Source organism: Amphritea sp. (assembly GCF_050300915.1).
In the GTDB taxonomy this organism is placed as follows: domain Bacteria; phylum Pseudomonadota; class Gammaproteobacteria; order Pseudomonadales; family Balneatricaceae; genus Amphritea.
In genome coordinates this window covers 1-57671 of record NZ_JBNKYN010000002.1, presented here as the reverse complement: position 1 = coordinate 57671, position 57671 = coordinate 1, and the positions used below count along the sequence as shown (strand labels likewise).

16 protein-coding genes and 4 tRNA genes are annotated in these 57671 nt (G+C 51.0%); 8 read left to right on the top strand and 12 right to left on the bottom strand.

Going from position 1 to position 57671, the window contains the following annotated elements; translation table 11 throughout:
* Nucleotides 1-219 precede the first annotated feature (219 nt).
* The 8 genes from ACQY8X_RS00745 to serB all read left to right on the top strand — a co-directional run bounded on the left by ACQY8X_RS00745 (nucleotide 220) and on the right by serB (nucleotide 48451).
* A complete protein-coding gene (locus tag ACQY8X_RS00745; RefSeq protein WP_428033225.1) occupies nucleotides 220-1596 on the top strand; it encodes a TolC family outer membrane protein in 1377 nt (458 codons plus the stop codon).
* Between the two features lie 124 nt (nucleotides 1597-1720).
* Nucleotides 1721-39895 (top strand): DUF4347 domain-containing protein, encoded by a 38175-nt coding sequence (locus ACQY8X_RS00740; protein ID WP_428033224.1) that lies wholly within the window; start codon nucleotides 1721-1723, stop codon nucleotides 39893-39895.
* A 35-nt stretch (nucleotides 39896-39930) separates the two neighbouring features.
* Nucleotides 39931-40236, top strand: coding sequence for a DUF3467 domain-containing protein (locus tag ACQY8X_RS00735; RefSeq protein ID WP_428033223.1), 306 nt, complete (start codon nucleotides 39931-39933; stop codon nucleotides 40234-40236).
* A 92-nt stretch (nucleotides 40237-40328) separates the two neighbouring features.
* Nucleotides 40329-42152: an HlyD family efflux transporter periplasmic adaptor subunit gene (locus ACQY8X_RS00730; protein WP_428033222.1), complete on the top strand. Its 1824-nt coding sequence runs from the start codon at nucleotides 40329-40331 to the stop codon at nucleotides 42150-42152.
* Nucleotides 42153-42186: 34 nt separating this feature from the next.
* Nucleotides 42187-44331 carry a hypothetical protein gene (locus ACQY8X_RS00725; protein WP_428033221.1) on the top strand — a complete coding sequence of 715 codons (2145 nt, stop codon included), beginning with the start codon at nucleotides 42187-42189 and terminating at the stop codon, nucleotides 44329-44331.
* The gene (locus tag ACQY8X_RS00720; protein WP_428033220.1) at nucleotides 44324-46318 is read left to right on the top strand and encodes a prepilin peptidase; all 1995 of its coding nucleotides are present in this window, start codon (nucleotides 44324-44326) and stop codon (nucleotides 46316-46318) included. The genes ACQY8X_RS00725 and ACQY8X_RS00720 overlap by 8 nt, the downstream gene beginning before the upstream one ends.
* On the top strand, nucleotides 46315-47061 hold the full coding sequence (locus ACQY8X_RS00715) for an efflux RND transporter periplasmic adaptor subunit (RefSeq protein WP_428033219.1): 747 nt from the start codon (nucleotides 46315-46317) through the stop codon (nucleotides 47059-47061). Before ACQY8X_RS00720 ends, ACQY8X_RS00715 begins: the two co-directional genes overlap by 4 nt.
* 163 nt (nucleotides 47062-47224) lie before the next feature.
* Nucleotides 47225-48451, top strand: a complete 1227-nt coding sequence (gene serB, locus ACQY8X_RS00710) for a phosphoserine phosphatase SerB (protein ID WP_428033218.1) — start codon at nucleotides 47225-47227, stop codon at nucleotides 48449-48451.
* A 160-nt stretch (nucleotides 48452-48611) separates the two neighbouring features.
* Here the strand turns inward: serB and ACQY8X_RS00705 are convergent, their stop codons facing one another.
* The 12 genes from ACQY8X_RS00705 to ACQY8X_RS00650 all read right to left on the bottom strand — a co-directional run bounded on the left by ACQY8X_RS00705 (nucleotide 48612) and on the right by ACQY8X_RS00650 (nucleotide 57659).
* A complete protein-coding gene (locus tag ACQY8X_RS00705; RefSeq protein ID WP_428033217.1) occupies nucleotides 48612-49079 on the bottom strand; it encodes a GNAT family N-acetyltransferase in 468 nt (155 codons plus the stop codon).
* A gap of 106 nt (nucleotides 49080-49185) precedes the next feature.
* A complete protein-coding gene (locus ACQY8X_RS00700; protein WP_428033216.1) occupies nucleotides 49186-49638 on the bottom strand; it encodes a hypothetical protein in 453 nt (150 codons plus the stop codon).
* A gap of 64 nt (nucleotides 49639-49702) precedes the next feature.
* Nucleotides 49703-50569: a hypothetical protein gene (locus ACQY8X_RS00695; protein ID WP_428033215.1), complete on the bottom strand. Its 867-nt coding sequence runs from the start codon at nucleotides 50567-50569 to the stop codon at nucleotides 49703-49705.
* A gap of 465 nt (nucleotides 50570-51034) precedes the next feature.
* Nucleotides 51035-53170 (bottom strand): EAL domain-containing protein, encoded by a 2136-nt coding sequence (locus ACQY8X_RS00690; RefSeq protein WP_428033214.1) that lies wholly within the window; start codon nucleotides 53168-53170, stop codon nucleotides 51035-51037.
* Between the two features lie 535 nt (nucleotides 53171-53705).
* Nucleotides 53706-53780: transfer RNA gene (locus tag ACQY8X_RS00685), tRNA-Gln, on the bottom strand.
* 9 nt (nucleotides 53781-53789) lie between these two features.
* A tRNA-Met gene (locus tag ACQY8X_RS00680) sits at nucleotides 53790-53866 on the bottom strand.
* Nucleotides 53867-53974: 108 nt separating this feature from the next.
* A tRNA-Gln gene (locus ACQY8X_RS00675) sits at nucleotides 53975-54049 on the bottom strand.
* 18 nt (nucleotides 54050-54067) lie between these two features.
* A tRNA-Met gene (locus ACQY8X_RS00670) sits at nucleotides 54068-54144 on the bottom strand.
* 187 nt (nucleotides 54145-54331) lie between these two features.
* Entirely contained in the window at nucleotides 54332-55423 is a 1092-nt protein-coding gene (ychF, locus tag ACQY8X_RS00665) for a redox-regulated ATPase YchF (protein WP_428033213.1), read from the bottom strand.
* Between the two features lie 16 nt (nucleotides 55424-55439).
* Complete coding sequence (pth, locus tag ACQY8X_RS00660) at nucleotides 55440-56033, bottom strand: aminoacyl-tRNA hydrolase (RefSeq protein ID WP_428033212.1); 594 nt, start codon at nucleotides 56031-56033, stop codon at nucleotides 55440-55442.
* 21 nt (nucleotides 56034-56054) lie between these two features.
* Nucleotides 56055-56654, bottom strand: a complete 600-nt coding sequence (locus ACQY8X_RS00655; RefSeq protein WP_428033211.1) for a 50S ribosomal protein L25/general stress protein Ctc — start codon at nucleotides 56652-56654, stop codon at nucleotides 56055-56057.
* 129 nt (nucleotides 56655-56783) lie between these two features.
* Nucleotides 56784-57659 (bottom strand): ribose-phosphate pyrophosphokinase, encoded by an 876-nt coding sequence (locus tag ACQY8X_RS00650; protein WP_428033273.1) that lies wholly within the window; start codon nucleotides 57657-57659, stop codon nucleotides 56784-56786.
* Nucleotides 57660-57671 lie beyond the last annotated feature (12 nt).

The window sequence follows — 57671 nt, the reverse complement described above, 5'->3', positions numbered from 1 at the left end:
TTTGCAGGTTTTTTTCCTAATTCCTTGTTTCGTATCGCTTTATTGTGCAACCCATAAACAGCCAGTCATACAACCGTTTTATTGTTTGAGTTTTGTATATTTGTTGACCATAATGGACTCTTAACGGAACTAATCTATGCTGTTCTTCAGATCAATAAAAATTAATTAGAAACAGGGATGTTAGCTCACCGCATGGTTGATGGTGAGTGAAACCTCAGGATGAGGTTGCAGGGGGGTGACATGCTTAATCATAAATTAATCCGTATTCTGGCGAGTACGGGTTTTTGCTCGGCATTGATTTGTTCAACTCAGGTTCAGGCTGAGGACTTGATGGCTATTTGGAAAGTTGCCGAAAAGAATGACACCAAATACCTTTCTGCATATCACAAACTCCGCGCGGATCAGGAGATTATCAACTTAAGTCGTGCAGACCTCCTTCCTACTATCTCCTTCCAGTATGAACATAAAGAGACCAGCCAGACCATAAACGAGTCCGATAACGCTGTCTTTTATGGTAGCTCTGCTGACTACCCTACCGATAGATACGGACTGACACTCACTCAATCAATATTTGATTATTCCCGGTGGCAGCGTTACGACCAGTCAAAAATCAGCGCTAGCCGGGCCGAGGTCGAATATAAACTCTCCAAACAACAACTGTTATTAAGGCTGTCAGAAAGCTATTTTCTGGTTCTGGAGCGGAGTGATCAGCTGCAGGCGATTGAAGCCGAAAAGAAAGCGATGCTTAAGCATTTTGAAGTGTCCGAAAAGAAACATAAAACGGGGCTGGTAAGAACCGTTGATCTGCAGGATGCTTCTGCACGTTATCTTAATGCCCTGAGTAAAGAGATCGAACTGCAAAGTCGCTTAACGGATAGCCGGTATGCATTGCGAGAATCTTTAGGCTCAATGCCGGGCAATCTGGCCCGGTTGCGAAGTGATGTCAAACTTGAAATGCCCGTGCCATCTGATCCAGAGGAATGGGTCAGACTTGCTGCAAAAAACAACCCCGAATTACAAGCGCTTAACCTCTCTCTAAACGAGGCGGATAAAGAGATCAAGGCGTTGCGCGGTGGCCACTATCCAACCCTTGATCTGCTCCTGACCCATGGTAATGAAGCCAAGGAGGGATCCCCCTTCGGTGGTACCAGTGATATCGATACCACCGAAGTGACCGTGCAGTTGAATGTCCCTCTGTACTCTGGCGGCAAAACCTCTGCGAAAGTGCGTCAGGCAATCGAAAAGCGTAATAGTGTGCTTGAGGATCGTAATGATAAGCAGCGCATGGTTGAACGTTCCACTCATGATGCATATCACCGCATCAGCGAAGCCATTGTGCAGATTGGCGCACTTGAAAAATCGCTTCAGGCGCAGGAAAGTCGTTTGAAATCCAAGTCGGCAGGTTATCGTAGTGGTCAGAATAGTCTGGTGGAGGTTCTGGATGTTGAGCAGGACTTTTCCGATGCAAGACAGGCGTTGATCAAGGCCCGATACGATTACGTGCTGAATGTTTTGCGGCTGAAATTTGCGGTTGGTGCTCTACAGGAAGAAGACCTGTCAGCAATCAATAACTGGCTCACAAACGATCAGTCTTAGTCTGCATGTTGCTCTGGTGCATTGTTTATTTTCGCTCTGCTGCCCAGGGCGACCCGCTTATCTCCTGTATCAACTGAAAAAGGCTTACTGATTCGCTGCCTGTTTCAAATGACAAAATCATTGGATGAACATTATGTCGTATATATTTAATCGTCTATTCAGAATGCGTTATGACAAATTTCGCAACTTAAGACAATTTATTTGGAGCAGTCAGGGGATCACTGCTCGGCGACGTAATACCTATCTGATGGAACAGATGGAAAATCGCTATCTGCTCTCGGCAGATGCGGCACCACTTGCGTTAAGTGCTGAGCTGCTTAACGAAAAGGTCGTCGTAGAGCAACTGATTGATGCGGGTTTGGTTGAGGCAAGTAACTCACAGGCACTGCAGTTGGTTCGGCAGCATGATCAGGATAACGCGGCTAGTTCTGCCAGCAGTAATGCCGAGCTTGAAAATCTTCAGCTGGCAGAGCTGCAGCCAGAACAGCTTGAGTCCTCTGCTGACGGCGCTGAAGAGCTGCAGGATGTGCAGCCAAAAGAGGCCACGGTCGAAGACAATGTTGCCGCTGAAACTGATGCTCAGGCAATAAAATCTGCTACTGCGATTCACCACATTCAGCAATTGACCGGACATCAGTTTGTCGTCATTGATCGCTCAGTTGAGGATTATCGCGCCCTGCTAAGTACCTTTATGGGAGAAGCGGCCAGTGAGCTTGAGTGGCATGAAGATACCACCAGTGCTGGCAATGTTCTGGTCGCAGACTGGTACCCCACGGATGAAAATACCGATGAGAGCTTAACCGCTGATACCGAATTGAGTGATGCTCTATCTGAGGTGCCAACCAAACCCTCCCAGGCGGATCGTGTCACGGTCGTCTTGCTGGATAGTGAAGGCGATGGTGTTGAACAGCTGGCGAGTGTGCTGTCGGCGTATGACGATATTGACGCATTGCATGTGTTATCCCATGGCGCGACAGGTTTACTGCGCCTGGGTACTGCGACTCTGGGGAGTGCTTCATTAGAGCGTTATCGTCAACAGCTGGAAGCCTGGGGCAGGGCATTAAAGTCAGATGGCGATATTCTTATCTACGGCTGTAATGTTGCCCAGGGTGAAGTGGGTATCGCATTTGTTGACCGGTTGGCGGGGGCCACACAGGCAGATATTGCTGCATCTGATGATCCAACGGGCAACCGATTTATCGGCGGCGACTGGATACTGGAAACTGAGTCGGGATATGTCACGCATACCCTGGACATGATGTCCTCTGAACAGTTGTTTTTTGCCTCCAATGACCCTCTGTATGCGGGGCTGTTAGCCGCCGATAAATCGGTTAGCTTAGGTGAGCTAAATGGCACGGCGACACCGGTCATTCTTGCTGCGGGTACCGATACCATCAGCTTTACCGGTGTGAACAGTGATATCCGCATTACCGTGACGGGCAAAACCGCCACCACTCCGTTCAAAATCACGGCACAGGCGGTCAATGAAGCCACCGGTGCCCTGGTGCCTAATACGTTACGCACTTTCCAGTTTGCCGACGGCGATGACTCCACGATTAAAAATATTAAAGTGGGTCGGGTTGGTTATAAAACTGAGCTTGAATTGCAGACCAAAATAGATGTTTTGGATACCTCCGCACTAGCCGCCGCGCACATCGCTATCAGCAAAAAAGGCACTGCGCTATCGAGTGACGATGCCTTCAAATGGGTTAAAGATTATGCGGTGATGGGGATCGATCCAGCCGCTGCCGACGCTGCGGCACAGCTGAATGCTAAAAGTACGGTTGCGGTGGTCACCACGGGAACGGGCGAAGTAGGCAAGTTATCGATTGGTAAGGCTCTGGATACCGGAAATACCCGGCTTATTATTGATGATACTGGCGCACCAATAGACATCAGTAAAGCCAATGCCAATTATACCGGCAAAATTGATCTGCTGTATAACTCTGGCAGTTCAGGCACTGTGCTGACCAATTACGTCAACCTGTCAGCGGGTAATATCATCAGAGGTGTGGGCGCTTTAACAGGTTTTACCAGCGCATCATTCGCATCATTCACAGCGGATAAGGGTGATCAGAAATTTGATGTCACCGGTTTAACCGGTGTGACTGTGGATGCCGGTGCGGGTGAAGATTACCTTGTTGGTGGCGCGGGTACACAAACCTTAGTGGGTGGTGCTGGAACCGACACTTACGTGTTTAAAGACAGTTGGGGGGCGGATCAGGTTATCGAGAAAGCCGATACTAAAGATGGTTTAACGGTGATTAAGGGCGGCGATGCTGATGCGTTGGACTTCTCCGCGCTTACCCAGGCGATCACGGTTGAGTTTCACCCTTCAGTTAAGTCGACCAAACCGCTGTCAACCGCAACGGTTCCGGGTATTCCGGTGGTCTCTGAAGTGTCGGATACCGACCGGACATCAGCCGATAAATATGGTGTTCAGGTTTTTCAGGGGCAGAATGTAACCACCAGTACACACTCGGTCAAAAATGCCATTAATGTTGAAAAAATTATCGGTGGCCTGGGGGATAATACCTATAAATTCAATAATGACTGGGGCCAGTTTTATCAGGGCGCAACACCTGCGCTGACAGAAACGGTTAACTTTTTTATTGATGACACCCAGTCTACCAGCAAAAAGGGGACGCTTGATTTCCGTGAGGTCACTCACGATCTGATCTTTGAGCTGGATAGTGTCAGCACCACGTCGACCGGGACTCCAGCGGTCACGACGATAAAGACAAAAGTGAAAGTAACGGCTGTCGTCGAGAAGCAGATTAACATTGGTACCACGGCGGCACCTGTTTTAAAAACAGTCACTTACACCTATGTCGTTAACGCGGATAATATCGCTAACATCATTGGTGGTCAGGGCAAGAATACCTATATCATCAAAGACCAGGATGCCTTGCAGGGCAAAATTCTGACCGCTAAGACAACGGGCACCCTGGCCGAAGGTTTGGTGACCGGTAACGTCTATGTGGCAGGCGCCAATATTGCTAAAACCGATGGCGTTAATATTCTCGATTACTCGCAATACAAGTCTACTAACACGAAAGATGTGATTGTGGATCTGGGTAAATCGACTACGGGTGTCATCAATAAAGCGGTCACCGGTATTTTAAATACTGGCGATGGTGTAGTCGCCCCGGCGGCTACCAACGAAGTGCAAAAGCTGACCATCCCCAAAATTAAAACGGCGCCAACGGTTGCTCAGGAACTGAGCAACATACAAAGTTTCAGGCTGTCTTTGGGCGGGGTAGAAACCCGGGAGATCAGCAACTCAGGCAGCGCTGCTTCGATTGCTGCTGAGATGGCTGCGGCGCTCAACTCTCTGGCGTTGAAAGCAACGCCGGTGACGACTACCAACACGACCACGACGCCTCCCCCGGCTCCCTCGCTTCCGCTGGTGACGGTGACAGGTAGTGGCTCGGCTACCGGCACAACGCCTTATGATTTCACCATAACCTTCCAATCTCTATCCGCTGGACTGAATATCCCGGAAATTAAGCTGATAGCGGAAGCGCGTCAGGAGAAAAAAACCGCGGGAGGAACCACTCAGGCCACGGTTGTTTTAAGTGCCGAGACCGAAACGAATCCTGATCCGCTCACCATCATTAAAGCGTACACTTCCAGCGGTCCAACCCCTGAAGACCGTTACACGCTGACCACCACCATTAAGACCATCATCATTGATGCGGTGGAATTTACTGCAGCCCGTACGGGATTAAAAGCGGGTGGCATTGACCGCATCGATGGATTGAGAGGTACCAGCGATACAGGTGCAGGTACGGTTAAGAGTATGACCGTACTGGGCGACTTTGGCTTATTGGTCAATGGTACCGGTAGTGGCGACGACCTTATTTTTTCGGATAACTACACTCAGGCGGTCAGCGTTAAAACCGGACGAGTCTGGGATGGCGGTGCCGGTCAGGACATTATCACCGGCACACTCCAGGGTGACACTCTGTATGGTGGTCTGGGCAATGATGCCATCGGTGGTGGCGAAGGCGATGATAACCTCAGCGGTGGCGCAGGTAATGACCGCATCAGTGGCGGCCAGGGTGATGATGTTATCAACGGTGGTGCAGGCAATGACCATCTGAGTGGTGGTCTGGGTGATGACAGTATCGTGGGCGGCGCTGGCCATGATGTCCTCTATGGAGGCATCGGTGACGATACCCTGATTGGTGGTAAAGGCTACGATCACTATGTGTTTATCAATGACTGGGGCCAGGACGAAGTTATTGAAAGCCAGAAAGGTAAAGATGATAAAACCACCGACGAAGGGCTGAAAACCCGTGGTGATGTGCTCGATTTCTCCAATGTTACTCAGGAGATGACCTACCTGTTTAACAGCAATAGCTTATTGGCAGGTACCGGTACTTTCATTAAAGATAAAACCAGCTGGACGAAAACCCTTTCTGGATTTGGTGATGTGTCGGGTCATTTTGCGCTGACAGCCAATACGGTCCGGGTTAACAGTGAAGGTAACGCCAATGAGGTTCAGCGAATATTTCTGGGTGGCGCTACATCCGGTGATTTCACGGTAAAACTGAACAGTTTTCCTAAGCCGGATGGCTCGGTTGAAACAACTGCACCGATTACTATAACGGTAGGCAGCAGCAAAACGGTGACGGCGACCAATATCAAAACCGCACTGGAAACTCAGCTTAGAACGTTACTGACTGAAAATGGCGTTGCGCCGGTCGGTGATCTGGTGACGGTTAAATCCGCAGGCACCGGAACCGGAGCGTTTGATGTTGAGTTTAAAAAACCGATCTACACCAACATCCCACTAATGACGATTGTCAGTACCACCGGGCTGACCTATGCCGCACCGGTGGTCGGCACCGTAGAGCCGGGTAGCAACATCGTCGATGCGACCACGGGGCTGATTACTAAACACACCAACGGTTCAATTAATATTGACCTCGGGCTGGCCGAGTCCGGCAGCTTTACCTTCGGTTTCAAATACACTAAAACGGTTGCCGGGGTCGAAACGCCCAACCTGGCTGTCTCTGTTACCGTGCCGATTGCATCGGGTTCCACCCCCAGCGATGTTGCAGCCCAGATTCAGCAAAAACTAAACGAACACAATCCACAGATCTTCGCCAATGTCGTTGTTGCCGGGGCAGGCAATAAGTTTGAAATTACCGTCTTAAACCCTGAAATCAGCGGCCTGAATACCGCGACGATTACTAACGCGACGACGCTTAAAGGTAAGCCTGCTATCTGGACAACCGTTGAGGGCTCTTCTGTTCGGGAAGTTAAGCAGTTAACACTCAACAATGTTACCGAAGGTAGTTTTGTTTTAAAGATTGGCAAGTATTCCACCGGCCCTATTAGCATTGATACCACGGGCACCACACTTGCCGAACAGGGACAACTTACTGGTCAGGCTATTCAGACGGCATTAAATCAGCTTAATCGTAACTTTGTGCAGAAATACACGGTTGAGGTGCACACTGAGAGTTTCACCGCGGATCTTAAAGAGTGGAAAATCACCTTTAAAACCCCGGGCGAGAATGATGTAACGGAGATGTCTGTCGATGTGACAGGCTTAACCGGGACGAATAATTTACAGGGACGGGTGACGACTCTGGCCGATGGTAGTCTGCCTGGCAATATCCACGCATTTGAGACTATTCTGGCCCCCAATGCTGATGCGACCTTTATCTTTGGCTCCGCATCGATGGCCGACATGCTAGCAGCGATTGCGGTGCCTGAAGCGTTACGCAAAGCCAATAGTGTAACCATCGACACCAGTACACTGACCGCGAATGGTCATGTACTGGATATCGATTTTAGCCAGGTTGCAGATGAGCTGAATTTCAATTTTGAACAGGTAGGTGCGGTTAAAGAGGTACAGCCGCTCATTATTGATAACACGACGGAGGGTGAGTTTGCGCTGGATTATAAGATTCAGGAGGTGCAGCGACTCGCGTTTACCGGTGCTGAGCTGCCCACCGGAACCTTTAAGTTAAGCTTTAAGGACCCTGGCGGTTCTAATGCGCTGAAAACCACCGCAACACCGATTCAGATTGTTACCGATGCCGCGACCGGTAAAGTTGACGTTAAAGCCACCGCTTTAAAAATCCAGACCGCACTGAATGCGCTGACATTCACCTCAACGACAGGCACTCAGGTGAACCTCTCTGTGAAGGTAACCGGTGTGACTGTGGATGGCTCACCGGTCACCGCCGAAACAACGAATGAAAGCTTTAAGGCCAATAGCTGGAGTATCACCTTTACCAACAAAGAGCTGGTCAATGTTGATCTGTTGCAGGTCAGCGCTGCATCGGTGACGCCCACCGTTACCACCGTCAGAGACGGGGTGCACAAAATAACCGATATGATTACCTTCGTTGCGGACAATAAAGCAGCGAATATTATCGAGCTGAAGAACAAACTGAACGAGCTGCTGGGTGAAGGCTCGGTAACCGTGAAAGAACCGCGTTTTGGCAGTACGGCGGCTAACACTAAACTGAATATTACCTTTAATGATCCGGGCGATGTGGTGTTAACCAAAGCGCTGAAGAATCTGGATGGTTCTGCGTTGGGGTATACCACGCCGGTCACGGGTAAATTTGATCTGGCGACAACGGCTGCAAGTGGCAAGGTAGAGGGTAATGCGGGCCAGCTGTCGCTCACTGTCGAGCGTGTAGCGCCAAGGCCCACCGCGTTAAGTACCGATGCTCAGGCATCAGGCCTGGTGGACAAGTTGCTCGGTGAGAGTGTTTTCGAGACCTTTGTCTTTACCGATGTCGGTGAAAATACCATCGTTCGTGGTGGTGTGAATGCCAATACCTTCTCTATCGCGGGTAAAACGACCTTCAAGGGTACTATTATCGGCGGCACGGGTATCAAGCCCTTATCGGCGCAACTACTCAATGTTGATGGCTTAGTGGGGATGTTATCGTTAACCGCGCCCGATTTTGCGGTGAAAAATACCGTTGATATATCCGGTGGCACGTTCGCAGACCTGAGACAAATTTCATACGTTAATCTGGCGAACACCTCGAAGTCATCCGTCGCGGTTGATACGGTAGTCGATGGTCATCGGGGGGCTGAAGTTCAGCGTCTGTCTATTCCCGAAGCTCAGCGTGGCAGCTTTACATTAACGGTGCAGGGTGACACTACAACAGTCACCACCGCCCCCATCTATCTGACCCCTCCGGTGCAGCAACAGCTGTTGGTTACCGATTCGACTGACTTCAATCTGACCTATGTCACCACCGCAGGCGTTCAAACCATTACCGGTTTAAGCACTGGTGCAGCGACGGATGATATATCGACGACCATCACCAATCAGATAAACACTAAGTTAGCGACAGAGTTTGGTCTGGCTGCGGGCTCAAAAGTTGTATCGGTGACTAAGAATGAGGCAGGTTACCTCATTACCTACACCAATCAGAACAACATGGTTGAGTTCACCGGTGTGCTGACCTCTGCGTCAGGCAGTGTGGCGGTCTTTACTAAAGAAACGACGGCCCCCCTTAACTATGCTGCCGTAGCGCAACGTATTGAAAACGCTATATACAAAGCGATGGCGCTGCCGGCTGGAACACCAAAAACCGTTTTGGTCAGCGCCGGAGAGACTGCGGGAACATATGATCTTCGCTGGCGTGTAGCGGGTGATAAAGCGATCACCACACTGACTGATATTTCGCTCTCGGCACCCGCGGTTGATCTGGTGTTAACGCCCTCAACTACCGCTACGCCACAGGTGCACACACTGACCATTGATTATGGCACCAATACTAACCCTGATCCTTATAATTTATATATCGGCACCTATCAGACAGCGGATATAGCAAGAGATGCTGACAAGGTCGCTATTGCCAAGGCTTTACAACAGCTTATCGATCAGCAACCAACCTTAACGGGGACGGTGACCGTTACCGGAACTGGCCCGTTCACCATTAGTATTGCGGGTGGCTCTGTGCCATCCATCGTGGCTAAGAACAGTCTTTTTTCAGGTACTGTTCTGGGCACATCAACGATCACAAGTCAGCTCACCAATGGTCAGGAAATTCAAAGCCTCAACATTAACGGTGCCTCGCAGGGAATCGTGGGGCTGAAGTACAACCTGAAGACCCTGGCGGATAACAGTTTGGTAACCGGTTCCGTCTTTGTGGATGTGTCGCTGAGCACCGGTGAAACCGCCGACACGCTGCGCGGACGTATCGAAACCGCACTCAATACTCAGCTGGCAGGCAAAGCGACGGCGGCGGTGACGTTGAGTGGTGATAAGTTCATCATTACACTGACCTCACTGACGCATATTGTCGAGTCTATGGGGGGCACCGGTTACGGCTTATCAGCGGCCACCACCGATCAGTCCTTAACGCCGGTTAAGGTGGGTAGAATTGATGCCTATCTGGACCGCACGGACAGCAGTAATACCACTCTGGTTGAAACTAACCGGATCTATAAGTTTACCATGCCTCCGGTGGTTGCCGATGAAACGATCAGCGGTAGCTTTACGCTCGGGTTTGGTGGTGTCACAACAGCCGCCATTGACTATTCTGCGGATAATACGACGCTGCTGGCGAATATTAATACGGCGCTTTCCGCATCGTCTATCAACACCCTGGCCGCTACCCTGGTGGGTAACGAGTTCCGGGTTGAAGTGGTGGCTGATATCAGTGCGGCTGAGCAACCTTTAATTGTTGATGGCACAGCCCTGCAGATTGTTAAAGATATCGTAGTTGCTGCCCCGGGTGTGGCAGGTAATATTGTCACCATTGCCAACGGCAGTGCAATGAATGTGGCAGAAAAACAACGTGTCACCTTAGTGGATCAGTCACTCACCACGTTCCGTTTATCCGTTAATGGCGTCAGCACCCTTGATATCCCGGTTAATCAGAACGATGCGACCACGCGAGGGGCGATTCAAAGCGCACTTGATGCGGCGTTAGGTGCCAACAAAATTACGGTAACGGTGAATCCGGATAGCAGCAAGACGAAGTCCTGGATACTGGAGGTCACCGCAGCCAACCGCCTTAACGATACGGATACTCTCGTGATTGGCGATAACGCTAACACGATTACTGGCTATGCCAAAGATGATTTCACCCAAACGGTTTTAACCAGTCTGTTGGGTAAAAAGGCCGGTTTTACCGGCCGCATTCAGAATATCGATAATGTTACCTACGGCGCTGGTTTAAACATCGCTTTAAACACCACCCTTAACCCTGTTGCGGCGTTGGGTAATGCCTCATTAGGCAGTAATCTGTTTGAGGTGGGTGGTAATCTGATTGAAAACACGATTGCTAACCCTTATGCGCAATTTGTTGCCAATGCGGTGGTTTCAACGGCGATCAACGGTGAGCCTTCACTGTTCTCAGAAAATGTTGTTGCCCCCGGTATTCATGTGCTAGCCGGTGGCTGGGGTGCAGATACCTATAAGTTCAGTGGCCTGTGGGGTGCCACTGCAGTTATTGAAGCCCCCGATATTAAGGTCGCAGGTGTCAGCGACTTCTTTGACACCTTAGATCTTTCTGAGGCGGGCTATGGCCTTAAAGGTCAGCTGGGTAGCAGTGATGTAAAAAATACCCTGCATTATGATATCTGGGAAATTACCACCGATAACATTAGTGAACTTACCGACCTGATCAGTATTGGCCGGGATGATGCTGAAGTGCCTCTGTTAACCATTGGTGCCAATTTTATTATGGTCCGGGACGAGGTCTTTGGTTCAGCACTGAAGCGATTCGGTATTCCTCTGTCTGACGACGTTTTACTGGGTAACTACGTTTTTGCCACAGGGATTGAAAATATTGTTGGCGGTGGTGGTGATAATATCTTCACCTTCCACGGGAATGCCCGTTTACGGGGGGTGATCTCTTCTGAGGGTGATATTACCCTGAATTATCAGGATTATGACAATAATACCGATGCTTCAGATACCGTTACCGGGGTGACAGTAGATGGCACCGCCGGGGTTAATTATACCTTATGGAATGCGGTTGAGGTGCCGGTATGGGGTGAGATTGCCGAATCTAAAGTGCTGTTTGGCAGCGCGACCTCGGTACTGGGTGAGCGCTGGAACTCGCTGTCCGGTCTTATCAATGCAGCGGTCGCTGCAGACTCACAGTTCAACCTGTCTAATAACGCTGTTGCCGGTTTTACCAAAGTGATCGGTTCCAGCGGTGATGACACCTTTGTCGGTAACGACAATGACAATATCTTTGTGATTGGTCAGGGCGGCGTCGATACGATAGATGGTGGCGAAACGGATGAGAATGGCAACACCCTGAGTCTGGACGGTCAGACCGACAACTATTCTGTCGATCTGACACGGGGTACCGCCTTGCGGGAGCAGGGAGATGAGCAGCAGTCTATAGCGCTTAATGCGGTTGCCGGCGATCAGTTTACCCTTGAACTGCCCGTCAGTGATTACTCAGCGGTTGGTGGCTTCACCACGGCGGATATTACGGTGGCGGCAACCGCCACTGCCACCGCTGCGAATATTAAAACTGCGCTTGAGTCTTTTCTCGGGGTGAATAATGTCAGTGTGACGCCTGATGCGGCGACGCCGGGTACGTTTACGATCACCTTTTTGAATCTGGACCGGTTTGATAACCCCGGGAAGTTAATCTTTACGCCAACCCATTTAACGGCTGCAAGCGATAGTCTGGTTCAGGCCGCCGTTGCGGCGAAGGACCCATTAGATGGTACCGAGCTAAACTATATCCATCAGATTACCCTGGGTAATCAGATAAGTGGTGGCGAGTTTACGTTCACATTTGATCACCCTGATGGCACAACCGGCGCGGTTTCAGTGAATATTGCGGCAGTTGCTGATTATCAGGCGATGCTACAGCAGATCGAAACCAAGCTGAATGAAGTTGCGGGTCTGACGGTTAATGTCACTCAGCCCGATCCTGCTGCGGCAGAAGATCAGCGTAACTTTACTTTCAATATTGAGTTTACCAGTCCGGCTTATACCGATGTGACCGGTATTACTCTGAATACGGCTAATCTGGAGATGGGATCGGGCATTACTACGATCCTGGATGGCGCTGTTATTGTTGCCAACTACAAGAATATTCAAAACCTGGAAAGCGGTTCCGGCAATGATATTTTCAGAGGCAACAGCGGCGGTATCGTGATCACTGATCTGTCGACCGCTTCGTCCTTGTTTGAACTGGATTTAACCGCCAGCTCTTTTGCCGAAGGCGAATTAATTACGCTGTCATTTGCCAATTTTGAACTGTCTGCCGGTGTGACTCCGGACCCTGCCCGTCTGGAGGCTGCTTTTGCTATTGGCGCTGATAATGCAGCAACGCTCGCCAATATTGAAACGGCACTCAATGGGTTGGAGGGGATAGCGGTAGCGGTAACCAGTGCGGTTAATGATAAGTTCAGCATTGAGTTTACGACTGCCCCCGATTTGGTGGCCGACTTTAAAGTGGACGTTGCTACAGCGACCTTTAGTTTTAATGAAAAGTTTGGTCAGGATAAGGTGTTTTCTACCGGGTCGGCAGATATCCTCGACTTTTCATCTATCTCGGCAGAAATTACTCAATCGGCGCCGCAAACCGATGCCGATGGCGAGTACACCGCGTACTCTTACACCGATGAAACGGGCACTTTACATGAGGTCAAAGCCTACGGCACCTTCGCAACCAAAGGTTTGGATGCGGTTGCTTCGGGTGAGGGGCTGTGGACTGCCTTTAAAACATCCCAGGGCTTTGGTGATTTTGTTACTACGGCTGAGGTCGGAACGGGCGCGACAATTGATGCGACCACTGATGCCGCTGCGCTAGAGGCGCTGAAAGCTGAAGCGATTGCCCGCTGGACCGCAGTCTTGCCTGCGGCAGCACTGACCAACTTAGAAAATGTTACGGTTACCGTCGGAGACATTGGTGGCAATGTCATCGGTCGGACGACCAGTGCGGCCGGTGCGAATGGCCTGGAATACACCATCACCCTGGATGATAACGCCGCGGGTGCGACCTGGTATATCGATGCGACGGCTGCGGATGACAGCGACGACGGTGCTTATGACAGTATTGACCTGCTGACCGTGCTGATGCATGAGATGGGTCATGTGATGGGCATGAGTCACCCTGATTTCCCCACCACCGATCTGATGATGGAAGAGGCGGTTAAGGGGCAGCGCTTGCTGCCGACCTCTGATCACTTTAAGAGCTTGTCGGATCAAACCAAGTTAAGTATCGGTCTGGGTGAGCTGGCGACCTGGTCTTCGCATCTTGGCAGCAAAATCGATAACTATCTGGACGACACAACAACTATTCCGTTTACCGACTTATCGTTGTCTGATCTGTTGGGCGACAAAGTCACCAATCTGGACGGTACTATTCAGGCTAAAGTGCAGGCGTTTGTCGACACGATTGATGCCTATCTTGAACTCAACAGTTCTGCCACCACTAAAGACCTGCTGCAGCACCTGCAAACCACCGGCTTGAATGATGGTTTTGCTATCAATGTCGCCTCGTCGTCGAATTTAAAAGAGTATAGCGTTGCTCTGACCCTGGAAAGCTTCAGCGAACTGGTCAATCTGGATCTGAATGAACTGATCTCGTTTGGTGACTTTAACTTTGACCTGCCGATTGATATTACTCAGTCTCAGCCGCTGGTGATCAGTGGTGGCATCGACTTCATGTTCAACTTTGGTGTTGCTGATGACGGTGACTTCTATGTGCGTGATCCGGGTCTGGATGCGCATTTCAATTTTGGCGAAGAATATATTGATATTACCGGTATTACTGCCGGTTCTGCTGATACCACACCTGCCACGATTACCATTGCCGGTAATCATATTGGTGCGATAAAAAGCACCAGTGCCGGTAAGTTGATGGTCGGCGATAGTTTCTATCTGCAAGGGTCGGGTAATACCGATGAACTCTATACCGTTGCGGCTATCGAATTAAGCCCTGATGGCAACTCTACGATCATTACGGTCGCTGAGGAAATTCTGGCCGCTGATCTGGCGGATGAAGTTGCCGGTAATCTCATCAAAGCCTTCGATTTTGGCGTGAATTTAGGGCCTGTTGGTTTTGAGGTAAATGATGCGGCGCTATCCGTGGGCGCCTCTGTGGGTATGGGCTTCGATGGTGTGCTTCATTATCAGGATATGCTGAGTGACAGCACGGCCTCTTTAATGGGGTCGCCTGGTTTAGAAGGTGATGCTCACTATGAAGTGTTGTTGCCGGTGTCGCTCTCCGGGGCACTGGATGGCTTTAGTGATGATGTTGGCTTTATCACCGCCAGTAGCAGTAGCTTGCCAGATAATGCTTCACTGGGGCAGTTCTTTGCCAGCATTCCTGCTTCTGTGCAGTTTGATAACCTGGAAGATGTGTTCTCTCTGGGGGGACTGTCACTCGATATGATTATCGGTGGGGTCGATGAACTTCTTAAAGACATCGTTGGTACTGACCGCGAAGTACTGGGCCAGCAAACCGGTGATATCGTCAACTTTTATGAAGAACGTTGGGGCGCTGGCGCTGTGCTGGCGACCGACAGCTATGAAATCTCGCCGGCGGGAGGGCCGCAGGCCAGCCGCTATGAGATCCTTGAAGATGGGACCGGCATCACGCTGCTGGAGTGGAAAGATACGGCCACCTCGGACACTTTCTGGGGCGTTGAGTTGTTCCAGAACAATGTGCGGGTTGTGCAAACCTACTCCCAGACATCATGGGAGTTAATGGGCAGCTACGATGCGAACGATGTATTGATTGAGCCCATTACCGATAATGAGATAACGGGCGCGACCTTTATCGACACCACCGGTGTCAACCCATCGACGACCGGGGAAAGTCTGTCGCGCTTCAATATCAAAGATGGCGTGCTGTATGACAAGATCGCCTTAATCGATGCCAGCCTGGCGGATATTCTCGGTGATGGCGGTGTCAGTCTGGCTGCGGGCCTCAGCAATGCGGTCAGCACGGTGCGTGATGCGGCGCGTAACGTCCAGCAGCTGGAAGATATGCTCAACGAAGAGCTGCGTATCTTGTTAGCGCCTCTGGGCATTGCCTCAGACGCCGACATGGTTGATATGAGCTATGCCAACTCTGCGTTTGATTTCGATCTGAACCTCGATCTGATTGCTGAAAAGCAGTTTGATCTGGCGCTGGATATTGATGCCCTGGGTCTCGACACCTGGTTAGGCCTGCCTGATGGCGCATTAGATGCGATCAACGTTGAAGCGAACGGGAAAATAGACCTGCGGGCGGAAGCTGGCCTCGATCTTGGTTTTGGTTTTGATCTGAGCGATGTTCGTACGCCGATTTTCTATATTGATGAAGCGACTGGCATTCATGCTTCACTGCATGGTGGGGTTGATGATCTCGATATTGAGCTGGGCTTTGATGCCGGTCCATTGGGAACCATCGGTTTACTGGGCAAACACGGCAGCGCGAATATCGATTTAGGCTTTTACGCCAATATGGGCAACCCTGGTGCCGACGCCAATGGTAACGGCTATTTAGATTTAACCGAAGTGAAAGACGGCTTCCAGGCGTCGGCTTATGGTTCAGCCGGTCTTAATCTGCCGATGTTCTTCCCAATTGAGGCACTGCCGCTGGGCGGCACCGATAAAGACCTTGATGCGGATGGCGTTGCGGATAACGTCCTGTTTGCCAAAGCGGCATTCAGTGTCGATCAAAGCCAGAACTTTGTCAGCACCTTTGATTACAACCTGCCGAAATTCAATATGAATTTCGACGTGATCGTGTTGCTCCTGGACCTGTTGAATGACCCGAAAACCGTTCGCGAAGGTTTGGAAGGCGCATTCTCGGCCATTAACGAAGTGGCCAATGGTATCGATAATATCGAACTGCCGCTGGTGGGCGGTGCGCCGTTTGATGATCTGGCGAATAGCCTGCGTAGTCTTGAGGCCAGTGTCCTGGGTGAAAAGGATGCCAGCGGTTATATCAATGGGCTGGGTAAAAAATTACAGGATCTTGAAGCCGTTGGCGGCAAAGTGTTTGAAGCGCTGCTGAACGAAATCCGCCAGGGGCTTTATGACGGGCTGAAAACGATCAATAGCCCGCTGTTCTCCTTTGTGGTGCCATTGCTGGATGCTTCCGGTGCGGTGCAGTACGATGAAAACGGCAAGATAAAAACACGTCTGCCCAGCAGTGCTGATGATATTGAGCTGACTTTCTCTGCGAATGGTTTATTGAGCTTCGACATCAAGTTTGGCGGTGTGCTGGTTGATGGCGAACTGCCAGTTGATTTTGCCGTGGGCATGCCCGGATTAGGTTTGGATGTTGATGCCTCCCTGATTGCTGAAATCGATTACCTGATGGGGTTGGGCATCGGCTTAGGCAATATGGCTCCGTTAGGCAGTGGCCCTGATTTTGGTTTGTTCCTCAATACCTCAGGTATCAACGCTAAGGGCGAAGAGATCGCTCTGGATGTCGACGCGCGCCTGAAAAACGGTTCCACCGCGCAGGGTACTCTGGGCTTCTTAAAGGTCGATGTGACTGACGAAACCGGCGGTAAAGTGCTGCAGTACGATGGCGCCGGGAATGTTATCAACGATAAAGGGGCGGGTATCAGCGGCCACTTTGGCTTTGATATTAAAGATATTGGTGGAAAAACCGGCACCGTTGCCGCTGATGGCCGTTTAGAGCTGGGCGAAAAAATAGAGCTGGCGATCAATGCCAACGCTTATGCTGAAGCGAAGTTATTTACCAAAGTATCAACCTCGGCGGCCGATGTGTTGCCGTCTATCGATACCACCATTATCTATTATCAGGATTTAGCCAGCGGTACGTTATCGACGAAGAGTGGTGCGAGCATCTCCTTTGGCGATCCGAATATCACCTTGCAGAATGTCCGCTTAGATGCGGGCTCGGTATTTGAAAGCTTCCTGGGTGATACCTTCGACACTATCGGCAATATTATTCTGCCACTTAAGCCGGTTATCGATCTGCTGAATACTGATATCGATATGGGCGTTGCCAAGCTTAAAATCCTAGACATTGCTTACCTTCGTCTGCCCGCGACCACAGTGGATACTGCGAAGAAAGTCATTGCCGCTCTGGCAGCGACTATCGACTTCTTAGAGAAAGCGAAAACGTTAAAATCTGCCGGTTATATCGACTTTGGCGACTTTAATCTGACCGGAGGCTATGCCACTGATACCTCTGCGCCGGTCACCTCTAAAAATACTGCGGGCGCCAAATCTGAAGCGGATCGTAATGCCCAGCTGGGGTCACATGCCTCAACTATTGCCGGTCCGTCGCAGGATGGCGTAGAAGGTGGTAAGTCCAGCGCGAATAAATCGACCAATAACCGGGCCACCTTTGGTAACCCTCAGGGGCAGAAAAACTTCAGAATTCCGATTCTGGAAGACCCGGCCAGCCTGCTGCAATTTATCACTGGCCGGGGTGAAGTCGATCTGTTCTGGTACGACCTGCCTGATCTGGATCTGTTTTTTGAATATCAGAAAACCTTCCCGGTTTATCCTGGTTTTAACGTTGGTTTCTTCGGTGAGATCGGGGCCAGTACTAACTTTGATTTCGGTTTTGATACCCGTGGCTTCCGTGAATGGATGAACACCGATTTTGATGTGGCTGAATCCTGGCGCTTATTTAATGGCTTCTATCTGGACGATCACGGTCTGGAAAATACCGTTGATGATAAAGCGGAAGTCACACTGCGCGCCGCGGTGGGCGTGATCGCCAGTCTGGGGCTGGGTGGTCTGGTCGAAGCGGGTGTCAAAGGGGGTATCGAAGCGATTATAGGTTTCGATCTCAACGATAAGGAAACCAACTTCCTCGATGATCTGCCGGTGGGTGATGGCAAGCTCTATGGTTCAGAGCTGATTGAACGAATTACCCATGGCCCGCAGTGTTTATTTGATATGTCGGGCACCCTGAACCTGTTCCTGGAGGCGTTCCTGTGGGTTGGTATCGATGCTGGTCTGACTAAAATAACCCTGTTTGAAGCGCGTAACCGTTTTGTTAATCAGGTGCTGGCAACCTTCGAACTTGAATGTATCCATCATGCGCCGGATCACATCGCTTCCTGGGAGCGTGATGACCCGAGCACCGGCAACCTGATATTAAGCTATGACAAGGGGGCCGATGCGGATGCCCATAGCTACACCGTTGATGTCATTACGCCGGATATTGATTTAACCCTGCAAAAACTGTCGGAAGAGGGTTATCTCGATACCGAGTATTACACCAAAGCGGAAGAGACCGCCCTGCGTGACCGTATACGCAGCCTGAAAAGCAACAACCCTGGTGAAGATATCATTGTTGTCAGTACCGGGCTGGTTGCTGAGGTCTACCTGGCTAAAAATGTAAACACCTTAACCATTGCCGGTACATCAGGTAATGACCGCTACAGTCTGAAACGTCTGAATGGTCGCGTGGATCACATCGACGTTGAGCTGGGTGGCGGTAGTGACTTCATTGAGATGATTGCCGATCCTGAAAATACCGCGGTCCTCGCGGGCCTGTATGTAAATGGCGGAGCAAACACCGGTAACGCATTGACAGCGGGCATCGAAGACGATGTGATTTCTATCGACAGCGGTTATCTCGGGGCAGGAAATGCGAACGATACCTATCTGATTGAAACCGGTGATGGTAATGACCAGGTGGTGGTTAAAGGCGAGAACTTCACCTATGACGGCCTGACGGTCCGTGGTAACGCCGGTGACGACATCATTTTCACCGGTGACGGTCATGACCGGGTCTTCGGTGGTGACGGTTTCGATACCATCGCAACCTATGGTGGTAACGATTACGTTGAAGGTGGCGATGAAGATATTACCACTGATATCGCAACCTTTATCGACCCGGATGGGGAGGTGCGGATAACGCCAATTTACCAATTGGATGGTACCCCTTACGCGCATTACAACGATCAGGGTATGCCCACCGATGGTGCGGGTGGTCCTGTGCTAACCATTACCAAAGAAAACTCTCAGTTCAGAACCCAGTTTGGTGATTTCATCGACGGTGGTTTAGGCAATAACACCATCAGAGGTGGTGCGGGTAATGATGAGATTTCCGTGGGTGGTGTGGATGAAAATGGTAACCCTGTCCTGGGTGGTGTGAATGACATTCAGGGTAATGCCGGAGACGATATCATTAATGCGGGTACCGGCTCTGTCAATGTCGATGCCGGTGATGGTGATGATACCGTGGTCTGGCAGTATGCGCCGCTGGCGGCGGGTGCCAATCTGCTGATGCTGGGTGGCTCGGGTACCGATACCTTTGATATCACCGTGAATGACGATGCCAGTCATGTCGATCTGCGCAAGCTCAATGCGGCGCTCTTCTTAGCCGATGGCGTAACACGGGATACCCGGGCTAAATTAACTATCGACTTTGCGTCTGACTATATTGTTATGGACGATATCGAAGCGTTAAAACTCGATACCCAGAAAGAGAGTGACGATATTGCCATTGGTGACCTGATGGATACCTCGCTGCTGAGTGTGGATATCACGCTGGGTCAGGACAAAGCCCGTGAATGGCAGCCAGACCGGGATGTCGACGGTAATTATCAGGTGTATCCTGCGGATTACTCCGCCTTCCTGGCACAAACACCGCAGTTGGATGAAAACGGTGATGTGGTCAAAGATTCCAATGGCAATATCATTTACGTGCCGGTTGAACCTCAGAGCTATATCACCAACGTGCGTCAGGGCGAGTACTTCTATCGTTATGCTCTGCAGGAGGGAGGCAAGTACCTGACCGCATCTAACGGGGCTCCGATACTCGAATCCATCGTTAATGTGGCAGACTATCAGGCCTCGTCACCGCAAAACAACCAGCAGGAACTGTGGCTGGCGGATGGACTGGATAACGTCACGGTATTTTACGGTTACGACGATACGAAAGCCGATGATGGTCGCACCAGCGGTAATGCCGTCACTATCTCTGCAGGTATGACGGCGGCTGAGGTGCAGGCTGCGCTGGAGTCTATCACCGCTATCGGCGTGGGTAATGTCACGGTTACGCCGGCGGCGCCAGCCACCGAGAGCACTCACGGTACGCAAGCCAATCCATGGGTGATTACTTTCAATGGTGCGACGACCGATCTGAACAGTAACTATCTGATCCTGGCGCACCAGTACTACGTGCAGAAGCATAGCGGCCCAATGACTGAACGCAACGATACGCGGGCGCAGCAGTATCTCTATCATCTGGATGTGTTGGGGGCTGAGTATCTGTCTAACGCGGATCACACCCCGAATGTCACCACCATTACCGATAGCATGAGCGAAGTCCCGCGCAATGGTGCCCAGCTGCTGGCATTTGACGTACTGGACTACAACGAAGATGCTCCCGTCAATGTAAATGGCATTGTCTGGTACAACAATGAAGGTGTTGCGCTATCGTCAACAATGACCACCGCAGAGGTGCAGGCAGCACTTGAAAGCCTCAGCGGTATTCCCGCTGGAAGTGTCGGTGTGAGTGGTCAGGGAACAATCAATAACCCCTGGCTGATTCGCTTCTCCGATAACCCGTCCGGGCCTGCTGCTGATGAAGCAGCCAAAGGCGCGGATGGTAATTTCCATACCCTTGAATTTGTTGTCGGTGGCAGCGCCCTGGGGGCCGGAATCATCACCAGAACCACGGTGCTGGGTGATGATATTAATCTGCCGACCAATATAGAGCAGTCGTTTACGGTTCCAGCGGGTAGCAAAATCACCTCGGTCAGTTACGGTGGCGGCACCGTTGCTGTCGATGCTGATGCGACGCAAGCGTCGATAGAAGCAGCGTTGTTAGCGCATTTCGGTATTGATGATGTAGTGGTGACGGCCGGTGATACCGCTGGCAGTTGGGTGGTGCAAATACTGGATGCTATCAAGGATGCAGATGGTAACTATAGTCTGTTGAGTTTTGATCTGGTCGACAGCAGCGCGGCCGTCAGCACGCAGACGGCAATCTCTTCGACAGTAACCGATCATGTGGTTTTCCCGGCGAATGACCGTCAGGCCCTGAGTGTACCGGCCGATGCGTTTAAAGCTGAGTTTTCCTATAACGGCCAGACGGTTGAGATCTCCCTGGACCTGGCCGCGTATAGCTTTGTTAATGGGGCTGGCGAGACCGTACAGGTGTCGTTGGCAGAGGCAACCGCTGCGGCGATAGAAACAGCGCTGCTGAACCATCCGGATATCAACGCGGTAAAAGCCACCTGGGGCACTGAGCCGGGTGAATGGGTTATTCAGTTGCTGGATGCCACAACAGATACCGATGGCGATTTCTTTGACCTGAACCTGACCGTTGTCGAAAGCATAACTGATGCCCTGCAAACCCCGGCCGTCACTGTTTTTCTGGATAATCCCGATTATGTCGACGGTGTCAGCGACCCTGCAGATGCTGTGTTCACTTTCACCAATGGTGAACAGCATCTCAATTTCAGCACCGACTCCGCGATGGTCTGGTACGGCACTGAGCGGGTATTACTCAACAGCACGATGACCGAGGCCGATATTGTGGCCGCGTTTAATACTATTGATGGCTTAAGAGCCTCGACTGTTGCTGTTGTCATTAATGGTGTGGGTGACTGGAGCATCAGTTTCACTCCGTTGGATACGGTCAATACGCCTTATGAAGTGATGAAGCTGGCTGAAATTTCCATGCTGGCGGTGGCCGACCAGGTGGTTATCCAGTCACAGGAGATGAACAACAACGGGCGAGTGCAGAATTTAACCCTGGCCGCTGGCCCGGTATCGCTTTGGTATGGCGATAAAGCGATTGATATCAGTGTATTGAGTGCGGCGGGAATAGAAACCGCCCTTGAAAAGCTGGATGCCATTGACGATGTTCATGTGACTGGAACGGGCTCTGCGGCTGATCCGTGGCAGGTCACTTTCTTGCAGGCCGGGCAAACCGAAGAGGGTGCTTATCTGCAATTGCGTGCAGAGCAGTACTCATTGGGTGGCTCCGTGGTGCAGACGACTGAGGCATTCTCCCGCAACCTGAGTCATGGGGTTGTTGCCACGCAAGAGCTGTATCTGGAAGACTGGCAAGACCATGCTTACTTCACCTATAACGGTGAATCGGTGGTCTTGCAGCGTGACATGAGCGCCCTTGAAGTGGAGTTGTATCTGGAATCGCTGGATACCATTACCGATGTCTGGGTCGGAGGTTCGGGGATTGAAAATGATCCATGGACCGTCGCTATTCTGGATGCAGACCAGAACAGCGGTGCCAACTATGTTATGGACCGCTTCATCAACATCCAGAATATGGCAGTCAAAGCGGATGTTAATACGGCGGATAACAAACAACAGCAATACATTAATAAGACAGATGTGGTTGCCGGAACCTATCTGTATTACGGCGATTTCAGTGTTGAACTGACAGCTGCTGATCTGACGGCGGCGGGCTTACAGACGGCATTGATCAGCGGTGGTGTGAATGTGCTGGTGTATGATGAGGCCAGCGTTTACCGGATTGAGTTTGTTAATCCCGCGAGCCAGGCGCTTGTGGTCAACCCTGGCGGGGGCGGTTCACTCGAAGGCTTAACGGTGGCTCAGGACATTAATGTCAGTATGACGCTGCCTCTGGGAGTCTCCAGTACAACATTCAGCCACCCGGATTACCCCTCCATTACGGTTGATCTAACCACGCTGAATGCCGCCAGAAGCGCGGCCGAAGCTGCTGCAGAGGCTGAGACTTTAGCGATTGCTGCGGCAGCCGCAGCACCGACAGATGCTGCACTGCAAACGGCGTCTGCCGCTGCCACAGCGGCTGCGACAGCCGCTGCAACGACCGCTTCTGATGCGGCGCAGGATGTGGTGACAGAGCTGCAAACAAAATTTGCCGCCTGGAACGCGGTTGATCAGTTAGGTAATGCGACTCAGATTACGATCAATGGTGATGGCTTAAGCCGCAATACGCCTTTCACAATTGCGTTAGACGGCTTCTCATCCACGCTTGCGATCACCCAGACGTATGACTTCAGTGGTGCCGGTGTACAGGCGGTGATTGACAATATTTCATCCAGCTACAAGGTGATTGAACGGGTAGATGCTGCGGGTAACTGGCATATCGAGCTCGACGGCGCAGGTGATTATGCGGTACTGCCGCTGAATTCACCGACAGGCACGGCGGAGGGATATTTGTCATCGTTCCAGACTATTGAACAGAATGTGCCCCGCATGATTGAGAAGCCTACCTGGTCCATTCCTGAGGGCGGCGGTGAAGCGGTTCTGGATGGTGGCACCGACTGGTTTGAAGACCCGACCTACAATACCGATAACGCCAACGATAGTGTGTTAATCGAGGGTGGCGACGATGCCAGTATCCGGGATTACTTTACCGTGGGTCACGAGTTACAGGATACCGGTCTGGTTGATGCCAGCCTCAATCCTATCCTGAAGAAAAACACCGAAACCGTGCAGGTTGTGCACCGCCGGGTGGATGACACCCAGGCGGATCACTTAAGCGAGCGGCAGGTGACAATTACCGTTCGCGGTATTGATCGCAAAGCGAATGAGTCGGATACCACAGACAAGTTCGACACTATTAATATCGATGCGCTGGGCGGGGATGATTTCATTATTGCGGGCTTTAGCCCGAATGACGAACCGATTCTGGGCAACACCATTAACTCTGATGCGGTCATACTGTCACGGGCTGTGGATAATCTGGGCCTCAGCGGTGGTGACGGCGATGACCGTCTGATCGGCAGTCAGTACAACGACCGTATCAATGGTGGCGAGGGCAATGATGTTATTACCGGTGGTCGTGGTACCGATATCTTCGAAGATATCGATGTCGATAATAATGATATCGATACCCTGATCGAGCAGAGAGATCTCAATTTCAGCTTGTCGGAGGCTTCCTTCAAGGTCACGGGGCAGCAGCAATCCTTACTGGACCCAACCAAAGATGTCGCCATTAATGAAGATGAGACAACAGTTGGGGTGTTTGAACAGTTTGAAATATATGGTGGCGCCAGTGGTAACGACTATGGCGTGCGAGATTTCACCAAGAGCGCCTATTTCGATGGTGGCTTTGGTTCTGATAACTACGTGATGACCCTGAGTGGCACTGTCGATGATCAGTCCAACATCCATATCATGGATAGCGGGACCGGCGCGACAGAGAGCGATGTGCTGGAAATTCGCGGTGCTGATGATGCCGATGACCTGATGCACTTAGATGTTGATACCCAGTATCAGCTGTTAGAACGGCACAGAGACTCAGCCACTAATGCGTTGAGTGATTTTGTGCTCAGCTATTACGATAGCAACATCAATGTCTCTGCGACAGATACTGCTGCCACCATCCAGTCGAAACTGGCGGGTGCCGGTATTGTTGCCCGGGTGGCTGCTGTGGGTGGCGATGCGCTGATGATCGAGCTGGTGGATGCCCCCCAGACCTCAGAGAAGAAATTTATGCGCTTTGAGGTTGATGATGCAACGGCGGCGTCGGTCTCTGTGATTCGCTCCTTTGTGGAACGTCTGGCGGAAGATGGTACCGGTGCAGCCCTGTTGGCGGGTAAACCAGATATCGACGCGATGTTTGAGCGTAAAGACAATGAAATTCAGGTTTACAGTCTATTGCCCGGTCAGACCGGTAGTTACACCCTGAGTTATGATGGGGTGGCGACCAGTCTGTTAAACAGCAGCGATGATGCAGCCACTATTAAAGCGGCGCTGTTAGCGCTGACCGATCCGCTGACCGGTGAGAAGAAAATCACCGATGTTAATATCAAGGGGACAGGTACCAACCGTGACCCCTGGTATATAACCTTTAATGGCGCGACTCAGGATGTGCAGGGTAACTTCCACTTATTGCAGTCCAGCAACCCGGCACTGATCAATAAGCCGGTTGATATTGCGGATGCGATTGCCAGCACCACACCGTCAATCTCCATGGCAGACCCTGAATTCTATCAGCGGGTTTATTACAACGATGGCCTTGGCACCGTGTCTGTGCACGGTGGCGGTGGCAACGATACCTTTGTTGTTGATGGCACCATGGCGTCGCTGAATGTCTCCGGTGATGCCGGTGATGATAACTTCCTGATCGGACGTGTTATCGAAACCCACTTTGTGGATGATGGCCATGGCGAGCTGATCGAAGTGGTTAAAGGTCTCAACGGTATTACCGCCGGTGTGAATAACAATAGCTTCTTCTACGGCGGTACAGGTAATGACTACTTTGAGGTCAACCATAATATTGGCCAGCTGTCTTTGTATGGTGAAGCGGATGACGACACCTTCTTCCTGAAATCCCATCTGCAAAGTGGGGTGTCCCCGTCGAGTGCCGCGAGCGATACGGGCGGTGGCGGTATCGTTGCCGGTGCTGGCGATGAGAATAATCTCACCGCCGAAGATGAAAAAGACACCATGATTAACTACGTGCAAAATAATCGCGTATCTATTTTTGGTGGTTCTGGCTTCGATACCCTGATTCTGTCGGGCACACGTCTTGGTGATGAGTTCAATATCTTCACCGATGAAAACGATAAACAGTACATCTACGGTGCGGGTCTTAAGGTTGAGGGGGTTCAGGGTATTGAACGTCTGGCCCTGTTGACCGGTGCAGGTGAGGATGTGATTAACCTGTACGGCTTGAATGCCGATATCACCCTGTTGCTGAGTCTGGGGTCTGGCAATGACCATATCAATTATGGTGGTGCAGGTGGAACCTTTAACGTTACTTATCCGGAATCCAATGCCACCTATACCGTTGAGCAGAACATACTTGATGACGTGCTTGATACGCAAACTATCACCGATAATAAGGTGGTCTTCACCAAGCGGGAAAATAGTTATGATGCCGCCGCGTGGGAAGCGTTCTTCCAGAAATGGGTGAAGGCCGATGCCAATCCTGTGATTGATGAGGCTCACTGGCGGTTATTTGAAGCAAACTTGACTGTTGCGTTAAAACTGTTTGCTCAGGGGGTTGAACGGGCGCGCTACAACCCTGTGCATGGCGTTAGTTTGTCCAGTCTGGTGCAGAAACGCTACGGCAACTGGGTTTTCAATGTCCGCCAGGACAATACTGCGGCTGTCGATGCCTATGTGGCGAATACCAACTCGCTGGAACAGGCGCTGAACTTCGCTGGCCAGGAGTGGGGGCAAAACTATCCCGATGGTGATTGGGAGAACTACTTCGCCACGGATGTTGCCCTGGAGGGTAAACCCGGTGGTCGTTCTATCGTTGCACCCAAACTACCTGATGAGATCGATTTTGATCTGTTCAATCGCCTGGCTGATAGCGGATCTATCAAAGCGGGCAATATGACGCTGGACGATGTTTTCTTCGGCACCTACTTAAACTGGGTTATCGGCCAGACGGTCACCGGCAGTATTATTCAGAGTGATCAGGTACGTCAGGGCTCGTCTAACAGCGCGCCTGAAATTGATAATTGGGGATACGATCCGGATCTGTTTCTGACGGATGTTTACGTGCGCAATGTGCCTGTATATCACCAGGCGAGTTACTGGTTCTTTGGTACGCATCATTACACCTATACCACTGACTGGGGGGGCGTGACTGGTGTAGGCGATGAAAAATACGCTTCATATGACCGCGTTGGTGTTGCCGGGTCAACACCCGGTAAAGATCTGTTCTGGGATATGATCTCATTGTTCTACGATGTCGAAGCGAAGAAGGAGAGCGATACCACGATTAATGTCGTGCAGAACTATAGTGCGGCAGAGATTACCGGCACAGCGGCGTATAAATTTGACAACCTGCCTGAACGGACCGTGGCTAAAATACTGCCTGAAAACTACGATATGTCGCGTATTGCCGGCCTGGTTCGGGTTGTGGGTGGCGCGGATACCGATACGGTGACGGTTAATGCCAGAGATAATGCCGGTCTGGACATTACCTTAGCGAAGCAGCAGCTGGAAACGGTTGATTTTGATTTCAATCTCACCAAGCTGGCTGAGCTGACCACCGGTACCGGCTTTACACCGGATGATCTGAAGAGCGCGTTAATCCGCGCCCATAAAGATACTCAGGTGGGGGTTCTTGACGATCTGCTGAATGGCGATGTGGCCGAGGCCAGTGTCACCTTATCGAAAGATGTTCTGGTCGAGAAATTTACCGCACTCGAATACCTCAATCCTTTGCTAGGGGCTGTTACTGCACTGGCAGATTCAAACCCTGTGGTATCGGACACAACCTTTATTGATCGCTTAGATGGTTTTGTGAAGCGGGGTCTGCAGTTGATGGGTGAGAACCTCATCAGCACCTATGACTTCTCTATGGATGTACTGGATGCCCTGCTGATCGATCCAATGCTGGATGAGATATCCGATGCTACCGGCCTGGTGACCAATGTGGTGACGGCGCTTGAGAATCTGAGAAGCTATCTGGATCTGTCGGGGGTTCGTGACCAGCTTAAAAATGGCAGCTTGCCGGATGGCCGGGTTTATGACATCGCCTCTGACTCCGCACTAAGGGTGTATAAGCAGACTCAGCTGGATACATCGATTCGTTCGACCAGCTACGAGTACTCTCAGAATATCTGGGATAACGATACCTGGGATGCGGCGTATGACTGGAATGCCTCACTGGGCGATTATGTTGGCCGTTTAGACCCTAATGCGGATGATGTGCAGGCGCTTACCCGTAACGATAATGGTTATGGAGATGGTCCGCAGGCCGATAGTACCGCGGGTAAAACCAACTACAACGTGGTGCGTGAAATTGATACCCGTGAAATTCTGGCGATCAATTACACCGTTGGTGATACGTCCGGTGTTGAGGGGGTTAACTGGGTCAGCGGCACGGTGGGTAATAGCGATGCGACCCGGGGCAAAGAGATTCTGCTCAATACCCTGTATGCAGAGATAGTCGATAATCTGGATCACTCCTATTACAGCTATTCCTACTACGGTGTGGGCGCCCAGCACCAGGAGATTCTGGAAGCGGTTGCCCTGCGTCGCTTTAATCAGGACAGTGCTGCCAACGATGTTGCCGCCAGTCATGTGCTGGATGACGGTGTTTATCTCACCGCGGCTAACTGGAAAGCCTACGCCAATGCCGTTGGCCAGAGCGCTATCGGTGATCTTGAATTCAATGATGCCAACGTCACCCGCTTAATCGAAACGCTGGATGGCGGTCAGGCTCTGCGTACCGATGTCGAAGCACCACTGCTGGATGGCTTAATCATTACCCGTGATATCAATGGCCAGGCCGTGGATCACGAGATTAATATCAATGGTGTGCAGGATGACTATGGCTTCTATTTAGCTGAGTCGGTAGAAGTCCTCATGACCATCAGTGAAACGCTGGTGGTCACCGATGAGTTTGTGACCGGTAAAGGTGCAGTTGAGAACGTGGTATCGTTTGATACGCTGCAAGGCCTGGGGGAATACGCCGTGCGTATGGTGGGCGTCGAAGATGTCGTCCTCAACCTGAATGCCGATGACGCCAACGACAACAGTCAGGTTGTCGTGGATAAAGTCTCAATTGAAAGCCTGCACCATGCAACCGACGTTACGGTTAATACCGGTGCCGGTGGTGACAAACTATTTGTTTCCGCCGCAGGCGCTGCGAATATCGAACTGAATACGGGGGCGGGCAATGATTCGGTTACCCTGTCCGACACCGGGGCCTATGCTGAAGTGAATGCGGGGGCCGATGACGATACGATTCGGGTTAACTACAACGCCAGCGATCTGCAAACTAACCGCGATGGTATCGGTGGCGAACTGGTGCTGCGGGGTGAAACGGGGTCTGACTGGTATTACATTGGCCTGGCCAGTGAAGGTGAATCCGTCATCACGATCGATGATGATGCCGCTGACACCGGTTTTGACCGGGTGGCGATTCAGGGAACCGATCAGGCGGACAGCTTCCTGTTCCGGCCGGATAGTATCTTTGCCCTGCAGGTGGATGCCGCGGGTAATACGGTGGTCGGTGCGCCTGTCCAGCGGGTTAATTACAACATCGATAATAACGACGAAATCAACGTCTATGGTCGTGATGGTAATGACAGCTTCACTTTCGATGACACCACCGCGAAGATGTCGGTGTATGGTGATGCCGGTGACGATACCTTCCAGGTAGGACAGGTATTCAATTCGGCCCGGGATAATGTTGAATCGGGTCTGAAGCCGGAAGACTATTTTGCGACGACACTGGTGTCACAGGGCTATATCAGTAACGGCATCAGCTACGACGCGTCGCTTAACGGGGGGATTGGTGAGGACAACTTTGTTGTCTATCGCAACGTCGCCTCTGTTGATCTGAATGGTGATGAAGATAACGATACCTTCTTAGTCCGCAGTTTCGTGCTGGTTGATCCTGATGATGAAAACGCACCGGTCGCCAATATTAATGGTGGTCAGGGTGCCGACTTCATCAACTACGCGATGAACGCTCCGGTCAATATTCGCGGTGGCGATGGCCTGGATACTGTGACTATTCTGGGTACCGAGTTCGGTGATGATTATGTGATTACTGAAGAGGGGGTTTACGGTGCCGGTCGCTTCATCGGCTTTGAAGGGGTTGAGCGATTAATTATTAATGGCATGGAAGGCAATGATAACTTCTATGTTTACAGCACCAGTGAAAACCTGGATCTGAACCTGATCGGTGGCTTAGGCAGCGACACCTTTAATACGGCGGGTGGCAACGATGGCAAGCCGGTCACCGTGGTTGCGGATGACCTGCAGGGCCACAGTGGCTTGCTGCAACACACCCTGACCACCGGTGATGCCCGCTTCCAGGCACTGACTAAAACCATCTCCGCCGATGTCATGGACGATGATGAAGCGGGTGTCATTATTCGCCCTGTCGGTTCATCTATCCGTGCATTTGAGCATGCCGCAGGTGTTGTGCTGGCGGACCGGAACAAAACCAATAATACCTATGAAGTGGTTCTGACCCGGGCGCCGCAGGATGTTGTGCGGGTAACCGCCAGTGCCGTTCTGGCAACTGAGCTGGAATTGAAACAGGGCGGTAAAGGCGTTGCACTGAATGGCAGCGAAGACACTACCACGCTGTTGTTCGACCGCACCAACTGGTTTATTCCGCAGCTGGTCACCGTTACCGCTCCGGATGATGATCTGGCTGAAGGTGTGCGTAATGTGGTGATCCGCCATGCGGTTCAGGAGGGCGATACTGATCAGGATGGTGATGGATATGATCGACTTCAGGTAAGCCAGATCTCTGCAGAAGTGGTGGATGATGATCTGACGTCCCATAAAGTGATTGATGATAATCCTGATGTGACAGTGACCCTGATGGCTAATAACCGCTACCAGGTAACGTTGTCGCAGGCACCCACAGCGGACGTTAAGATTGAGATTGATGCCCCCGATTCGATGGTGACGGATAAAACCGTTTTAACCTTCACCGCCGCGGACTGGGGGCCACAAATCGTCTCCTACAGTGCCGCGAATGGTGGCGATCCGGATGGTCTGATCTCCCACTTAGTGATCACCGATGATGCCTTCTATAGCGGCAAGGTCATGGGCAGCATTGATGTCCGCTCAGTGTCTCCGACGGTCCTGATTGCCAAGAGCAGCAGAGAACCACTGGTGGCTGAAGCGGTTGCCTCTCTGCGCAGTGACAGTTACGAGCTGATGTTAAGCCATCAGCCATCGGCTGATGTGACCATCACTATCGCCAGCGATGGGCAGTTATCAACCGGCGGTGTTACGACACTGACGTTTACACCGGACGATTGGTATAAAGCGCAAACGGTTACCTTTACGGCTATTGATGATGCCGAGGTGGAAGGCATTCATTACGGTCGTTTAAGCCATACAGTGAGCAGTGATGACCCTTATTACGATGGTCTTACCATGGGTGTGGTCGATGTCACTATCGCCGATGATGAATCACCAACGTTACTGATCCTGCAAAACAATGGTCGTGCACAGGTTACTGAAACCGGCGCAGAAGCGGTGCTGGGCGAAGGCATGGTTCTCGTGAGCAGTTCCGGCAGTTCGGCTCAGGCGAGTTTTGGGCTGGCTGAGGTGGAAGAGTTGCAAGGCAATGACACCGTTAAGTCGGCTCAGGATTTGAGTGCCGCGCGCTGGACCACCGCCACTGATCCGACGATTTCAAACTCTAAAGCTGCACCGCACATCACCGTTAATGGTCGTGGCGATGGCTCGAAAGATTACTTCAAATTCACTGTTACCCAGCCGATGATTGATGCTGCGGGTGCTGCCGGGATCGATTTCTGGGCGGATGTGGATGCGGATTATACCTATGGCGACAGCGTTTATTGGCAGAGCAAAACCAACCTGTTGAAACTGGATCAGGGGAAAACCTCGGTTCTGCCCGCTACCTATTACAACAACAGTTACATTAATTACAAAATCACTGAGGCAGGCACCTACTACGTCGAGGTTGAAGGCAACACCAATCGCGTCAGCCCGGAATGGGAAGGCGTGCCTGAAGGCACCGATTATAAGTTGCATCTCAGCTTGCCGCAGCAGGTTACCACGGAGTTTGACTTCACCCAGTCACCGCTGCTTGAAGATGAAAATGCAACCGGCTTCGCTAATGGCACCGGAGGTCAGGTCATCAGTGACACGGATGGCGTTATCGGTACGGGGAGTGACAATAAGGGTTGGTATACAGAGCCCAACATTCTGATCGGCAACACCGAAGTGGGAGGGGCAATTAACGACTCGATGTCGCATATCACCATCGAAGGGGGCGGCTCAGATAAAACGGATAGCTACCTCTTTGAAGTCACCGATGAGATGCTGTTCAGCGCTGCCGGTTCTGTTAATGGTGATTCTAAAGCCGGCAGTACCGGCGGTTGGTACACCTCCGCGGGTATTAATTTCCCTGCTAGCGTTGCTGTGGGTGATCGGTGGCATGTCACTGTCTCCGGTGTGACCTATGACGTAGAGGCGGCGAGCACCAGTGGTGCTGACCTTGCTACGGCACTACTGAATAAGCTGAAAGATGCCAATACCGGGTTGGATAGCTTCTTTAGTGCGGCGAAGGGAAGTTCAGCCGACGATGTCGTGATCACCAATGCCGACAACGGCTTTAAGTTGTCGATTACCCATGAAACGACCTATTCTGCGGCGCAAACATCCACCGCATTGCAGCAGACCAGTCTGGTTCTGAAGGCGCCTTCATTCGGTATTGCCAATGGGCAGGACTGGATCGTTACCATTGATGGTCAGGATTACACCTTTGCTAAGTCTTCCGGGGCTAACAACCTCAACACCGTGGGGACAGGCATGGTTGGCGCTGTGAAAGCAGTGTTGGGGCAGGACTATCGGATCGAATATGATAATGGCACTAAAACCCTGATCATTACTGACGATGCCAGTAAAGCGATCAGCGTCAGGGTGGTTGATGATCGTGTCGTTGATACAGGCAGCACTCAGCTGGTTGAAGCGACCTTTACGGTGTCCGGGCCAGTCACGACGGCTAAGACCTGGTGGGTAGAGGTCGATGGTCAGCGAGGCAGCTATACCAGCAGTTATACCGATGCCGCTGACGCGCCGAGCCTGGCAGATATCGCTGCGGCTATCCAGACCGATCTGGATACTAAGTTGCAGGCGTTGGCTGCTTCAACCTATCAGCTAACGGCAACCACCAATGGTTTCAGTGTCAAGCAACTGAAAAATCAGGATATGAGCACCGCTGACAGTGGTACTGGTGGTACAGGGGCTGTGGCCCGGTCCGCAGAAGTTACTCAGCAAACACTGGTTCTGGATAGCTCACTGACGGCTGAAAACTGGCGAATTCTGGCTGGCTCAACAGCCGTGGCCAGTAACCTCAGTGCCCCCGCCAGCGATGCTGAACTTGATGTTGTGGGCGCAGATCTGGCCGCACAGCTGACATCTGGCGCTTATGCCGCTGATTATGTGGCAGCAGACAATACCCTGAGGATAACCCGTGACAGTGGTACGACCAGTCCGGGTCTGACCCTGAATGCTGTGGTGACTGAAAACACTGAAGCCTCCCGCAGCAGCGCTAATGTGACAGTTTATTCCCAGGCGTTGACCATTGATGCCGGATACAGCTACAGCAGCAGCGATGTCTGGAGCATAGCGGTTAAGGACGCTAATGATAATGACGTGGCCTACACCGGCAGTTCATTGTCGACGATTTATGGTACTGCCGGAGCAACCGGTGGATTAGCGGGCGTTGCCACAGCACTGACCAATGGATTGGCGGGCATTACGGTGACCGTCGATGCGGGAGCCTTAGTGTTCGTTGCGGATGATGAAAGTAGTGTCTCTGCCAGCCTGACGATTACAAACAATGAAGCGGTTAATCTGCCACAGGCCGATACGCGGGATCGTTGGGACCTGTACGTACTGGATATTGATTCTGATGCATCACCCGCCGTGGGGGATGCGTGGTCGATTACGGTGAATGGCATCACTTACACTCATATCGTGAGTCAGAGTGATATCGATGCCGCTGATCCGATCAATGATGTCGTTGCTGACGGCTTGATGAGCCAGCTTTATGCGGCGGGTCTGAGTGACAGTGCTACTGCAACCGGTCATCAGGTGTTGGTTAATAACAACATCGATGATGCGCTTATTTCCAATGGGCGTAAGACTCAGGTCCAGGGCCTGTTCGATATCGATTATGGTCATGCCTATAGTGATGTCACTACGAGCATCACCAGCAGTAAATCGTTGTCATCTTCAGGCAATATCCTGACGGGGGCCACCACGACCCTGCGTGTGGTGGAAACACAAGTGACTTCCACACAGTCCTATGTGCCGTACATGAAGGTGTTCGACATGACATCCGGCGCCGTTAACGGCACCGAGATGACCTATGATAAAGACTTTAGCTGGTTGGCGGATAACGGCAGCAGCAGTAGGCAGGATCCGATGCTGGAATTCCTGTTTGCCAATAAAGGCAGCTATCGTGTCGAAGTGGGCTATTCGGTTACCTACACCATCGATACTAACGTGCGCACGGAAGTGACGACCTTAAAGCAATCTCTGTTTAGTAGCTCTACCAGCACGACGGTCACCTACGACAGTAAGACCGCTTCAACAACCTCGCTGGAGGGAATGACAGAGAACTACAAGCTGAATATCTCACTCGATGGCCATGCGACGGACAGCAACTATGTGAAAATGGATGGCATGTTATTGAAGGTAACCAGCGGAACCAATGCCGGGAAGGTCGCGATTATTGAGAGTTATGACCCGCTCACCGATAGCTATCGGTTTAAGGACGCTGCTGGCGTACTGGCTGATCCGAACTACGCCGAATATGCCCAGCGTCACGGGGCAAATCTGGTGTCCAGTCTGAGCCTGAGTGCGGGTGACCGGTTCGAAGTCAGCTACCTGATGACCGATGTCGATGGTTATGTCGATCAAACCTGGCAGGATGACTCCTATCAGGTGGTGCTGTCCGGTGCGCCAATGGTACTTGATCCTGCCACCGGTTTGCTGGTGCCAGATCTGCTGACCGTTGATTTCGCCGGAATTGAAACCCGTACCTATCATAGTAACTACGCCTTCGAGGACGGTAAAACCGCCGAGCATAATCTGGTTCAGGTCAACCCAGGCAAATCCAGTATCACCTTTACGGGTGGTACACCAGGTGCTGGCCAGGTGGCCTGGGATGATATTCAGACGGTTACCCTGTCCGCCGTTGATGACAACATTATTGATGGGGGGGATGCGCAGGTATTCGAACCGTTAGGCGAACGCCTCAACCGTATTCGCGGGCCGATCTCCATCGACGGTGGTTTGGTTGAGAGTGCCGGTCAGAGCCTTAAGGATCCACTCTTATTACCGGAGGAACATAACTGGTATAAAACCGAAGGCACGCTCACCTCGATTACTGAGGTCGGCGGAAAAATTGTCGTTACTGACACCGCCGCAGAATACTGGGACAAAGACAGCTTCACTCACAAACCGGGCTTTAATCTCGACCTTGAGAACGGTCTGTTTGAACTGGTCGTGGTTGATAACGCCACCGGCGAAACTGTCACCATGGAGATTGAGTCTCAAAATGGTCAGAGCTTCACCTTAGTCGGTGACTGGCCAAATGGCACGGTGCCAGCGGCGCGCGACTATTACATTAATCCGGTTAACATGAACACCCGGGTGACCGAAGAGACCCAGGTGGATGTGTTCAATCTGTATAACGGCGCCAGCCCTGCTGCGGAAAGTGGCACCTTAACCTCTGACACCATCACCGGTTTTGGTATGGGTGATGACATCAGACTGGGTGATGAATTAATCCCCGGTGGCATCCGTTATGCCAATATTGAAGCGCTGTCGATTGAACTGGGTGAAGGTGTTGATGATCTGACGATTGAGTCGACTCATACCGGCAGTACCACGATTGATACCCGTGGGGGAGATGACCGGATAGCCGTAGAGACGGTGGCAGGCGCTCTGACCCTGAAAACCGGTGATGATGACGACATTGTTACTGTGGGTAGCCAGCAACAGTTAGCCGATGAAATTGCGGCGTTGCTGGTGGTTGATGGTGGTGCCGGTAATAACCAGTTGATAGTGAATGATTCTGGTGATGCCGATAGCAATGAAATGCAGCTGACGTACGACAGTATTACCGGTCTGGATATGCCGTCCCTGTCAGAGGTGCAATCGCTCTATATCCGCGCCGTATCGGGTCATTACACACTGGATATCGCTGGTGTGGCGATCGAGATTGCTGATCTTGAGGAAGCGACTCTGCTGAGCGCACTGAAGACCCACTTCAATGCGGGGCCTGGTCTGCTGGTTGAGCGGCAGGAGATCGTCAATGGCTATACCTTTACCATCACCTTTGGTGGTGAATTGGCTGGTGAGTCTGTCCCTCAGTTGCAGATTACCGATATAACCGGGTTGAACGCAGCAGCGGACGCCACCGTAGAGGTTAAAACCAGTACCCTCAGAGAGGGCGCTCTGAGCGCACAAACCGGCCGGATTCAAACGCTGACTCCGGCATCAACCGGTGCCTATCAGTTAGAGATTCTGGGCCAGTTAACCGCTTCAATTGCGGTCACGGCCACTCAGGCGGAGATCATTGAAGCGCTACGGCCGATTCTGAACCCGAACAACAAGCCTGCTTCCTATGTAAACAGTGACTTGTCGGATCAGCAGGATTACCTGCCTTACACTGACAATGTGTCGGTAACCCGGGTGGGTGATGAGTGGCTGATTCAGTTCCAGGGGGCGTTTGCCGATGTTGAAATTACCCGGGTGATTGGTGATGCGACCGTTGAAACCCGCATGGAGGGTATTAACTACTACAACATTGGTCAGCTTGAAATTAATTTAGGCAGCGGCAGCGATACCGTGAATGTGCTCTCGACACATCAGCACACGGAAACCAGTATCAACACCTTTGCCGGTGAAGATTCAATCTACGTCACCAGTGATGCAAACGCTGATCTGACCAATCAGGACACCGCTCACGGTAGTCTGGATGGTATCAACGGCCTGCTCAATATAGATGCAGGCAGCGGTTCTAACGCGTTGTATATCAGTGACTTTGATGACACCGATGCCGATAACGCCACCTTAAGTGATGGCCGCATTGTGGGTATGGCGGCGGGGGATATTACCTACACCGCCAGCCATGGTGATTACAATAATGATCTGGTTATCTGGGCAGGTCAGGGCGCGGATCAGATCACCATTGATGGCGTCTACCTTGAAGGGGTTAGCGTGACCTCCTTCTATGCCAACGCAGGCAGCGACAGCATTACGGTCACCGCCACTGATGATCTGCTGAATCCGGCTCACGGAGTCCTGGCACCATTGGGTGATAGTGAGGCCCGTCGTCTGGATATCTTTGGTAATACCGGTGACGATGAAATTTATGCCGGTGCTGCTACGCTGGCGATCCGCGTTCATGGTGATGAAGATAATGACCTGATCTTTGGTAGTCAGGGGGATGACATACTCTATGGCAATGACGGTGATGACCGTCTCTACGCCAACGGCGGTGATGACATCGTTTACGGTAATGTGGGCCGCGATACCCTGGAGGGTAACGACGGTAGCGATACCCTGAGAGGTGGAACCGGGGACGATATTATCAGCGGTAATGGCGGTGATGACTTTATCTTCGGCGAAACCGGCAACGACATCCTCTTCGGTGATGACGGTTCAGTACAGGATGCTGCAGGCAATGCACTGCTGGCCCGTGAACTGGACAGTCTCGCACTGATCACCAGCGATGACATCACTGCCGCTGGCAAAGATAGCATCGAGGGTGGTGAAGGCAATGACCGTATTATTGCCGGTCTGGGTGGTGACTCTGTCACTGATGCTACTGGCGACAACGTGGTGCTGGGCGACCTGGGGTCAATCAGTTATACCGGCGTCAGTGCCAGCAGTGCGGGTATGGTGACCCGGGTTAATGCCAGCAACACTCACGGCGGCGATGACACTATCGCGGTCGGTACTACCTCCGGTAACAATATTGTTATCGGTGGTCAGGGCAGTGATGCGATCACCACAGACAGTGGCGCGGATGTCGTGCTGGGTGATAATGGTGAACTGATTTACAGCAACGCTATCCTGACCCGTGCAAGGGCGACTGAGACCAGTATCGGTGGAGCCGACCTGATTAATGTAGGTGAAGGTGATAACACCGTTATCGCCGGACAGGGTGCTGATACGGTCAGCAGCGGAAGCGGTAATGACCGGGTGATTGGTGATAACGGTGAGATCGTTATTGGCAGCAACGGTGTGGTGCAGACGATTCAGACTACCGACATCGTTAATGGTGGTGATGACATTATTATCCTTGCCGATGGTCATAATACCGTGCTCGCAGGCCAGGGTGATGACAGCATCACCACCGGAGCCGGTGATGATGATATCTTTGGTGATAATGGCCTGATTGAATACACTAACGGGCTTGCGGTACGTCTGCTGTCTACGGATGTCGACGAAACCAGTACCGGTGTGGATATTATTGATGCCGGAGAGGGCACTAACCGGGTGATCGCAGGCTTTAACGCCGACACGGTCACCTCGGGTAGTGGCGTTGATGTGATCCTGGGTGATGCGGGCGAGCTGATCTATCTTAATAACGTTCTCCAGCGTGCTACCACGGCTCAAACACCTTTAGGTGGTGCTGACACGATCAGCAGTGGCGATGGCGATAACCTTATTCTGGCGGGGGCCGGGGCGGACAGTGTTGAGACCGGAAACGGTGCCGACGTTGTTCTGGGTGATACCGGTGAAGTCATATTCGAAACCGGCCAGCTGAAGAGTGTTATCACCAGTAATGAGGGTAACGGTGATGACAACATCAGTACCGGTGCTGGCGATGACGTTGTCTTTGCTGGTTTGGGCAGCGATCTCATTAACTCCGGCGCCGATAACGATATCGTCATTGCTGATACTGGTATCCTGAATTATAACTTCACCTCTGAACCTGCAATTCTGATCAGAAATGATGTTGATCCGACACTGGGTGGCGATGACATTGCTTATCTGGGCGCAGGTAATGATATTGGCCTGGGCGGTGCCGGTTCCGACATGATCAGCGGACAGGACGGCGAGGATGCGATCTTTGGTGACTTTGTTGAAATTACCATATCGGCCACCGGGCTGAGGGATTTCCAGTCTACCTTACCGATCTTTGGCGCGAGTGATCTGCTCTCCGGTGGAGACGGCTTTGATATTATGGTGGGCGGTAGTGGCTTTGACTATTACGACGGCAGTTTCACCACCGATGTCATTCTGGGTAACTATGCCCGGATTCAGGATTCCGCTGACTTTACCTCGCTGTTGATTGTATCCGACCCTACTAACCGGGAGGTTATCTCTTCCAGCCTGTTTGGTATCTACGGCGCTGAGTCAGGCGTGTTTACGGAACGATCAGATAGCTTCTATGTGGATCAGGAGGGTTCTGAAGAGTCTCCGCTACGGACAGATACCGCCCTGCGCTTAATGCCACTGCTGAATGGTGAAGAACTTTCCCGCATGACCGACAGTGAGCTGAAAGAGTTTTTGCGGAATCTGCCATTATTGGGCGTTGAGGAGAGAAGACGTTCCGGGCATACAGCCAGCTCAGAATCTGTGCCAGAAAAAACGCAGCAACCGGCTGTACCTGTTGCGGCAGAAGATGCCATAATCCCAGCGACTGCGGCGAATCAGGCGGCAGGTGCGTATGGGTCATGGCTGCCTGGGGATAACGATTCTGAGAAGCGCTCTCAGGAGGATGTTGTTGAAGCGGCAAGTGACTATTCGATAACCTCGAATGCATCCCTGTCGGATTCGCTGGCGGTTGGGCTTCTGTTAGCCGCCAATGTGGCAGGTCAGCGAGGATGGCGATTGAGTCGCCTGAGTGATGACGAGAGTGTTATTCAGGGAGACTTGCAGGATTTGCGTAAAACTCAGTCCAGCCGGAAGTATTCAATCTGGCAGAAACAGGACTTTTAATGATTTTTTCAAACGGAATACATTGAGGAATATAGATGTCTGGCGATACTGTAGAAAAGAAGAAAGCAAGTGGACCAACTATTCGTTGGGACGACAGCAAAATGCGCAGCACTTACGCTAATGTATGCAATGTTTCTAGCACACGCGAGGAGGTGACTCTGTTGTTTGGCACTAACCAGGCATGGCGTGCAGGGCAAAAAGAGGTGGGTATTGAACTGACTGATCGCATGATCCTCAGCCCATTTGCTGCTAAGCGTTTATCTCTGTTGTTAAACAGCGTTGTAGCCGAATATGAAAATCGTTTTGGTCCCCTTGACGATGCCGGTGTCAATAAAGGCTAAATAGTCGAGCGTTGGCTGACTTCTGAACGCTTCGGTATGTTTGACATACCGAGGCATTTTTATATTTATAACGATAAAAAAAGAATTGATATATGGGTGTGATAACGGCTTCGCTGCCGGATTCTGTTCGGCAGCTGAATGGGTTGCTGGATACCCATCATGAGAACTGGCATTTTACCTGGCTGGAGTGGCTGTGCAGTCAGCTGCCGCAGGTACGTGTAGCATTAGTGGTCGCCGATGAAGCACACAATGGCCAGTTTCACTCGGTGGCTGTCTGGCCTGAAGAGGGGGTTCAGGACAAGCTGTTGCTGGATGCCGCAGAAGAAACTCTGAAGAAAAAGCAGCCGCTCATCATGCCTTTGAATGATGGTAAACACCATCTGGGCAGTTATCCTGTGTTTGTGGATGGCAGCTTGCGAGCCGTTGTCACCCTGATGCTCAGTGCCGTCGATGAAGCTGAACTGCACAAAGCGTTGGCCGTTATTGAGTACTGCGCAGGATGGCTTGAGTTACGTCTTTCCCGCAGCCTGTTAAGTGTGGTTGCCCAGGATAATCAGCGTCAGCATATTGTTATCGATAGTATTGCTCATGTTCTCGGCGAGCGCGATTTTGAGCATGCGGCGCTGCGTTTCGTTAATCTGATGGGGCAATATTTAGATGCTGAGCGCGTTGTTCTGGGGTTTGTGAAACATGCAGAGTTAGAGATTCATTCTCAGTCAGATAGCAGCGATCATAGTAAAAAGCATGTGCTGGTAAAGTTAACCACCCAGGCGATGCAGGAAGCTGTCGATCAGCAGGAGTCCATTTTATGGCCCGCGTTGGATGAGCATAACCGTGTCACCCATGCGCACCGTAAATTAGCCAGTGAAAAAGGCCAGCGTGCGCTGATGACGGTTCCGCTGGTGGATAAGGAATCTTGTTATGGCGCGGTGCTTTTCGACCGTCCCTCAGATCAGCCATTCACGCAGGAAGAGCAACTGACAGCAGAAGCGCTGACTAATTTTGTCGGGGTAGTGCTTGAAGAAAAGCGCCAGTCCAGCCTGCCGTTGTATGCTTATATTTTCCGTAGTGTTAAAAATCAACTGAGTCTTCTGTTTGGTCCTGGGCATCTGGGGCGCAAGATTACCCTGTTCTGCCTGCTGCTCTTATCGATCTTTTTTAGCCTGGTCTCTGGTCGCTACAATATAAGTGCGGATGCCGTTATTGAAGGCGCAGAGTTACGTTCTGTTGTTGTACCCTACGATGGTTATTTGCAGAGCTCTACGGTAAGGGCGGGTGATACGCTGAAACAGGGCGAGTTGTTAGCCGAACTGGATACCCGCGAATTGCGTCTGCAGTTGATGAGCTGGGTAAACCAGGAAGCAACATCCCGGCGTAAGTATGAAGATGCCCTGGCGCGAAGTGAGCGTACGCAGGTGCAGATTAATAATGCCGAGAGTCAGCGGGCAAAGGCAGAGATCGAGCTGCTGGAATTCCAGATCTCGCAGGCGGCGATGAGGGCCCCGTTTGATGCGCTGATTGTGTCGGGGGACCTGAGTCAGCGGATAGGCACCCTGGTTCGTCAGGGGGATGTGTTATTTGAGTTATCGCCGCGTAGCGATTTCAGGCTGGCGATGTATGTGGATGAGTTTCGTATCAACGATCTCCGTCAGGGACAAACCGGTCAGTTGGTGTTAGCGGCGCTGCCTGATCAGAAATTCTCGTTCAGAATCACCCGTATAAACCCCATGGCCGAAGTCATTGAGGGGGCAACGGTTTATCGTGTAGAAGCCGACTTTGAAAACCGTGATGAGATGTTACGTGTAGGCCTTGAAGGTGTGGCACAGATCTATGTTGATGACCGCCTGTTAATCAGTATCTGGACACGGGGTATGCTGGATTGGATGAAACTTCAATTGTGGCGTTTCTGGGGATAGGGCATTTGTATCAGCTGACTGACATGGAGTTATCATGAGTGCTAATTTGTTTTCCAGCGATTGGTATCAGATTGCCGAATTGAAACCCCGGTTACGTCATCATGTCACGGTCAATGCGCACCGCTATCGGGGGCGGCGCTGGTATGTCCTTGAAGATCATGTCACCGGGCAGGTGCGTCGCCTTTCACCGCAGTCCTATCTGATCGTGGGCCTGATGAATGGCGAGCGAACCATTGACCGGCTATGGGAGCTATCATCGCAGCGGCTGGGCGAAGAGATGCCGACCCACGAAGAGATGCTGCAACTGCTGGCCAGTCTCTATCAGGCTAACCTGGTCAGCATGGATACCAGTGGTGATATCAGTGAACTGTTTGAGCGCGGTAAAGAGGCGGAAAGAACACGCTGGATGGCCAAACTGAAGTCGCCTCTATCCATTAAAATCCCTCTGATTGATCCTGAGCGTTTTTTAAGTGCAACGCAAAAATATCTGAGACCACTGTTTTCTATGGCCGCACTCTGTGTCTGGTGTGCAATGGTGATTGGCATGCTGGTGATGGTTGGTCAGCACTGGGATGAGTTAACATCCAACGTCACTGACCGGGTATTAGCGGCGGATAACCTGCTACTGTTATGGTTTGTTTATCCGGTGATAAAGTTGTTGCATGAACTGGGACACGGCTATTGCGTAAAGCGTGGTGGCGGCGAAGTTCACGAGTTAGGCGTCATGCTGCTGGTGCTTCTGCCGATGCCCTATGTTGATGCCTCGTCAACCAATGCCTTTGCGGATAAGAAACAGCGTATTTTAGTCAGCTCAGCCGGGATTATCGTTGAGTTATTTATTGCTGCCGTGGCGATGTTTATCTGGGTCAACTCGGAACCCGGCATCGTTAAATCCATTGCTTACAATGTTATTTTTATTGCCGGATTATCCACCGTCATGGTGAATGGTAACCCGCTGCTGAGGTTCGACGGTTATTACATACTGGCGGATTTTATTGAAATTCCCAACCTGGGTCAGCGTGCCAATCAATACTGGGGGTGGCTGACCAAGCGGTTTATGTTTGGTGTAAGCGGCCTGGCCTCACCCGCATATGACCGGCGCGAAGCGATCTGGTTGTTTGTTTACGGTTTTGCCTCCTACATCTATCGTATGTTCCTGATGGTCACCATTGTGCTGTTTGTGGCACAGAAATATTTCTTTGTGGGCATTGTTCTGGCGATATGGGCGCTGGTTGGGACATTAATTGTGCCAAACTTCAAACTGCTGAAAAAAGCCTGGCAAGACTCCGATATCCGGACGGGACGGCGGAGCCCTTCGGTGATGATTCCAGTGACTGCCGGCATCGTCTTGCTGCTGCTATGTGTGTTGCCTTTGCCGTTGACCACCAGTGTTGAAGGTGTGGTGCAGATGGACAAGCAGCGCCGTATTCTGGCGCAGGAAAACTGTTTTGTTGAGCAGTTGCATCAGCCCTCAGGCGCGATGGTTCATACAGGTGACCTGCTGGTCAGTTGCACCAACCCCCAGCTGCGTAAAGAGCAATTGGTGTTACAACAGCAGTTCATCGAAGCAAGTGCCGAACGCCAGGGTGTCTGGAATGACCCGGTTCAGCTAAAGATCTACGATGATCAGCTGTCGCGCTTAAGCTCGGAACTGAAAGAGAACGAAACCAGACTCGCATCCTTAAACCTCTATGCTCAGGCCGATGGTATCTGGTCTGTGCGAAATCCAGCAGACCTGCCCGGCAAGTTTGTGCGGCGGGGTGATCTGCTTGGCTATGTCATAACCGATGCCAATGTTTCGATTCGTGGCATGGTGCCAGAAGCGGATATTGAACTGGTGCGTGACAAATCTGAGGCGGTAGTTGCTCTGCAAACATCTGATCTGTACACCGAGTTAACACCGCAGAGCTGGTTTGTCTTTCCTGCAACGACAAAAGAGCCTGTGAGTGTCATACTCACTGAACCGGCCGGGGGCAGTATTATTATGGATCCTTCCTCAACTGCCGAGACACCCCAGGCGCTGAGACGCTACTTCATCGTTGCACTTGAGTTTGAACATTTTCCCGCCGTCTATGTTGATGAACGTATTCATCTGAAGTTTGAGCACCCGCCTGAGGCGATCATTTACCGGCTTTATCGTTTAGTGCGTCGTACTTTCCTGGAGTACTTCAGTGTCTGAATATGCGAGTAAGCAGCCGGTGATTGCCGGTTTACGTAACGAGTATAAATGGCAGGAGAGTAATCGCCTCGATACCTTTCTCAAGCGGTCAAAAGAGCTTGCGAATAAGCTCAATAACAAGCTGTTACGGCGCAATGAGCGTATCGTCAACGCAATACTCAAACGTTCGGCAGTGCTGGAGCACGGTAACGCTGATGAACTTGATCAGGCGCTGGTTAGCATTCGCCAGGCATTGCGCCTGGAAGGCATAAACACAGCGACAATCATTGAAGCGTTTGCCGTTATCAGAGAGGTGAGTGGACGTGTACTGGGGATGCGCCATCATCATACGCAAATCAGGGCCTCCCTGGCGATGTTGCGTGGCGGGATTGCTGAGATGGCAACGGGGGAGGGCAAAACCCTGGCGGCGACGCTGGCTGCCGCGACTGCCGCGATCGCCGGGATGCCGGTTCATGTCGTCACCATCAATGATTACCTTGCCGAGCGCGATTGCGAAGAGATGTTACCGCTGTACCAGGCTCTGGGGTTATCGGTAGGGGTTATTGTGCATGAAAAGGAGTTACAGGAACGGCGGCAGATCTACGCCTGTGATATCTGCTATTGCAGTAATAAAGAGCTTACCTTTGATTTCCTGAAAGACAGTCTGGTACTGGCCCATAGAAAAACAACGCGAATTCAGCAGGCATCCTTACTGACGGGGGATTCGTCCTGGTCAGATAGCTTATTATTACGCGGTTTACATTTTGCCATCGTGGATGAGGCGGATAGCGTTTTTATTGATGAAGCCCGAACGCCACTGATTATTTCCGGCCAGGAAAAGTTTGGTCAACGGGAAGAGCTGCTGTTGAAGACCGCCATGGATATTGCCGGGAAGTATGAAAAAGAGCTCCATTTTAAGCAGGATGAAAACGCTCAGATACATCTCACCCCGGCAGGGCAGGTGTTATTAGTTGAATGTTGCCAACCGCTTGATGGTCTGTGGAATAGCAGCTTTTATCGCGAACCGCTGGTGAAACAGGCTCTGGCGGCACTGCACGTCTACCACCTGGACAGGGATTACATTATCGATGAAGAGGGCGCGGTGCAGATTGTCGACCTGTATACCGGTCGTGTCATGCCCGGACGTAGTTGGGGGCAGGGTCTGCAGCAGATGATCGAAATGAAAGAGAAGTGTGAACTGACCAAACCCAGGGAAACCAATGCCGAGATCAGTTATCAGAACTTTTTCAGGAAATATCATCACCTATGCGGTATGACCGGCACCGTCCGCGAGGTTGCAGGCGAGTTATTAGATGTTTATCGTTTGCGCAGTGAAACGATTCCCTTGTTGAAAAAAAGTCTGCGTCGAAAAGCATTCCGTGAAGTGTATCTGACAGAAGCGGAAAAATGGCAGCGGGTTGCACAGCTTACCCGTGAACTTGTAGCGCAGGGACAAGCGATACTCATCGGCACAAACTCGGTTGCATCATCAGAAGCGATCAGCAAGGTTCTTCTTGGTGAGTCTATTGAACATAAGATACTGAATGCTCGTCAGGATAAAGAGGAAGCTGAGATCGTTTCCGTTGCGGGGCATTCCGGAGCCGTCATGGTCGCTACCAGCATGGCTGGGCGTGGAACAGATATCAAGTTGACTGAGGAAACGCGGGCATCGGGTGGATTACATGTCATTATTACCGAGCTGCAGGATGCCGCCCGAATTGATCGGCAGCTAGCCGGTCGAAGTGCGCGCCAGGGAGATCCCGGATCGGTCAGTGAAATTTTATCATTTGAAGATCAGTTGGTTAAAAAGATGGCAGGCCCACTGCTCAGAAGGCTCATAAAGACTATTAGCACTACAGGGATAAATCTGCCTCATCGGTTGGGTTATCGCCTACAGTTGAGTTGCCAGAACAAGCTTTCGCGAAGTCATTACAAACAGCGTATGCAACTCATAAAAGTAGATACTCAGCGTCAGCGGACATTGGCATTTACCGGGGATAAAAAATGAACAAAAAACAAGTGATGTTGATGCTGGCTGTAAGCCTTATCTTCACGCAGTTTGACAGTGCGCATGCGGATGAGCAGACCTTGTCAACGCTGGGCTGCATGTTAGAGCCGAGCGAGAAGGTACAGATCAGCTCGCCGGTTACCGGCGTGCTTGATATGGTGCAGGTTAAACGGGGAGACAGTATTAAAAAAGGACAGTCTTTATTCCAGCTAAAAGCGGGTGTGGAAAGGGAAGCTGTTCGGTTAGCAAGGGTAAGGGCTGAATTCGCTACAAGAAAGCAGCAGCGCAACAAGGACCTGTATGACGAAGATATTCTGACCGCGAATGAGCGCGATGAAATTGAAACCGAAGTGCTGATCGCTAACTCTGAACTGCGTTTAAAGCAGCAGGAACTTGAGCTGCGCAAGGTGTCCAGCCCTATTAACGGGGTGGTCGTTAACCGGTTTAACAATGAAGGTGAGTACGTGACGACGGAGCCGATTTTATCCCTTGCAACATTAGATCCACTACATGTAGAGCTGCTATTACCTTCCAGTTATTTTGGGAAAATTGCTCTGAAACAGGAGCTCCTGATTAAACCCGAGTCAGAGGTAATTGCTGCAAAGTCTGCCAAGGTTATTATTGTGGACCCTTTGATCGACTCAGCCAGTGGTACTTTCCGTGTGCAGTTAGTGATGCGTAATCCGGGTAATAAAATTCCTGCGGGTCTTCGCTGTTCCGTACAGCCGCTGAGTAACCCTTAAGATAAAGCCGACAGTAGCCGGGGTTTAAGCCGGGGCAGAGACAAGCGTTCTGATGATCTGTTCTCTGCCGGTATAAAGTTCACTATCTGTTTCGATCTTTAACAGCAATAAATTATAGCGGTGGTATAATCCGCCCATCTTCAGCATGCATTGCGAATAGGTCATGAAAGAGATCATCCTGCTCAACATCTCCGGCCAGGACAAGCCGGGCGTAACCTCCTCTATTACCAGTATTCTGGCCCAGTTCGAGATCGATATTCTCGATATTGGTCAGGCGGTTATCCATAATACTTTGTCACTGGGTATTCTGATCGGCGTTCCGGCGAAGGCAGAGGCTTCCAGTCTGCTACGGGATGTGCTGTTCAAAGCCCATGAGATGGATATGCATATCCGTTTTGAACCTGTCACCGAGGCTGAATACAACAGCTGGGTCGGAGAGCAGGGCAAGTCCCGTCATATCATCACCCTGCTGGCGCGCAAGATTACCGCCGAACATATCGGTAAGGTGACCCAGACCGCGGCTGATCATGGTCTGAATATCGATAATATCAGCCGCCTGTCTGGCCGGGTCTCAATCGGTGCTGCCGCGTTGGAAAAGAGCGGCGAGAAGACCCGCGCCTGTGTCGAGTTCTCTGTCCGCGGTGCCCCTGCCGATTCTGCCCAGTTGCGCGAAGAGTTTCTGCGTATCGCCAGTGATCTGGATGTGGATATCGCCTTCCAGAAGGATGATATCTACCGCCGTAACCGCCGTCTGGTGGTGTTTGATATGGACTCAACCCTGATTGAGGCCGAAGTGATTGATGAGCTGGCCAAAGAAGCGGGTGTCGGTGAGCAGGTGGCGGAGATTACCGAAGCGGCGATGCGCGGCGAGATCGACTTCACCGAAAGCTTTACCCGGCGCATGGCGCTGCTGAAAGGGCTGGACGAGTCAGTACTGGAACGGATAGCCCACAGCCTGCCATTGACCGAAGGTGTAGAAGAACTGGTGTCTAAGCTGAAAGCGCTGGGCTTTAAAACCGCGATTCTGTCTGGTGGTTTCAACTACTTCGGCAACTATCTGCAGCAGAAGATGGGCTTTGACTACGTCTATGCCAACGAACTTGAGATTGTTGATGGCAAAGTCACCGGCAACGTCACCGGCACCGTCGTTGACGGCAAGCGTAAAGCTGAACTGCTGCGCAAAATCGCCGGGAAAGAGGGCGTAAGCCTGGAACAGACCATCGCCGTCGGTGATGGCGCCAATGACCTGCCGATGCTCTCCATCGCCGGCCTGGGCATCGCTTTCCGGGCGAAGCCACTGGTGCGCCAGAGTGCCAAACAAGCGATCTCAACGCTGGGGCTGGATGGGATTCTCTACCTCATCGGCTTCCGGGATAGGGATACGCTTTAAGAGCAGACGCGGCTTTGCCGCTTGAGAAATCAGAACGCTGCTGCGCAGCTCGCTAGCCGCTAGACGTCACTTCGTGACTTGCTAGAAAAAGCCAGAGCAAGAGCTTTTCCACTCGTTCCCACGCTCCCGCGTGGGAACGAGATATCAGACGTTTTTGTCTTCACCATTTACCGACAGGGATATGGTAAGTTGTGAAGCAGCGACCTAGTTGTTCCGTTTTTTGAACTTTAGTTGCTATTTTATTTAGTGCCTTGTACACAGGCCTGCTTTCCAGCAAATGAAATAGTACTTCTTTATGCCCTAATTCGTTTGCCCAACGCATGAGTGTTTTGAATATAGGTATGCCAAAACCCCAGAATTTTTTCGTAATAACGATAGCTAACTCAAAGCCATTATCATCTGGCTGAATACCACACCAACCTGCTAACTCACCATCTATATAAACGGCGCGGATACGGCATCCTTGCGTTGAATCTACTCTGATTTTTTCTTCCATCCACGCCTGAAGGCTAATAACATCAAAATAAGGATGATCAATCAGATGCACTCTCAGTGAATCTTCATTGACAATCCCCATCATCTCTTCTGGATTCACATTACCAAAAAGAGAATATTCAATTTCACTCATATTTCAATATCTCTACGCTTAGCTAAACGGCCGCGCTGAAAGTGCTATCCGCTGGAGACCTCTTTAGCGGCCGGAGCGAGATAAATTGTTCCTATGTCGCTGTTTGTTAAAAACCAGTTCTTCTCTGTTCTATTGTCTTATCATGTGGTTTGCAGTAGCCGCCGACCTTACCACTATAAATATGGCCCAGCTTAGAAGTGAGTGAAACTGAGAGGGTATACGGACTTCCAGGATTAACCCATCGATGTAAAATTGGATCGTACTCCTGTTCAAAATCAAACCTCAAAATGAATGAAGAAACTTTATCATTATTGATTTTTCTAGCTTTCAGTTGCTTATTCAATTTCTCACGATATGTATCGACTAAGTTTCTCATGTGGTCTGAAAAAGGTTCAAGCTCCCCATTTAGCACATCGATTTTTACGTGCAGCACACCATTATCTTTGGCCAATTTATATAGCTGACCTGTAGCCCAATAACCTAGGTAGTCGTTATTGCGTGAATTTAGTGACTGGGTAAGGTCATTAACTAAAGCCCCCATTTCTTGATGACTTGCCATAGTTCACTTTGACTTCTAACAATTGATTATTCGTTCCCACGCTCCCGCGTGGGAATGAGACACGCTAACGACGACCAAAGTTCACTTTCAGAACATTTGGATGCTCTGTTTTCTCAACTAAAGTCTGGCGTTTCCATATTGGGTTTTGTTTCCAGTACAATCCTGAGTTTTGGATTAAAACACCGCCACCACAATATGAAGATAGGCATCCAGTCATTTGTAACCCACCAATTTGAGAGCTTTTAGGAGTGAGTTCTATTCTTGTCCCCGCAATCGTCATATTGACTTCGACAGCAGTTAGAGGAAAGGCTAAGTGGCTAAAAACATTGTGACCATACCTCTTGATTGCTTGCTCTTCACTCTCAAGCTCAACAAAGCGCAAATATAGATAGTCACCGTTAGAGTAGCTTACTTCCAGTTCCTTCCCTTGAGGAGGACTTCTTAAATCAATTGGAGAGCCAATATTTTCCCACGAGTTATCTTCAATAATGATCCGCTCTTCAGATTCTAAACTGAGCATGTTGACGCTCAAGCGTAAATAACCATCTTCATCTCGTATCAACGAGACTAAATCAATATTGTCGATAGTAATTATCTTTGGAGTTTCGTAATAAAAGTTTCCACCAACTACAGCTAACAAGTCCCTACGTAACCAGTCTAAATTACCTTTTACCAAGTCAGCATTAGCTTTATCCCTTTTTAAGTCATAAAGCTGTTCTACAGTATAAGCGCCGCCATCTGCCTTTTTATGATGCTGTGTGCACAAGGCAATCATACCCTTGGGATCATTATGAGGTTTTACACTAACTGGAGGATCAAAGTGGTGATATTCAAGATACGGATTACCGCAGCCTTTAATCGGACAGCCAAATCCAACTTCTTTACGAAGTACCTTTTTTACAGCATTAGGAATAGGCTTTCTTCCTGACATGTAGCACGACTCCAATTTCAAACCGTTTTTATAACGCCAAACGCAGCTGGAGGAGCGCAGTGGCAATCCGCTGCTACGCCGAGGATTTACTCGTTCCCACGCTCCCGCGTGGGAACGAGATAAAAATATGTATCGCAGGAGCTGTTACTAAATACGCAAAGGTAAGGGCTGCCAGAGAGGAAAAAGGATCAATGGTATTCATCCTGAATATCCGTCTGAACTGTCTTACATGCCTTGCTTAGCGACACAGACCCATCTAAATCACAGACTACGATACGGGTACTCCAGTTACCCACCGGGTTTGCTATATTCTTGCAGCCTTATTGATGACTACAGTCGCTGTTTCTCTTTGCTTTTTCTAGCAGTCGCGAAGCGACGTTCTAACCACTAGCTAGCCGCGAAGCGGCGATCTGAAGTTATCGGCGAAGCCGCGATCTAGCCACTCCGCCGCCTGCGGCGGTTTTATTATTCAAAAAAATCGTAAGTCATCTCTTCTGAGGGCGGTTGCAGGTAGTAGCCCTGAATATAATCGACCCCCAGTTTCCAGAGTTTACCCATCAGGCGGGTGTCTTCAACCAGCGGGGCGATGCTGCCGATACCTGAACCTTTGAGGTCTTTAATCAGCGCGGCGAAGGCTTTGTCGGAGTCGGATGAGTTGCTCAGGTCCTGGATATAGGAGCCATCCAGTTTAATCAGATCGGGCTTTAGTTTATTCCGCAGTAATTCACGGTTTTCAGAGACGCCGAAATGTTTGATGCAGAACTTGCAGCCCAGTTTTTTCAGTCCAAAGCGGAACTGTTCAGCCTGTACCTGGCTGGTGCTCAGATCTGACTCACTGGCCTGGAAGACAATCATTTCGGCAGGAATACGGTATTCCTTGAGCTGATCCGCAACCCAGTTCAAAGTATCCGGATCCTGATAAAAAGCGGATGTCAGATTGATAAATAACCGGCTGCGTTGCTGATTTTTAAGCTGATCTGCAACACGGATAAAGGCGTGCTGAATAACCCACTTATCGATCCGGACGCTGATATCTGAGCTGTCCATGGTGCTGAGGAATACGTTAGGCGATAAGCCCTCCTCTCCATCGTTCTCCTGCAGTCGCAGGAACACTTCATAGTTGCCCCAGCCATTGGCTGAAGCCAGCGCAACGATTGGCTGAAACAGAATGCGGAACTTATCATGATCCAGCGCATCGATGATCATCTTGATTGATGAGTCATCAATGTCATCATGATCATCATCTTCCAGTTCAAACAACTGTACGCCGTTACCCCGCTGACCATCGTTCAGAACCGCATCCGCTGCGCTTCTGGCACGGTCAATCAACTCGATATAGTGGGGGGCGTTATCGTTGATTGAGCAGATACCGATACTGCAGGTGGTGCTTACGGTGGAGCCGGTCACATCCACTTTTAGCTGGGCGATTGAGTGGCACAGCAGATCGGCCAGCTTGACGGCTTTATCAGGGCTTGGATCATGGAACAGGATTGCAAAGACATCCTCTTCCAGACGGGCACAGAGGTGGATCTTATTGATCTTCTGTTGCAACAGCTCGGCAACATCCGCAAGAACGATATCACATCCGCTGGCACCTAATTCAGATTGCAGGGCGCTGTAATTATCAAACTTGATATACAGAAGGCTGCAATCAGACCCGCCGACCAGCGCCCGGTGAGCCGCTTTTTCCAGTGCGTTGACAAGGAAGTTAGCATCATACAGACGGGTGGTTGCATCAAGATTTTCGAAACTCTCTTCATTACTCTTGATATCAGGGCTGATGATAACCTGCAGACAGGTCTGATTCAGATAGCGTGCGTGCTGTATATTGAATGTTGCCTGGAAATTAGTGCCGTCAACACGACGTGCTTTCAGTTCGGTTTTAACCCCGTGACAGTCCTCTTCGAGTGCTTCCTGTAGTGCGGTTTTTAACTGATCACGATCTTTGAGTACGGTGAACTTATCCAGAGGTTCATACTGAGGGCCGCTACTCTCTTCCAGGCCAAATAACTCGGCAAAAGCGGGATTGCTATAGAGGGTGATCAGATCGGTGGTGAGATAGACGATGGGGAGTCTGGAAAGATCAGCGAGCTGTTGGCTCTGCTTTTCTGATTCGGCAAGTTCTGCTTCAAGAATACGCAGACGCCGCCGGTTTTCTAAGTGTTCCAGCTGTCTGCGGATCTGGATCAGCAGTAGTTCCTGCTCGTCCAGCGAGATCACCGTCGCCATCCGGGCTTTCAGTCCTTGCAGCAGGGCCTGGCTATCGCTTTTGGGTACCAGTTGAATAATCGGAATGTCTTTATTCAGCCGGTGAAGAATCTGCACTGCTTCTTTAGCGCCAAACTGTCCCTCTACCTGAGGGCTGAGAATGAGGTCCCAGGAGCGTTCACTGAGAGCCTGGTTAAACTCTTCAGCAGACTGCGCCTGCTGCCCTCTGGGGGCGAGTCGTGCACCCCGCAACAGCGTGATAATCGGATCCGCTTCCGCTGCGGTCAGACCGAGAAACAGGATATGCACATTCTTGCGCAGTCGCTGTCTCTTTTCAGAAATAATCCTTTTTAACAGGCCATCAGGCGTACCTGTTGCTGTTTGTCCGCTCATTGTTTTCTTCTGCAGTTTAAACATTATATGGAGCATTGAGTGTATCCGCTTTGAGGCAATCTGTCAGCGGGAAGGCTTTAAAAATCTATAGCGCTGGGGACGGGGGTCATAAAGAGAGTGAACAGCCGTAGCCCGTTGTTAGAACGTCACAAAAATCTTGACTTGCGCGTCGCTCGGCAAAACCCTCTTAACGGAGTATGTGATGGTTTAAGGAGTAAGTGCTGTGTAAGAACGTTATTCTATCGGTTAGGCAGGATCAATTATTTGCTTTTTCTGGCAACTCACAACTAGCCACTTATCGTTTATGTACCCGGTGGTTGTGTGGACCTGGAATTATTTTAAGAACTGAGTAGCTTGAAGCCAGAAAAGAATGGCTGGGGTAGGAGGATTGATCCTTATCGTCTGAAGACGATAAGTCCCCTGCGGGCTTCGCTGGCGCTCGTCTCAAATTGCTGCGCAATTTGTCGAACCTCGAGGTTTTCGTGCAAACTGGAAGTCAGGGAGTTTTGTTGAGCATTGCAGAGAAACAAAAGAATGGCTGGGGTAGGAGGATTCGAACCTCCGCATGACGAGATCAAAACCCGTTGCCTTACCGCTTGGCGATACCCCAGCAAAAGAATGGTGGCAATAGCGGGACTCGAACCTGCGACCCTCGCATTATGAATGCGATGCTCTAACCAGCTGAGCTATATTGCCATTTATATAACAGTGGGTTTAATAACCGTTATACAAATACGGTCGGTAACAACAGCCTGAGCTGTTACTTACCTCATTTTAAATGCCTGTTGTCAGCATTTAAAAAGTTGGCTGGGGTAGGAGGATTCGAACCTCCGCATGACGAGATCAAAACCCGTTGCCTTACCGCTTGGCGATACCCCAGCATTATTGATAAGTGAATGGTGGCAATAGCGGGACTCGAACCTGCGACCCTCGCATTATGAATGCGATGCTCTAACCAGCTGAGCTATATTGCCTTAGCACTTATCAAGGCCGCGAATTATTCTCTTTTTTACTAATCATGTCAACTGATTGGCGGGAAAAAACCGGTCATTTTCTTTACCGGTTGCGAGGCAAAAAAATAGCCATCGTGAATCGCTTCAGAATGGCTGTTTTTTGTACTGAAAAGGCGGTCTAAGATCGCCTTTTCGATAGATTTTTGGTTTAAACGTTAAAGCGGAAGTGGACGACATCACCATCTTTGAGGATGTATTCCTTACCTTCAAGACGCCATTTACCGGCATCTTTGGCACCGGCTTCACCCTTGTACTGGATGAAATCATCGTAGCCGATCACTTCAGCGCGGATGAAGCCCTTCTGGAAGTCGGTGTGGATTACGCCAGCGCCCTCCGGTGCGGTTGCGCCTTGCTTGACGGTCCAGGCACGCACCTCTTTTACACCGGCGGTGAAGTAGGTGTGCAGCCCCAGCAGGGAGTATCCGGCACGGATTACCCGGTCAAGTCCAGGCTCTTCCATGCCCATCTCCTGCAGGAATTCGAGTTTCTCTTCATCTTCCAGCTCAGAGATTTCGGCTTCCATCTTATTACAGATGACCACAACTTCAGCGCCTTCCTCTTCTGCCAGCTTGATGACCTGGTCGAGATGAGGGTTGTTTTCAAAACCATCTTCAGCAACGTTGGCGATATACATCGTTGGCTTCACGGTCAGCAGGTGGAACTGACGAATCTCAGCCTGCTCTTCGGGGTTCAGTTCCAGTGCGCGAACCGGTTTGCCCTGTTCCAGTTGCGCCAGTACTTTTTCCAGAATAACTTTGGATTTCAGCGCATCTTTGTCGCCACTTTTGGCAACCCGCATCACTTTATTCAGCTGCTTTTCAACCGATTCAAGGTCGGCCAGCGCCAGTTCGGTGTTGATGATCTCAATATCATCAATCGGGTCGATCTTGTTGGCTACGTGGATGACGTTGTCATCTTCGAAGCAGCGAACCACGTGCGCGATCGCATCGGTTTCACGGATATTAGCGAGGAACTTATTACCCAGGCCTTCGCCCTTAGATGCGCCTGCGACCAGGCCGGCGATATCAACAAACTCCATCGTTGTTGCCAGAACACGCTCAGGTTTAACAATTTCTGACAAGGCATCCAGACGAGGATCAGGCATAGGCACGACGCCTGCGTTGGGCTCAATGGTGCAGAAGGGAAAGTTTTCTGCACCAATTCCCGCTTTGGTCAGTGCGTTAAACAGAGTAGATTTGCCTACGTTTGGCAAACCAACGATGCCGCATTTGAAGCCCATGGCTGTGATCCTGTCGTCAGTTGTTTGGTTTAAAAGAGTGTAAGGTTGTCATCGCTTTGTGCCAGTCGCCACCTGCGGCTTGTTCCAGCACGCGCAGCGCTTCGTCGCCAGCCGCTTCCGTCAGACTGAACTCGGAAGTCGGGGCTTTTTTCAGAACGAAGCTGCTGACTTCGGCTGCGCTGCCCGGATGTCCGATGCCGATGCGCAGCCGATAAAAATTCTTGTTGTTGCCAAGTTTGCTGATGATATCGCGTAAACCGTTATGTCCACCGTGACCTCCGCCGAGTTTAAAGCGGGCAACACCGGGGGGCAGATCCAGTTCATCGTGGGCGACCAGTATCTGTTCAGCAGGAATCTTATAGAAATTGGCCAGTGAGGCAACTGCCTGGCCGCTGAGATTCATAAAAGTGGTTGGGATCAGCAGGTGAACGGGGTTGCCATTCAGTGTGATCTTGCCATACAGGCCGTGAAACTTGGTTTCTGGCTTGAGTTGGATAAGGTGTCGGGCAGCTAGCTGCCCGACAAAGTCGGCTCCGGCATTGTGACGGGTCTGGTCATACTTCTGGCCTGGATTACCCAGGCCGACGATCAGTTGTATCTGGTCTTGCATACCGGAGCCTGTGGTCAGCTATTACTTACCAGCTTTAGCTGCGCGTGGTGCGTAAGCCTGAGCGATACCCTGGTCACGGTCAGCACCGCGACGCAGTTGAACGATCTCAACGCCTTCTGGCAGAGTGATATCAGACAGGTGGATAACCTGGTCCATATCAACTTTAGACAGATCAACTTCCAGTACTTCTGGCAGGTTTTCTGGCAAGCAGAGAACTTTCGCAGTGTTTTGCTGGATAGTGAACTTACCAGACGCTTTACCAGCTGGAGACTGGTTGAAGTTAACAAAGTTCAGCGGCACGATGATTTCGATTGGCGCAGACTTGTTAACGCGCTGGAAGTCAATGTGCATCACAGAGTTTTTAGCTGGATGACGTTGCATATCCTTAACGATAACTTGCTCTTCTTTACCTTCCAGTGACAGTGTCAGAATAGAAGAGAAGAAGCTGGAATCTTCAAGCTGTTTAACCAGTACGCGGTTTTCCAGAGAGATAGACACAGGCTTGTCATTTTCTTCACCACCGTAAACTACAGCAGGAACAAAACCAGTGTGACGCAGGCGGCGGCTCGCACCTTTCCCTTCGTCTGAGCGAGGCTGTGCATTCAATACAAAAGCGGTCATTTTAATACCTTCAATAAAAGCAAAACTGCAAACACCTTGCGACCAGGTCTTTGCAGTTATTTCAGTAAGCCCGTAATGGGCACGTTTTCCCGTTTGGGATATGTATCAGCTACCGCTAAGCTCGCGGGCTTAGCGGAACATAGCGCTGATAGATTCTTCGTTGCAGACGCGGCGTACCGCTTCTGCCAGCATCGGCGCCAGGGTCAGCTGGCGGATCTGTGGGCAATTCTGTGCAGCTTCACTCAGAGGGATGGTGTCAGTGACGACTAACTCATCCAGTTCAGAGCTGGTGATGTTGCTGATTGCGGCGCCAGATAGTACGGCGTGAGTGGCATAGGCAACAACCTTTTCGGCGCCGTTAGCTTTCAATGCGCCAGCGGCCTTGCACAGGGTGCCAGCGGTATCACACATGTCGTCCACCAGAATACAGGTGCGGCCACGGACATCACCGATCAGGTTCATTACCTGAGCTTCGTTGGCTTTTTCACGACGCTTGTCGATAATTGCCAGATCACAGCCAAGCTGCTTGGCCACCGCCCGTGCCCGGACTACACCGCCGACGTCAGGGGAGACAACGATAGGGTTGTCATAGCTCTGACGGGCGATCTCATCCAGCAGTACCGGAGAGCCATAGACGTTATCAACAGGGATATCGAAGAAACCCTGAATCTGGTCAGCATGCAGATCGACGGTCAGTACCCGGTCGATGCCAACACCGGCCAGCATATCGGCGACAACCTTGGCGCTGATCGCAACCCGGGCAGAGCGTGGCCGACGGTCCTGACGGGCATAACCGTAATAAGGGATCACCGCGGTGATGCGGCTGGCTGATCCACGACGCAGCGCGTCAGCCATGACGATCAGTTCCATCAGGTTGTCGTTGGTTGGAGCGCAGGTGGACTGGAGAATAAAGACATCCTTACCACGGGCGTTCTCAAGAATCTCAACGCTGATTTCACCATCGCTGGACTGGATGATGAGGAAGATGAGCAGGCAAACGTCAATATTGAACTTGAA

Bases quoted from the DNA above. Each gene is read 5' to 3' on its own strand.
- ACQY8X_RS00745 (WP_428033225.1), top strand. From the start codon at position 220: ATGAGGTTGCAGGGGGGTGACATGCTTAATCATAAATTAATCCGTATT.
- ACQY8X_RS00740 (WP_428033224.1), top strand. From the start codon at position 1,721: ATGAACATTATGTCGTATATATTTAATCGTCTATTCAGAATGCGTTAT.
- ACQY8X_RS00735 (WP_428033223.1), top strand. From the start codon at position 39,931: ATGTCTGGCGATACTGTAGAAAAGAAGAAAGCAAGTGGACCAACTATT.
- ACQY8X_RS00730 (WP_428033222.1), top strand. From the start codon at position 40,329: ATGGGTGTGATAACGGCTTCGCTGCCGGATTCTGTTCGGCAGCTGAAT.
- ACQY8X_RS00725 (WP_428033221.1), top strand. From the start codon at position 42,187: ATGAGTGCTAATTTGTTTTCCAGCGATTGGTATCAGATTGCCGAATTG.
- ACQY8X_RS00715 (WP_428033219.1), top strand. From the start codon at position 46,315: ATGAACAAAAAACAAGTGATGTTGATGCTGGCTGTAAGCCTTATCTTC.
- serB (WP_428033218.1), top strand. From the start codon at position 47,225: ATGAAAGAGATCATCCTGCTCAACATCTCCGGCCAGGACAAGCCGGGC.
- ACQY8X_RS00705 (WP_428033217.1), bottom strand. From the start codon at position 49,079: ATGAGTGAAATTGAATATTCTCTTTTTGGTAATGTGAATCCAGAAGAG.
- ACQY8X_RS00700 (WP_428033216.1), bottom strand. From the start codon at position 49,638: ATGGCAAGTCATCAAGAAATGGGGGCTTTAGTTAATGACCTTACCCAG.
- ACQY8X_RS00695 (WP_428033215.1), bottom strand. From the start codon at position 50,569: ATGTCAGGAAGAAAGCCTATTCCTAATGCTGTAAAAAAGGTACTTCGT.
- ACQY8X_RS00690 (WP_428033214.1), bottom strand. From the start codon at position 53,170: ATGAGCGGACAAACAGCAACAGGTACGCCTGATGGCCTGTTAAAAAGG.
- ychF (WP_428033213.1), bottom strand. From the start codon at position 55,423: ATGGGCTTCAAATGCGGCATCGTTGGTTTGCCAAACGTAGGCAAATCT.
- pth (WP_428033212.1), bottom strand. From the start codon at position 56,033: ATGCAAGACCAGATACAACTGATCGTCGGCCTGGGTAATCCAGGCCAG.
- ACQY8X_RS00655 (WP_428033211.1), bottom strand. From the start codon at position 56,654: ATGACCGCTTTTGTATTGAATGCACAGCCTCGCTCAGACGAAGGGAAA.